This is a genomic window from Peribacillus sp. YIM B13482 (genome assembly GCF_042787975.1).
GTDB lineage: Bacteria > Bacillota > Bacilli > Bacillales > DSM-1321 > Peribacillus > Peribacillus simplex_A.
The window spans coordinates 172,271-229,941 of the sequence record NZ_JBHZPF010000001.1; the positions used below are offsets into that span (position 1 = coordinate 172,271).

The following is a 57,671-nucleotide window of genomic DNA, read 5'->3' on the forward strand; positions in this document are numbered from 1 at the left end:
ATTGCCGCTCCATTATGTCTATACCCATTACTTCACGCATTATTCCTTCTAACTTATCCAGGATTTCAATCCCTTCATCAGTCAGCGTCATACCAGAACTGAATATGTTAACCAGGTTCTGACTTTTCAGAAAATCAACCTCGCTTCTAAGCGTCCGCTCAGTCAAATTAAGGCTCACGGCCAGACTTCGCCTTCCAACTGGCTGCATCATTTTGATATAACGCAGGATATCATATCTTTTTTGCATAGCCATAAGGAAATCAGGTAATAATTTTCTTTGTACCTCGAGTAATGTACGCATATTTAAAACTCCTAAATAGTTAAGTTGGACACATAATGTCCCACGTAGTCGTTTTCTGTCCCACTTACACCAAAAAAAATATTCCTGCTACATATTTTATTCTAGCAGGAACGGAATGTTTCTTCAAATGATTTGAAAAATTATTTTTCGAAAAGCCTATTTAGAGCTAATTTATCAACATTTCCAAATTGAACGATATCATCTTTCCATTCTACAACAGGGATCATCAATCCGAATTTCTCAACCAAATCATCATCGGTATGGATATCGATTTCCCTATACCCTATGCCTGACTCGAATTTCACTTCTTCAAGTATCTGCTTGGCTTTATCACATAACGGGCATTTATCCCTACTATATAAAACAAACGCATTTGATTCCAAACCACTCATCCTTTTCAATCATATCTTTTTCGTTTAGATGAAGAAGGGATCCCTAATTGTTCCCGGTATTTGGCGACCGTTCGGCGCGCCAGTATAATTCCATGCTCCACTTTCAATCGTTCTGCCAAATCTTGATCCGAAAGCGGCTTTTGTTTATTTTCACCATTGATGGCTGCCTGCAGGCCCTTTTTTGCTTGCATGCCCGACATATCCTCATCAAGGCCGACTGACTGTAAAGAAGTAGTGAAAAATATCCGCATCTCTATTGTGCCAAATGGTGTCTGCACGTATTTTCCTTTAACGGCCCTGCTAACTGTGGATTCATGTATACCAATCTCGTCGGCGACTTCTTTCATCGTCATCGGCTTCAAATGGTTAAGGCCATGACGAAAGCACGCCGGCTGTTTTTCGACGATGCACTGAATAACCTTCAATATCGTTTCTTTTCTCTGTTGTATCCCTCTAGAGATCCATTGATATTCCTGCCACTTATCCTGGATGAACTTTTGCACTCCCTGGTCCTTATGGCTCTTCATTCGGTTCAAATACCCTTTATCCACATTAAGATTTGGTGAGTTGCCATCATAATTCCCCACAAGCAGTACCCCATCACGAACTTCCACGACCACATCCGGCACTATATAAGAAGGTTTTTCCTGAAAAAAGAGTGAAGCTGGACGCGGGTTCAACGTCTGGACATAATCAAAGACTTCTTGAATCTCCTTCATTGTAACACCGATTTTCTTACTTAAGTCCTTCCAACGCTTTTCAGCAAAATCGAGGAAATGATTTTCTATGATCGATTCTGCCAGCAAATTCATCCCTTCTGCTTTTACCTGAAGTAAAAGGCACTCTTGAAGATTCCTAGCTGCAATTCCATGCGGCTCTAGCTGCTGTAAAATCGAAAGGCTCTCTTCCAAAACGACTGAAGATATGCCTGGAACACATATATCCTCCAGCTGAGTCCTTAAGTAACCGTTTTCATCAAGATTATGAATTAATAGTAGCATCGCCTTCTGCTGCTCACCGGAAAGTTGCTGGTGATTCACCTGGGACATGACATGCTGTTCAAGCGATAGTGTATCTTCACTGATCTGTTCAATCCAATAGTTGGCATCATACGTATTTTTAAGAGTCCGTTTTCCCTTTTTTCGGTCAAAGGTTGGCTGAAATAAAGAAGATGTTGGCTGATCTAGGGACAGTAATGGATTTTCCACCATTTTATCTTCTAAGAATGCCGATAGCTCCTGTGAGGAGTATTGCAGCAATGTAATTGCTTGCATAAGCTCCTGGGTCATTGCCATCTTTAATGTTTGCTGTTGAAAAAGTCCTGCTTTCATATTCATACTCATCGATTCATCCCTCCCCCACTCCATTTTACATTATCAGGAGAAAATTCTACACAAAAACCCATGAAAACGCTTACGTTTTTTTCTGAATAGTGTATTTGTTTTAAATACTATATGTTAGAAATGCGATTTTCACAACTACTTTTACTGAAAAATCACCATTTTTCAATGGTAGGGGCGAATATTCTGAGGCATGGGAGTGAAATACCATGATTCGATGGAATTTTACGGAAATCGAGTAAATCCATCAAAAATCGCAAGGAACCATTTGATGTCTTCTAATTGAATTGACCAATAAAAAATCCCCCACTTTATTAAGCAGGAGATTGGTAATGCCCTCGGCAGGAATCGAACCTGCATTTCAAGCTTCGGAGGCTTGCGTTCTATCCGTTGCACTACGAGGGCGAAATAGAAAATCTTTTTTCGACAGACTTCATTATATGATAGAATCCCATCCTTTGCAAGGGTTATCAGGTTTAAAACTTCACCTTTTGGGTATTATGGGTAATGTGGAAATTCATCCCTGTGCGGCATAATTATAAATAAATCTATTCGGGAAGGAGACTTGCCAGAAAATTGTCGAACAAATTATCCATTATAGGGTTTGTTTTGTTTGACCTAAATTGACCAAAAAGTGTATCATACATACATAAAGAATTTAAATGATTCTCTTAATCGAAGGAGGAAATGAACATGAATTTAATTCCTACAGTTATCGAACAAACAAGTCGTGGGGAGCGTGCCTACGATATTTACTCCCGTTTATTAAAAGACCGGATCATTATGCTAGGAAGTGGAATTGACGATAATGTTTCCAACTCAATTGTTGCTCAATTACTATTTTTAGAAGCGGAAAATCCTGAAAAAGATATCACTTTATACATCAACAGCCCAGGTGGAAGCATCACTTCCGGTATGGCCATTTACGATACTATGCAGTATATCAAACCTGATGTATCCACTGTATGCATCGGTATGGCCGCTTCCATGGGTGCATTCCTATTGGCCGCTGGTGAAAAGGGCAAACGTTATGCGTTGCCGAACAGTGAAGTCATGATTCACCAACCACTTGGAGGAGCCCAAGGTCAAGCAACGGAAATTGAAATTGCTGCCCGCCGTATCCTTCACTTGAAAGATAAGCTGAACCAAATCTTGGCAGAACGTACTGGTCAACCTATTGAAGTCCTTCAAAGAGATACGGAACGTGATAACTTCATGACTTCCGAAAGAGCTCTTGAATATGGCTTGATTGACAAAGTCATCACGCGCAGCATTCTTGATGACAAAAAAGACTCTAAATAAAAAATGATACAAAAGGCTCCGAAAGTCGTTTTAAGCGACTTTCGGAGCCTTTTTTCACATAATGTAAAAAATCATAAAAGAAAAGGATGCACTTTTGGCATCCTCTTATTTTACCCCTCTTGCTGAATGAACTCTTCCAATGCCTCTATTGCTTCCTTTTCATCGCGTCCTTCGACGATTAACTTAACGGACACGCCAGAACTGATGGCAAGGCTCATTAATCCCATGATACTTTTCGCATTCACTTTTTTTCCTTCTTTTTCTAGAAAAACATCCGAATGAAAGCGGTTAGCTTCTTGTACAAAAAGAGCGGCCGGCCGGGCTTGCAAACCTGTTTTCAGTTTTACTTCAACTTGTTTTTCCACCATCTTGATCTCCCCTGTTAGCTTTATTTTTTCGCAGCAATAGCCTCTCCCCCACGGAGCCTGTCAGCTATTTCATCAATCTTGCGTAATCGGTGATTAATCCCTGACTTACTGATGTTTCCTCCTGATACCATTTCTCCAAGTTCCTTTAAGGTTATATCCTGAAATGCTATCCTAAGCTCCGCAATTTCCCGAAGCTTATCCGGTAAAATGCTTAGTCCTACCGTATCCTCAATGTAATGGATATTTTCAACCTGGCGCAATGAGGCACCAATCGTTTTGTTCAAATTGGCTGTTTCACAATTCACAAGTCGATTTACTGAATTACGCATATCACGGACAATCCGTACATCCTCGAATCTTAATAAGGCTGAATGGGCACCGACTATGCTTAAAAACTCAGCGATCTTTTCGGCTTCTTTCAAATAAATGATGTACCCTTTTTTGCGTTCAAGCGTCTTGGCCTTCAAGCCAAACTTATTCATTAGCTCACAAAGGGCATCATTGTGCTCTTTATAAAGTGAGAAAATCTCAAGGTGATAGGAAGACGTTTCCGGATTATTCACCGATCCCCCCGCAAGGAATGCACCTCTTAGGTATGAACGCTTACAGCATTTCTTCCCAACAATAGTGTCGGATATAACATGGAGAATTTCAAAGCCGTCGCCTAAAATTTCCAAATCAGTTAAAACCCGCTGCCCTCCAGATGACATCCTGACAATATAAACATTATTTTTTTTAAGCTTCATCTTTTTACGGACCAAAAGCTCGACCTGGACCTCATAACTTTTTTTCAGCAGCGTATAAATCCTTCTGGCAATCGCAGCATTCTCAGTTTGAATATCCACGACAAGCTTCCGATTAGAAAATGAAAGGGATCCGTTCATCCGGATAAGCGCACACAATTCCGCTTTTCCGCAGCAATCCTTTCCCTCTAATGTAGTAAGCTCCTTTTTCGTTTCTGAAGCAAAAGACATCCATTTCACCCCCAATCGAACGCAGGTAATCTATTTTATCAATCAAAAAACCGTCCCCGCTTATATCTACGGAACAATGTGGCTTTTTGTTTCATTTACAAGCATATTATAAAGCAAATCCGCCACTTTTTTCGTGTCATGGCGTATTACATTCCCTTCATAGCTGAAAATGCGTTCTTGTATGATTTCAAGACCCATCCGTTTTAAACTTTCCACATCATACATGACCGGTTTGGCATATTCAGCTTGATAACGTTGCTGAATCTCAGTCGGTATTTCCTCATTATTAACCAGTATCCTGTCAATATATGCATTTCCCATATGGTCATATATAGCTTTTATATGATCGCTTGCGCTATAATCCAACGTCTCGCCGGCTTGTGTCATTAAATTGCAAATGTACACCTTCTTAGCCTTGGAGCGGCCAACTTCTTCCCCTAGGCCCGGGACAAGTAAGTTAGGCAGAATGCTAGTATATAAGCTTCCTGGACCAATGACAATAAGATCTGCATGCTTAATTTCCTGAAGAGTTTCACTGAGCGGCCTTATATGCTGAGGAGACAGGAATACTTTTTTTATTTTCTTTCCTGAAAAGGGGATCTTGGATTCTCCTGTAACAATCGTTCCGTCATCCATCTCCGCATGGAGAACCACACTTTGGTTGGCAGCCGGAAGCACTTTACCACGGACATTAAGGAATTTACTCATTTCCTGGATAGCATGGACAAAATCTCCGGTCAACGAGGTCATTGCCGCCAGGATCAAATTCCCCAGCGAATGCCCGGATAGCTCATTTTTACTCTGAAAGCGATGTTGAAACATTTGTTCAACAAGAGGCTCTACATCCGATAACGCTGCTAGAACGTTACGAATATCACCTGGCGCGGGGATATCCATGTCCTCGCGAAGGCGACCCGAACTTCCGCCATCATCTGCTACAGTGACGATCGCCGTTATATCCACTGGATGCTTCTTTAAACCCCTTAACAAAACGGGAAGGCCGGTTCCCCCTCCAATGATCACAACCTTAGGTTGTTTCTTATTATCTAACATCTGCTTTCCCCTTACTTTTTTCGATATCACGATGAGATATTTGAACGCTGTAATCCTTTTTGAAGTGGTTTGAAATATACTCCGTCAATGCTACAGAACGATGCTGACCGCCTGTACACCCAATCGCAACTACAAGCTGTGCTTTCCCTTCACGTTTATAATGTGGAAGCATGAAGGCAAGCAGATCGGTCACCTTTTCCAAGAACTTTTGAGTCTCACTCCATTTTAAAACGTAACTCGATACTTCCTGTTCCAATCCAGTCTTTGGCCTCATATGGTCAATATAATATGGATTTGGCAGGAAACGTACATCAAACACAAGGTCGGCATCTATTGGCAGACCATGCTTGAACCCGAAGGACATGACATTGACTGTGAAACCTACACATTTATCCGCAGAAAATTCCGAAGCGATTTTCTCCCTCAATTCGCGCGGTTTCAGTTGTGAAGTATTAAAGATCAGCTGAGCTCTTCCCTTTAGTTCGTCCAATAGTTCCCGTTCCATTTTAATGCCTTCCAATGGCCTGCCTAATGGAGCAAGGGGATGGGTCCTTCTCGTTTCCTTATACCTGCGTACCAAAGAATCATCATCAGCTTCAAGAAAAAGGATTCTTGGTGATACTGCCGCTGATTCCGTTAATTTATCCAGTGCAAGAAATAAGGAATCAAAAAACTCCCTCCCCCTCAAGTCCATGACAAGAGCCACTTTATTCATCTTATTCCCGGAGTCCTTCATTAACTCCAAAAACTTTGGCAATAGCGTGGGCGGCAAATTATCGACGCAAAAAAAGCCCAGGTCTTCAAAACTTTGAACCGCCACTGTCTTACCTGCTCCTGACATTCCGGTTATGATGACCAATTGCGTTTCATTAATCTCCCCTGTACTCATAGTTCTCCGCCCCCATATATAGCAATCTTTTTTATATTGAATATTAACCTGGATCCAATCGATAAGAGAGTAACTTAAACTCAGGCGTATAGGTAAACGTTCCATAAATGATTCCACTTCCATGGACCATATAGTCCAGAATATGAAAATCACCCTCAGCCATTTTCAGCTTTTTAACATCATCAACCGGATGCCAGCTAAGTTCCCCTTCTTCACAAACATCCACATTGACACCATCTGAATCCGTCGCAAAGAAAGTGAACATCATCCACTCTGACAAAACTTTATCCCCGTCCTTCATAATGAAGGTGAAAATACCTTTTATGGAAGGGTTTTTCAAATAAACTCCTGTTTCTTCGCGATATTCTCTAATACAAGCATCACGTACAGATTCCCCAGGCTCCATCTTGCCGCCTGGAGCTACCCACCATCCGCGTCTAGGTTTTTTCAATAAGAGGATTTGATCATCCTTAATCAATACACAGTTTGTGACACGTTGCACGTTCTTCACCTCAATTGGCCTCTGCTCGACTATAGAAACCTTCCCCCTTCTGCTTGAAGAGATTCAGTTTATATCATTAAACCGCCGTTAGATATCCATTTGGCGATTCTCAAATGCTAATAGTTCAAACAAGTTGTATTTTACATCTTATTACCTTTTGACAGATATGTTTAGTATATCTTATCATTATACTATTTTTGAAATGAGCTAACAATAAAGGAAACTTCCTGCATTGGGGGAATATTCATTCGCAAGGAATCACTGAGTAAGTCTTTATCTCCTGCTTAACTCCTATTCTTCTCCACTTTCCCTGCCTAAATTCAAAGAGATGCCTAACTTCACATTCCAATCATTAAAATTTACCTAAAAATCGGCACTAAAGATATAGTCTTAAAGCAGGACACAAAAAAAAAGGACACAGATACTTAATCTGTGTCCTCAAACGTTTATAATTAAAGGGGGTCAACTTTCTACCCATACTATACACAATCATTATTTCACACGTGTTACAACATCGTTAAAACCGAATTACGAAGTGTGAAACTTTTGTGCAATCAAGCCTTTGGTTGCAATTTTTCTTGAAGTTCCTCAACATAATGCTGAGCGGATTGAGCAGCAATGCTTCCATCCCCTGTAGCTGTAACGATTTGGCGCAATGTTTTTTCACGAACGTCACCAGCTGCAAAAATACCCGGGACGTGTGTCTCCATCCGATCATTCGTTTCAACATAGCCTGCAGCATTCAAGATGCCCAAGTTCTCAAATGGTTTAGTTAGAGGAAGCATTCCGATATAAATGAATACACCGTCTGCATCCATCACTGTCTCTTCTCCGTTTACAGTGGAAACTAGAGTGACACCGCCGACTTTACCGCCTTTTTCATTGATTTCCTTCAAAGTATGATTCCAGATGAAGTTAATTTTCTCATTGGCAAATGCACGATCTTGAAGAATCTTTTGAGCACGAAGTTCTTCACGTCTGTGGACGATCGTCACTTTTGAAGCAAAACGGGTCAAGTACACTCCCTCTTCAACAGCAGAGTCTCCGCCGCCGATAACGAACAGTTCCTTTTGCTTGAAAAATGCACCATCACAAACAGCACAATACGATACACCGCGGCCGCCCAATTCCTTTTCGCCAGGAACGCCGATTTTCTTGTATTCGGCACCCGATGAAATAATGATTGAACGTGCTTTAAATTCCTTGGAACCGGCTTTGATCGTTTTATACTCTTCACCGTCAATGATTTCCTTAACGTCCCCATAAGCATATTCCGCACCGAATTTCTTTGCATGGTCAAACATTTTCGTTGAAAGTTCAGGTCCGAGAATTGTGTCAAAACCAGGATAATTTTCAACTTCCTCTGTATTGGCCATTTGCCCGCCAGGTACTCCGCGTTCTAACATCAATGTTGAAAGGTTCGCACGTGATGTATAGACAGCCGCCGTCATCCCTGCAGGACCAGCACCAATAATAACAACGTCATAAATTTTTTCAGACATGTTCTCACTCCTCCATATTCCATTACAATGGAACCTTCACTACGGTTAGTGTTCCCTACCCATTATCCTATATAACAAATAATTTTTCGTCCAAATATATGCTCACCCCAGAAGGGTTTGAACCAATTTTACGTACTTCGATAAGGTGGACACAGATATGAAATGTTTGTCCGCGATTGCCTGTTTGCTTGCCTTCTCATTTTTAAGCTGATTCCACACGTACTCCACCGCAGATGCCCAGCCTGCTGGATTGTTTAGCTTCTGCTCGGATTTCACCGCCTCGATAAAGACGGAAAACCACATTAAATAGAGTCCGGCTTCATCTAATTGTATCGGTTGGAAATGCTGATATAATAACTCAGCTGTGCGATCGGCAAAATCAACCGGTGTTAATTGGCGATCTTTAGCAGGAGCTTGCACAAGATCTGCATAATCACGTTCCAAATCAGTGAAATTCTGATTTAGGTTTAGGACCTGGTTTTTCAGTAGCTTCTGTTTATGGACGGAATGCTTCAGAAGGAAAATGGCAAACAGCCTTTCCTCAATGAATTCGCTTTCCAGCCTTTTTAAAATAGAAGGAAAATGATGTTCAAAACCATCTGAAGTCGCATTCATATCTCCCCATGGCTCCATGCCTTCCTTTTCAGGGTTCATTTCCACGACCTTTTTCCATGCCTTTCTGGCAGCCTGTTCATGACCCAAGTGGAAAGCGGAAATAGTAAGCCAATAATAGAAGGTCCCATCTCCCTCGAATCCCTGCTTTTGCAATACTTTCAGCCATTTATATGCAGATGCGTAATTTCCGATCAATGCGAAGGTCGCTCCAAGCTTGAAACGATGTTCGGATAGCATCGGCCGAATTTTCTCCAGCATCTGTATGAGCTCTTCAACCTTCTCTTCATCCTGTTGATAATGATGAAAAACAACAAGGTTACAAAGCGCATGCAGGTTTCCCGGACTTTTTTCCAGTACCCCATCCAGTGTTTCAAAGGCTTCATTTACTTGGCCGAGATAGAAATAGGCAAGTGCCAGGTTATTATAAGCGGACCAGTAATCCTCGTATTCGGCAATCGTTTCTTTCAGTACTTCGATAGCCTTCGGGAAATTCCCTGACTCCAGATACTCGCGGGCTTTTTCCTGTTTGGTGATGAGCCCATCATGCTTAAAGGGATTTTCTTCTGACTCATCCGACTCAAAAGTTATCAGTTCAAGCAGATCTTCCGCGTCATCGCTGAACTCCCCGTCTTCTTCTTTATCAAGATAAGCACTGGCGTGACGGTATGCCTCCTTGAACATGCCTAAGTGGGCATAATTATTTGCCAGGAAGTAATGACATTCCGACATATAGGGATCCATCACATCCAAGATGTTTTCCAAGAGGTTGTTTGAATAATTATATTCACCGATTTCCGAGCATGTAATTGCCAATTGACAGGCTATCATCGGTTCTGCAGGTTCAAGTTCCAGCGCACGTTCCAGGTATTTTTTTGATTTAGGTAGTTCACGTCTATGATAAGCTTTTAAACCCTTGGTGAAATAATACTCACCTGTTGGGTGAAAAGTTAGAATTTTTGCCTGTTGTCCAAATTTAGAGTCTTTACTCATGTAATCCTCCATCTACAAGTTGATTAACCATAGTATTATAACATATTGGACTAAATTTGCCGAACAATTCAAGAAAATGGAAAATAGAAATTCCCATGCTTTCTTTAAGAAAAAATTTAAGTATCTTCCTAGTCAAATGGGGAGTCAAGATTAGTCGTTAATACAAATAAAGCCCTCCTATTGACGGAGGGCACAGTTAGTAGACAAAAGGGGTTGGAAAATATCTCTTTCATTAATTATGTTCCCGAACAAAGCAACACCTTCAAATCTCAGATATGGTTCCTACCAAAGTTATGTAGAAAAAGTTAATTGGAGAGGAAGGTGCGAGACTCCTGCGGGAAAAGCACCGTCTAGGGGAGACCCTGCAGGCGCAATGGCGCCGAGGGCGGACCACCCGCGGAAAGCGAGTTTCTTGAGCGGAAATCAACGTCCAAATAACAAGCCAAAAAAACTGAAGACAAAGTTGATTTTCATCGAGTTTGTCTTCAGTCTGAGCCCTCCTAATGACGGAGGGATATCACCATTCATTCGGTTTCTTTTGGTTCGTCCTTATCGGAATGTCTAGCCTTCAATACATCAAGCACCGCTTGGAAAGGCAATTCTTGTTCCTGAAGAAGAACGAATAAGTGATAAAGGAGATCGGCACTTTCCATGGAAAGTTCCTCTGCATCGCGGTTTTTGGCAGCAATGATGACTTCCGCGGCTTCTTCACCGACTTTTTTCAGGATTTTATCAACACCTTTTTCGAATAAGTAAGTTGTATATGAACCTTCAGGCATTTCCGATTTTCTTTTTTTAATCAAGGTTTCCAATTCCGCCAAGAAAGTCACATTCGCCTGCATGGCTTGTCCAGCTTCATTGTTTTGGTAAATCGATTCGCTAAAACAGCTTGTTGCCCCTGTATGGCACGCTGGACCTGCAGGAACGACTCGAACCACCAATGCATCTTGATCGCAATCATACTTCATTTCGATGATTTTCTGTATATTACCGCTGGTTGCTCCTTTATGCCACAATTCATTGCGCGAACGGCTGAAGAAAATCGTTTCGCCTTTTTCGATGGACAATTTTAGAGATTCTTCATTCATGTAAGCAAGTGTCAGCACTTCACCGGTTCCGGCATCTTGAATGATTGCCGGTATTAGACCTTTATCGTCGTATTTAATAGTTTCAAGATTCATCGTACAACCACTCCTTGTTGTTTGAGAAACGCTTTGACTTCTTTGACGGATGTTTCTTTATAATGAAAAATCGATGCGGCTAATGCTGCATCCGCTTTACCTTCTTCAAAAGCTTCCTGAAAATGCCCCGCGTTACCTGCCCCACCCGAGGCGATGACCGGCACCGAAACAGCTTCAGATACCGCTTTTGTTAAAGCGATATTAAACCCTTGTTTCTCCCCATCACAATCCATGCTAGTCAATAAAATTTCACCTGCACCGCGGCTGACGGCTTCCTTCGCCCACGCGATCACTTCCCATTCAGTCGGTTTTCGACCGCCGTGGGTGTATACGCGCCATGATCCAAGCTCTTCGTCATATCTGGCGTCTATAGCGACAACGATACATTGTGCCCCAAAATAATCAGAACCCTCATTAATTAAATCAGGACGCAGAATGGCTGCTGTATTTAAGGATACCTTATCTGCGCCAGCGCGTAAGATTTTCTTCATATCCGCTAGAGAATTAATACCGCCTCCCACTGTAAACGGAATTGCCAAGCTTCCAGCTACCGCTTGAACGACGTCGACAATCGTTTCCCTGCCTTCATGTGAAGCGGAAATATCAAGGAAGACAAGCTCATCGGCACCTTCCTGGTCATAAAAGGCTGCAAGCTCGACCGGATCTCCAGCATCCCTAAGGGATACAAATTGTATGCCTTTAACTACGCGCCCATCTTTTACATCGAGACAAGGAATTATTCGTTTTGTGAGCATTTAACCACGCACCTTTTCTAGTGCTTCTTCCACAGTAAAGCGATTCGTATAAAGCGCCTTGCCAATGATTGCCCCTGCAATTCCTTGAGCTTCATATTCTTTGAGGGTGATAAGGTCTTCCAGGGAACTAATGCCCCCCGAAGCAATCACCTTTTTCCCAGTTTCCTCCGCCATCGCCAATATACCTTTCACATTCGGACCTGAAAGCATGCCATCTGTCGCGATATCAGTCACGATAAAGATCTCTGCACCAGCATCGGCCAGTAATTTGCCAAGATCTATTGCAAGGGTTCCAGACGTTTGAAGCCAACCATGAGTGGCTACCCTGCCATCCTTCGCATCGATCCCGATTGCGATATGGCTTCCATATTTCCTAATCATATCTTTAGTGAAATCAGGGTCTGAAACGGCCGTGCTGCCTAGAATGACACGTTCCACTCCATTATCCAGGTAATGGGCTATATCCCGTTCAGTACGGATGCCTCCGCCGATTTGAATGCGGGCCCCTAACTCACTTGCAGCTTTAATTACGTACGAATCATTGATGCGCACTCCCTCTTTAGCTCCGTCAAGGTCGACCATATGTATCCAATCGGCTCCTTGGTCCGCAAAGCTTTTAGCCATATCGAAGGGGGAATCGCCATAAACGGTTTCCTGATTGTAATCTCCCTGGATTAAGCGGACGCATTTGCCTCCGCGCATATCAATCGCCGGGTAAATAGTAAAGTCGCTCATGCTTCTTCCTTCCCTTCTACTAATGACAGATAATTTCTCAAGAGTGACATGCCCATCTTCCCGCTTTTTTCCGGATGAAACTGCATTCCGAATACATTCCCTTTACCGACGATCGCCGGCACTTCCACATCATACGTCGCCGAAGCGGTAACGAATGATTCATCCGTATCGGCGTAATAAGAATGGACGAAATAAACATGTTCCTCTTCCAGCCCCTCATTCACTGGTGATGCGTGTTTAAATTCAAGACGATTCCAGCCCATGTGCGGCACTTTATAAACCTGGTCATTCGCATCCACTCCCTTAAAACGAACCACTTTACCCGGGATGAGCGATAATCCTTTTGCCGGTCCATTTTCCTCACTTTCATCAAAGAGAAGCTGCATACCAAGGCAGATGCCTAATAGGTACCCTCCACCTGCTACATATTCCTTCAGGAATTCATCTAGCTTTTGTTTTTCCAAAAGACCCATGGCATCCCTGAAAGAGCCAACGCCGGGGAGAATGATCCCTTTCGACTTTGAAAGTTCTTCAGGGTCATCGGAAATGAATGAATCGGCACCAAGACGTTCCAGCCCTTTACTTACAGAAAATAAATTCCCCATGCCGTAATCGACGATCCCGATCATTTACAACATCCCTTTCGTTGAAGGGATGCCTTTGACCCGTGGATCGATGGTAGTAGCTTCATCCAATGCCCGTCCTAGCGCTTTGAATATTGCTTCGATCATATGATGTGTGTTGTGACCGTAATGAACGATTACATGCAGGTTCATCCTGGCTTCAAGAGCGAGTTTCCAAAGAAACTCGTGCACCAGTTCAGTATCGAAAGTACCAACCTTTTGTGAAGGAAACTCAGCCCGGAACTCTAGATGCGGACGATTACTTAAATCGATGACAACCTGGGCGAGTGCTTCATCCATAGGTACGAAAGCATTTCCGTAACGTTTTATCCCGCGCTTGTCTCCAAGGGCCTCCACTAACGTTTGACCCAAACAAATGCCAATATCTTCAGTTGTATGGTGATCATCCACGTCTGTATCTCCGTTTGCATCTACAGTCAAATCAAACTTCCCATGTTTCGTGAACAAATCCAGCATATGCGTCATAAACGGAACGCCCGTCTTAATGGAGGAATTACCTTCACCATCCACACCAAACTTCAAACTGATTTCCGTTTCATTCGTCTTTCGCTCCACACTAGCAAAACGTTCCATTACAAGTCCTCCTATCGGGGTAAGACCCCTTTTCCCAAGATGTCAAAAGCATATCAAAAGTCTTTATTTCAGTTTTTTTATTTATTTCGTAAGGATTCAGGCACTATTCCCCGGATTTTTTCACACCCCGTGATTCAATGGCACGGGCGTGGGCCTCAAGTCCTTCCATGCGGGCAAATGCAGCAATTTTTTCTGCATTTTTGCGGAAGGCCGTTTCACTATACTTGATGATGCTCGATTTCTTTTGGAAATCATCCACATTCAGCGGGCTGGAAAAACGGGCGGTTCCATTAGTAGGCAACACATGATTGGGACCTGCAAAGTAATCCCCTACAGGCTCCGGACTAAAGCGGCCAATGAAGATTGCCCCGGCATGCCGGATTTTAGCCATAACTTCAAGTGCATCATCGGTCACAATTTCCAAATGTTCAGGTGCAAGTTCATTTATGGCATCAATAGCTTCTGCCATATTCCCGCATACAACAATTCTTCCATAGTCCCTTATGGCTGCTGCAGCAATATCATGGCGCGGTAGTAACGCTACCTGCTTGGTCACTTCTGCGGCCACTTCTTCTGCAAGAGACGTGGACGTCGTCACCAAAACACTGCAAGCACGGGGATCGTGCTCTGCCTGTGATAGCAAGTCAGCCGCAACTTCTGCGGCGATGGCGGATTCGTCCGCCAATACCGCTATTTCACTTGGTCCTGCAATCATATCAATGGCGACATCTCCGAATACTTCCCGCTTCGCTAGCGCCACATAAATATTTCCCGGACCCACTATTTTATCCACTTTTTTTATTGTTTCCGTCCCATAAGCGAGAGCCGCTATTGCCTGAGCCCCGCCAACTTTATAGATTTCCGTAACTCCGGCAATTTTGGCAGCTGCCAACACCGCCGGCGATAATTTCCCATCTTTCCCTGGAGGAGATACCATAACGATCCGTTCCACCCCCGCTGCTTTAGCTGGCATCGTATTCATCAGTACAGACGAAGGATACGCCGCTGTGCCTCCAGGTACATAAACACCCACAGCATCAAGAGGTGTTAATTTTTGTCCTAGCATCGTTCCCGTATCATCAGTCATAAACCATGAATTTCGAATTTGTTTCTCGTGAAACAATTGAATATTATTTGCCGCTTCTTGAATAATATCAAGCTGCTCCGGAGTCATGGCCGCTGCCGCTTCTTCCATTTCCTGTTCCGATACAAGTAATTCCCCTAGACTGACACCATCGAAACGTTCGGTATAGCTATTTAAAGCGGCGTTTCCGCTTCTCCTGACTTCATAAATAATATCCTGAACCGCTTTTCTTTGATCGGCAGTACCTGCATCAACGGAACGTTTCAGTGAAATCCCTTCCGCAAACCGTTCTATTTTCATATGTTCACCTCATTTACTATTCAATAATTCCTGCTAGCCGATCGACAATTTCAGTAATCCTTGCTTCTTTAATTCGATAGCTGACAGGGTTTGCCACCAGCCTAGAAGTCACATCGGCAATTTTTGCATATTCTACGAGACCGTTTTCCTTCAATGTCCGTCCCGTTGAAACGATATCCACGATTCGTTCAGCTAAACCAATTAACGGTGCTAACTCAATAGACCCATTCAACTTAATAATCTCAACTTGCTCTCCCTGCTCGCGAAAGTAGCTGGAGGCAACATTCGGATATTTACTGGCTATTTTGGGGGCGATGTCACTTATTTTCGTACCAGGCAGACCAGCCACGGCTAAGTAGCAGGCACTGATTTTCAAATCAAGTAACTCATATACATCACGTTCTTCCTCCAACATGACATCCTTCCCTGCAATTCCAATGTCAGCAACGCCGTGTTCCACATAGGTTACGACATCCATCGGTTTAGCTAAAATGAAACGGAGATTCTCCTCTTCCACTTCAAGGATCAATTTCCGGGAATCATCAAACTCAGGAGGGAGACGAAAACCGGCCCTTCTTAATAGCTCTGCCGCTTCTTCAAATATTCTCCCTTTTGGCATCGCAATCGTTAAAAAGCTACTTTTCATCTTTTCCATTCCCTCCATTCCCTACAAATAAATGCACTTCAGAAAATGTTCTTGTAAAAGCATCGACATTTTGAACCACTGTAATATCTTGAATCGTTACCAATTTTCCTTCGGATCGTTTTGTTCTTGCAAATTCAATTGCTTCCAATCTCCGTTCGGGACTGAATAAAATACATTCCGGTGCGACAGGCTGCATCGGCTCCCCAAGAGCTTCGGCAAGGCGATCCACCCGGATTGCAAAACCTGTGGCAGGAGCATTCCAGCCGAACTTTCCAAGCAGATTATCATACCGGCCGCCATTGCCGATTGGCGAACCCACATGTCCCGCATACACTTCAAATAAAGTTCCCGTGTAATAACTCATATGACTGACCAATGTTAAGTCGAAGCTAACATATTGATCGACGCCAAATTCTTTCAACTGCTCAGACAATTCCTTCAGTTCAGCCAAAGAATCTTGCCCTTTATTATTTTCAACCAACCCAAGCGCCATTGTAAGCGTGCCTTCACTGCCTCTTAAGGAGGTAAATTCGATAAGCCGCTGTTTATCAATGGATGAAAGCGGCAGCGATTTTACATGCTCCCGAAAACCAACATAATTCTTTTCATATAAAAACTTCCTTAATATAGAAGCTCTTTCCTCCGTACCTAGAATGCTTAAGAAAAATTCTTGTAAAAATCCGATATGTCCAATGGAAATCTTAAATTCCTGAAGACCGGCAGCCTTTAGAACATCCGCAAGCAGGGCAATCATTTCAGCATCTGCACTTATGGACTTATTTCCGATACACTCAATACCAATCTGTTCGAATTCTGCCGGCCGGCCTCCTTCACGCTGCTGTGCCCGATATACATTCGCAGAATAGGCCAGGCGAAGCGGAATTTGCTGTTTTAATAATTTGGATGCTGCGACTCGTGCAATGGGGGCTGTCATCTCGGGACGAAGTACGAGCGTATGTCCCTGAGAATCAAGAAGTTTAAACAATTGTTGATCTAAAATTGCCGAAGCCTCACCAATTGTTTCATAATATTCCAAAGCAGGCGTTTCAATAAATTGATAACCCCACTTCTTGATTTCATCACTCATTTTATTTCTGGCCGATACTTTCGTTTCATACAGCACCGGCAATGTATCTCTCATGCCTAATGGTTTCTCAAACATAAATGGCTTCGTCACGACTGCACTTCCTTATGAAATATTGATTGCTATATATATCCAATCAGTCCGCCTATAGGCAAAAACCAATGTCATTGCCATAATTCCTTTTTGTTTATCTTTCCAAGATTGCGGGCTTAAATCCAAATTTCAGATAACATATAAAAATATTATCAAATAAAATGACATAATCATATAAATACTCACAATAATCTATTAAATCACTTTAGTTCGCTAATATGGTAGCAGAGTGAAGCTACTAATAGTTTACCCCTGCCCCAACCTAACGTCAAGAAAAAGGTGAGTAATCCCATTACTCAAATCCCATGACGGTCTTTGATATTTTTTCATGACCGTTTTTAAGGTCAATTGGAAGGAGCCATACCCTTTTCCCCGGATAAATATTCCTATCTTTAGCCATTCATTGTTATAAATGTATACCTTTTGGTTTAGCTGTTTTATAATATTAGGAGTTTGGTATTATTATAAATTTTTAGGAGGAAATGGAATTGAAGAAATATTTTTCTTTTTTTGTGGCGCTTATCGTACTTTTTTCGCTCGGTTTTAGCGGAACAAAGAGTTTCGCCGCCACTAAGATCGACCAGGATGAGCTAAATGCATACCTTTCTGAAGTCAGAATGACTCAAGAAGAATTGGAAGAGTATTTAGGCTTTTACGACTTATCATTGAATGAATTGGAATCTGTAGAAGAGTTGCGTGATACATTAGGACCGGCCGTCACTCCTAAGACTTTACAGGATCTACTGAAAGAAAATGAAATGACCGAAGCTGAACTTACGGAATTATTAATAGATTACGGTGAATTGGAAGAAGGAGATTCTATCATCGATACCTTCCACTTCATTTACGACATAGAAGATATCATCGATTTGGAAATGGGTTATGATGATGAAGAGACGGAATATGATGATGAAGAGATCCTCGATTTAATGGATGGGCTCTTTTCTGAGATCAATCTTACAGACGAAGAGCTGGATAGATTCATGAACCACCTTTTACCTATCGTCGAGGATCCTTCTTTTGAAGATCGTTTAATGGCAATTTCCGATAGGATGAACCAACTCGATTATTTTGAAACAATTGATGAATTGTCTGCAGAGCAAGTGGCGGAATTGCTTTCTATATATAATGATCTGCAAAACTTGCTGCAAATTCAATTCAAATTCGCCTTAATTCATGATGGCGTCACTACAAACCTATCCCTTGAGGCTTTATTCCAGCTTAAGGAATTGACGAATGCTAGTTTACTAGTTTCCATTTATGATTTAAACGGCAATCTACTGCTCGATTTTAAATTGACAGGTGAAATGATTGGTTCCGATTTAGTGAAAGAAACCGGGAATGACATCAAACAGTCCACTGAGGTCGTTTCGAAAGTGGTTGAAGTAAAAAAAGAAAAGAAGAAGAAACCCGAGAAACACGCAAAACCCGTACATAAAACGGAAAAAGGCGGAGTGCTTCCTAAAACGGCTGGTAATTACCTATTCGGTGCTTTAATCGGTTTAGTGATGATGGGCATTGCTTTCGGATTAATTAGAAAAGCGAGACTTACAAATTAAGATGAGCAAAAATAGGCAATCCAGGCATAAGAGAAAATGGTTACTCATCACGGCTGTTTGCTTTTTAAGCCTTGGTTTTTATTTTACAACGACAAACGCCTATACACTATTAAAAGGCTATGCCATATATAAATGGAATAAATCTGAAACACCCGAGACGACGGAGCTGGTCGAGGCGACGGCTAAGCTCCCAGGACCGAAGACGAAAGCAGATATTCCCGATGGGCCTGAACTATATGATGAACGGCCAAAGACAGGTGATTTGATGGGTGAGCTTTATATTCCAAAAATCGAGGCAACACTCCCAATTTACCATGGAACGGATGAAGATGAACTCGAAAAGGGTGTCGGCCATTATGCAGGGTCTGTCCTCCCCGGTGAAAAGGATAATTCCGTTTTATCCGGGCATCGAGATACCATTTTTAGAGATCTGGGAGAAGTCGGTAAAGGTGACTTGCTGATAGCTAAGACAAAAGCTGGTACGTTTACATATAAAGTGAGGAAGGTTCGTATCGTCGATGCAGATGACCGTACCGTGATCGTTCCCAAGCCTAAAGCAACACTTACAGTAACAACCTGCTATCCTTTTTCATATATTGGTAGTGCACCGGAACGATACGTATTGGTTGCCGATTTATTGAAAACGGAAATAGATAAATGAGATATGGGGGCTGAAGTTGTTCAGCCCTCTCTTCATAAATCTTAAAAAGATTGTAGGTGGACAAGCTGAGTATGGATAAACAAGCGCAGGAAAAGTTTTTTCGAATCTTGAAAGACACTTATGAAACGACAGTGAACAAGGAAAATATATCGATTAATGAAGTCATAGATCATCTAAAGAATGAACTGACTCCGCTATACCCAAAATGCCATTAAAAAGACCTGCCGCATATTTGGGCAAGTCTTTTTTCATAAAGAAGTTTGCTGATCCCTCTCAAGCATTTCCTCTTTCGTATATATGATTTTCATTGGATTTCCCCCGACGAAAGCTCCCTCTGGAACATCCTTATGGACTAGCGTCCCTGCAGAAACAATCGCCCCATTACCAATTGAAAGCCCCGGAAGAATGGTCGAATTGGCTCCAATCAATACCTCATCCCCAATGACAACATCTCCTAAACGATATTCATGAATCAAATATTCATGAGCGAGAATCGTCGTATTATAGCCAATGACTGTATTAATTCCCACGGATATTTTTTCAGGAAACATCACATCCGGCATGACCATCAAAGCAAACGAAGTATGCTTTCCGACTTTCATATGTAAAAAAGTCCTGTAAAGCCAATTCTTCATACTCAGAAAAGGCGTATAACGCGCTAGCTGTATCACCACAAAATTCTTTACGACTTTCCAGAATGGAACAGTCTTATACACATGCCATAGTGAATTTGCCCCTTCAACTGGATAGCGGAACGTGCGTCTCATTTTCTATCCTCCATGAGCTTTTCAACCTCAACGATATTCAATAAATCTGCCATCTGCTCAAGCATATAGTCAGGATGGTAACTTTCCAAAAATTCACGGCCTTTAATGGACCATGAGACCCCTGCCGTTTTTGTCCCTGTGTTTTTCCCGCCCAAAATATCATGATAACTGTCACCAATCATGATCGCTTCCTCAGGAACCGAACCGAGTTGATTTAAAGCTTTTTCCAAAGGCTCTGGGTCCGGCTTTGCTTTTTCAACCTCATCCAGCGTGACCACCACTTCAAAGAACTGATCCAGTTTGCTTAATCTCAGGCCCTTTTCGACGACATCACGTTTCTTTGTCGTAACGACCGCCAATTTATAGCCGCTCTGCTTCAATGTTTGAACGGTTTCGAATACCCCGTCAAATTGTGTGACAAGCAAATCATGGTTCTTCCAATTATGCTCCCGATAGAAAGCGATCATTTCATCCACTCGTTTTGGATCAATGGACGAAAAAGTATCAACCAAAGTCGGGCCGATGAATGTAATGATATCTTCCCGATTGAACTTTCCAGGACAAAAATGATTTAAAGTTTCTGTAAAAGAGGCGATGATCAATTCATTTGTATTGATCAACGTCCCATCAAGATCGAATAATAATGTAGTTATTTTACCGTTCATATACAGCTCCCTTTCTCTGTACTCTGTCAGTCCGATTCCAAATATACGCAACGGCCATCGTTAGAACAATAGCCGTGAGTAAGCGAATAAATAACAACGGCAAGACCGGAATCCCCAGTGGAATGAAAATCAGTGTGTCTTCTACAACTGCATGACAGGCAACTAAAAAGATGAATGCAATCGTCATATCCTTCTTCGAGACATTATCTTCTTTCGCTGCTTGAATCATTACGCCTGCCCCATATGCCAAACCAAGAGTCAAACCTGTCACGAAAGGCATCGAAGCATTCGGCTTCATCCCCAAAACCTTCATAAATGGAGCAAGGGCTTTTGAGAAGGCTTCCAGCCATTTCAAATCTTTCATGATTTGAACCACTACCATTAGCGGAATAACGATGACCGCCAGCTGGGCGATTCCGGAAAGGGCCTGGATAACCCCATGTAAAAGGATTGCACCCGCTCCGGTAATCTCAACAGTCTCCCCGATAGCCACTCCATGGGCCATTTCAGATCCGCCCTGCCAAACAAAATTGATGACGATTGCTGACAACAGCGCGAGCCCGATCCTTACTGTTAATATAATCCACAGCTTGACACCGGTTTTCATCGCCACACCTGACTCGATCAATAAATTATGTGAAAAAGATAGCATCATAGCGATAATGAAAACTTCTTTAACAGTCAAATCAAGCGTTAATATGCCCGCTATCGCTGCATACAAATTCAGGAAGTTCCCTAACACGAGCGGAATGGCCGCTTCCCCTGGAAGACCGATGAGATTCATTAAAGGAGCTATCAAGTTGATGATAAATGGTAATACAGGCGTATATTGAAGCACAGTGACGATCAGAGTAACTGGAAATATGACTTTTCCTAAAGACAAAGTTGTATTCAAGCCAGATAGAAGTCCCTTTTTAACCGAATCCACTATCACTATGCCCTCTCCCTTTACACATATTCCCTATTCATCTAAATATCTTTTGACTGCTTTCCCACTGACCCTTCTATAGACCACTAAAACAATGGCAACAACTACTAACACAATCGAGATCACTTGTGCGATCCGCAGTGATTCCGTCAGCATCAAACTATCCGTCCGCATACCTTCAATGTAAAAACGGCCGATGGAATACCATATCACATAGGTTAAAAATAGTTCACCCCTGCGCAAGTTCACTTTCCGTAAACTTAAGAGGATGATTACACCGACGATATTCCAAATCGATTCGTACAAAAAGGTTGGGTGATAATATGTACCGTTTATGTACATTTGATTAATGATGAAATCAGGCAAATGCATATTTTCCAGGAATGACCTTGATATTTCTCCCCCATGTGCTTCCTGATTCATGAAATTCCCCCAACGGCCAATTGCCTGCCCCAACAATAAGCTCGGTGCAGCAATATCCGCCAGCTTCCAAAATGAGACTTTCTTGACCTTGGCAAAAATTATGGCAGTTAGCACCGCTCCAATCAATGCACCGTGTATGGCGATTCCGCCATTCCATATTTTTATGATATCCCCTGGGTTTTGTGAATAGTACTCCCATTGGAAGATGACATAATATATACGGGCACTAATGATCGCGATTGGGACGGCAAACAAAATCATATCAGTGAATATTTCCTTATCAAGACCTCTTCGCTCAGATTCCCTTAAAGCAATGATAAGACCCAGTAATACACCAAAACCGATGATTAGTCCATACCAATGTACCTGGATAGGGCCTAGATCAATTGCTATTGGATTCAGTGGCTGTATTCCTTGTTCCATTTTGTCCCCTCTTTTCCTATATACCTTTTAAAATTCATCATGTTCCGGATCTGCAATTGCATGATTCAAGCGATCTGAAAACTGTTCTGCAGCATTTACTCCCATTCGTTTCAGGCGGTAATTCATGGCTGCCACTTCAATGATAACAGATAAATTTCGGCCTGGACGTACAGGTACGGTTATTTTCGTCACTTCTGTATCGATGATTTTCATTTTTTCTTCATCTAGACCAACCCGGTCATACTGCTTGTTTTTTTCCCATAGTTCCAGATTGATGACGATTGAGATCTTTTTATTGCTTCGGACTGCACCAGCTCCAAAAAGTGTCATTACATTAATGATTCCCAACCCTCTTATTTCAAGAAGATGTTCGATTAAATCCGGCGCATTACCGACTAGCGTATCCTGGTCTTCCTGTCGGATTTCGACACAATCATCCGCTACGAGACGATGACCCCGTTTCACTAATTCCAAGGCTGTCTCACTTTTACCGACGCCGCTTTTACCGGTGATCAGCACACCTAGCCCATAGATATCCACCAATACACCATGAACAGCAGTAGTTGGTGCCAATCTACTTTCAAGGAAATTGGTCAAACGGCTGTATAAACGTGTTGTCTTCATACTAGACCTCATCACAGGAACGGATTCCCGCTCAGAAGCTTCAATCAACTCTATCGGCACTTCCTGACCACGCGTAATGATGATGCCTGGAGTAAAGTCCCTGCATAACTCTTCCATCCTTTGTATTCGCTCCGGTTCATTCAACCGATTAAAAAAGGACATCTCCGTCATACCTAAAAGCTGTACTCTATCCGCGGGATAGTAATCAAAAAAACCGGCTATTTCAAGTCCTGGACGAGATAGATCACTCGTCACAATTGGTCGGTTAATTCCTTCTTCCCCACTGATAAGTTCTAGGCCAAACGCTTCAACTATATCCTTTGTACGGACTTTTGCCATATATCTTTCCTCCTTTTGGAGCGATGCTATTTCTAGAGATACTTTTACTATTTTAGCATTTTTCTGTTAATAACCAAACAAAGCATTATCGATTTATTGATTTTTTATTCACTTCCTTCGGCTGATGGCAGCGGGAAGGTCCCTGTGAATAGGAAAAAGATGAGCTGAACATACATGAATCCTTACACTCGTTTCATGCCAATATAAGAAAGCCCGCCAGTTTATATCGGCGGGCTCACTTTGTAGACAAAAGTAGTCGGAAAACGTATCTTTCAACAAATGATGTTCCCGAACCAACTCCAAAGCCTTCAACTACTTAGGTATGGTTTCTATCTAAATTCAATAAAAAAGTTGATTGGAGAGGAGCGTGCGGGACTCCTGCAGGAAAAGTGCGTCTAGGGGAGAACCCCGCAGGCGCAAGCCAGGAAAAGCGATTGTCTGGAGCGGAAATCAACATCCAAATTGTACAAGCCATTAAAAAAATGTAGGCAAACTCAATTTTCATCGGATTTGCCTACATTCTGAGCCCGCCAGTTATATCAGCGTGCTTTATTTTTCTTCAGGAAACCGTTATCGCAGCAGTCTTGGTTTCTGCAAAAACATGAAGAACAGGGGCCTCTTCTTTAACCGTTTTAAACTTAAGGACCTTTTGAACGACATCACTTTTCTCTTCGATGATGGTCATTCCTTCCAAGCTTACATTAAAGCTTCCTAAGTTGGATTTTAACTCTCCTTCAATCGCCTTGCCTTGTGGCAGGATCAGCTGGACTTTTCCTGTAACTGACTTAGCATGTATTGAATCGCAATCCATCCCTGAATTTGTACAGACGATTTCCCCATTGAAAGTTTGAACATCCACTTTCTTGAAGTACCCATCGGCATTAATCGCTCCATTCAGGGTCTCAGCTTCTAAGTAATTAAAGTTGGTATCTGAAATGGTGATCATTCCATTACCCGTTTCAAGCTCACACGAATCACCTGTACCCTGCATGATATGAATGGCACCATTCGCTGTTTTTGCTTTAAGGTTCTCTGATTTCAATGACTCTGTCGTGATTGCACCATTGAACATCCTTACATGAATGTCATCATATTCCTTCCTTGGAATGTACATGATCGTATCGACCTTTATGGATTTTTCACGAACCTTGAACTTCATCTTTCCATCCTCGATCGAAAAATCGACTTCCTCCAAAAAGTTTTTCCTAGCTTCTTCCATATCCTCCACCCGGTATACCTTAGCTTGGCATTCAACCCGGACATCATTCTGATTCCATGTAGCGATTCTTATTTTCCCATTTGCTATATCTACATCAACTTCATTTAGAAAATCATAATCATGCTGAAAAATATGACTGACCTCCACAGATTTCCCGAAATTGAAATCAAGGTCTGTTTCTTTGATTTTCTTAAAAGCAGTTTCAACGAAATCAATAATCTTTTCTTTCGATGACTGGATGTTCTTCTTAAACGTATCATGAGCGCTTCCTTCGCTTTGCTTATCCACGACAACCGTCGATAATTCATTTTGTAATTTCTGCTCTTTTGCTTCACTTTCCTGACTAGCTTTTTCTAACTCTTCTAAAAGGCCCATAGCTTCTTCCGCTGATAGCTTGCCATCTTGAATCATTTCTAAAATTTTCTTTCTTTCCTCCTGCATGAACATTCCTCGCTTTCTCCTATCATTTTATTTATACATACGCCCAGATATCTAAAAAGTTTCATAAATACCATTTTTCCCATCATTCGACAAAGGAAAATGACAATTTCCGAAAAGGGAAATGTACGATTTCCCCGGAAATATCATGTTTACCTATTGTTTAATCAAATGATTGATTAAATGCACATTGTCATTTTTCTACAAAAAAAACAAGCCGGCCGGCTTGTTCTTTTAAGCATGTTCATGCTCTTGTTCTTTTTCTTCAATCCAATTTTCCATGCGAATTTGATCACGAGTCAGTACTGGTTTTAAGTATTTCCCCGTATATGATTCGGACACTTCACATATTTTTTCAGGTGTACCATAAGTGACGATCGTTCCGCCCTTGTCTCCGCCTTCCGGACCTAGGTCAATAATATGGTCCGCCGTCTTGATGACATCCAGATTATGCTCAATCACCAAAACTGTATCCCCATTGTCAACCAGCCGCTGCAAGACCTCAAGCAACCTCGCTATATCGTGGACATGAAGTCCTGTAGTTGGTTCATCCAAGATATAAAAGGAGCGCCCAGTGGAACGGCGATGCAATTCAGAAGCAAGTTTCACCCTTTGCGCTTCCCCCCCTGATAAAGTGGTCGCAGGCTGTCCAAGCTTGATATAACCCAAGCCAACGTCAAAAATCGTTTGTAGCTTACGTTTGATTTTCGGGATATTTTCAAAGAAACTAACGCCTTCCTCAACTGTCATATCGAGAATGTCAGAGATGTTTTTCCCTTTATATTTCACTTCAAGCGTTTCCCTGTTATAACGTTTCCCATGACAGATTTCACATGGGACATAGACATCAGGGAGAAAATGCATTTCAATCTTGATAATGCCATCACCACGGCAGGCTTCACAGCGGCCGCCCTTCACATTGAAACTGAACCGTCCTTTTTTATAACCGCGGATCTTCGCTTCATTAGTCGAGGCAAAAACGTCACGAACATCATCAAATACACCTGTATAGGTAGCTGGATTTGATCTTGGCGTTCTACCGATCGGTGATTGGTCAATATCAATGACTTTGTCTAAATGCTCAATGCCCTTGATCTCACGGAAATCTCCTGGTCTAGCTTTGGCCCGATTCAGCTTTTGAGCCAAAGACTTATGGAGGATCTCATTCACCAATGTACTTTTCCCTGATCCCGAGACTCCTGTAACGGCTGTAAAGACTCCAAGAGGGAATTTTACATTAACGTTTTTCAAATTATTTTCCTTGGCACCCTTTATTTCAATGACACGACCATCATTCTTCCGGCGTTCCAATGGCAAAGGAATGAATTTCTTCCCTGCTAAATATTGGCCCGTTAACGATTTAGGATTATTCATGACCTCTTCCGGAGTCCCAGCGGCCACTATTTCTCCCCCATGGGCTCCTGCTCCAGGACCAACATCGATCAAATAATCCGCTGCAAGCATCGTATCTTCATCGTGCTCAACAACAATCAGGGTGTTCCCGATTTCACGCATATTCTTTAACGTTTCAATTAATCGATCATTATCCCTCTGATGAAGCCCTATTGAAGGTTCATCTAAGATGTACAGGACTCCTGTCAATCGGGAACCGATTTGCGTCGCCAATCGTATACGTTGCGCTTCGCCGCCTGATAATGTTCCTGCCGCCCTGCTCAACGTCAGATATTCCAAACCTACATTGGCTAGAAAACCGAGCCGCTCATGAATTTCACGTAAAATCAATCTCGCAATTGCAGCTTCCTTTTCAGTCAGATCAAGCTTATCGAAAAATACTAACGCATCTTCCACTGATAAAGCTGTTGTTTCACTTATATGGGCCCCTTGTATGAGCACAGAAAGACTCTCTTTTTTCAATCGGTGACCCTTACAGGTTGGACAGTGGTGTTCTGACATATATTTCTGCATTTGCTCACGAATAAAGTCTGAACTCGTCTCCTTGAAGCGCCTTTCAATGTTTCTTAAAACTCCTTCAAAAGGAATATATCCTTCTTGCACTCTTCCAAAATCATTTTTATAACGGAAATAAATCTTATCTTTACCTGAACCAAGCAAGACCTTCTCCAATTTATCTTCCGGTAAATCTTTAACGGGCATATCCATATCTATCGCATAATGGTTGGCTACCGCTTCAAGAAGCTGAGGATAATATTGAGAACTCGTCGGCTCCCATGGCGCAATAGCATGCTGACGGAGGCTTAATTCCTTATTCGGGATGACCAGATCACGGTCCACCTCAAGCCTCGCCCCCAAACCATCACAATCCGGGCAGGCTCCAAAAGGGCTATTGAAGGAGAACATCCTCGGCTCTAACTCTTCAATCGAAAATCCGCAGTATGGACAAGCATGATGTTCACTGAACAGCAGCTCTTCTTCACCCATAACGTCAATGATGACCTTGCCTTCGCCAAGCTTCAAAGCACTTTCCAGTGAATCTGCCAGCCGCGCCATGACACCCTCTTTAATGACGATCCGGTCTATTATGACTTCAATCGAATGTTTTTTATTTTTTTCGAGAGTGATCTCATCACTAAGATCATGCATTTCCCCGTTCACACGAACTCGGACATATCCTTGTTTCTTAACTTCCTCCAAAACCTTTGCATGTGTCCCTTTTCTGCCTGAGACAAGCGGTGCCAATACCTGGAGCTTGGTTCGCTCAGGGTAATCAAGGATGCGGTCCACCATTTGCTCAATCGTTTGTGAGGTGATTTCAATATTATGGATCGGACAGGTCGGCCTGCCCACCCGTGCATATAACAGCCTTAAATAATCATAGATTTCCGTAACAGTCCCCACGGTTGAACGAGGATTTCGACTGGTCGTTTTCTGGTCTATGGAAATGGCTGGTGACAAACCTTCAATCGCATCGACATCCGGTTTATCCACTTGGCCCAAAAATTGACGCGCATAAGCGGACAATGATTCCACATAACGCCTTTGCCCTTCTGCATAAATCGTGTCAAAGGCCAAGGAAGACTTTCCAGATCCGGATAATCCGGTTAGCACAACAAGTTTGTCTCTCGGTATCGTGATATCAATATTCTTTAAATTGTTGGCCCTGGCGCCTTTTATCACAATTTTATCCATTGCCATGTTTCGTCACCCTTCCGCTTTTAACTCTAGTAATAAATCACGTAGCTCGGCAGCTCGCTCGAAGTCCAGTGCCTTAGCAGCTTCCTTCATTTCTTTTTCCATGCTTGCCATCACTTTAACACGCTCTTTTTTAGGGAGCTTCGCGAGGCTTGGTGCAAGATCTTCTTTATACGCTTCTCCTTCTTCGGCTACATGTGTGGCCCTGATGGAGTCTCGGATATCCTTTTGAATGGTTTGAGGCATTATTCCATGCTCTTTATTATAATTTTCCTGTATTTCACGGCGCCGCCTCGTTTCATTGATGGCAAGTTCCATCGAATTCGTGATGCGGTCTGCATACATGATAACGTGGCCGTTTGCATTACGGGCTGCACGGCCCATCGTTTGAATAAGCGAACGTTCCGAGCGAAGGAACCCTTCTTTATCGGCATCCAGAATGGTCACTAATGACACTTCCGGAATATCCAGGCCTTCCCTTAATAGATTGATTCCGACAAGTACATCATATTTGCCCATTCGCAGTTCCCGGATGATTTCTATCCTGTCTAAGGTCTTCACTTCCGAATGGAGGTATTGGACCTTGATGCCAATTTCCTTTAAATAATCAGTTAAATCTTCAGACATCTTTTTCGTTAAGGTCGTAATGAGGACACGTTCGTTCTTTTTGACCCGCTCCTGTATTTCACCGATCAAGTCATCTATCTGTCCTTCAATTGGCCGCACTTCAATCGTTGGATCCAGCAATCCGGTTGGACGGATGATCTGCTGAACCATTTCTGGCGTATGTTCGAGTTCATATGGTCCCGGAGTTGCCGAAACGAATATGGATTGATGGACCTTTTTTTCGAATTCTTCAAATCTTAGAGGGCGGTTATCTTTTGCAGACGGCAGACGGAAGCCATGATCGACAAGCACTTGCTTTCGTGCCTGATCTCCATTGAACATGCCCCGGATTTGCGAAAGGGTAACGTGTGATTCATCCACGACCAATAGGAAGTCCTCTGGAAAGTAATCCATTAAAGTGTAAGGTGTCGCACCTGATGGGCGAAGCGTTAGATGGCGGGAATAGTTCTCTATCCCTGAACAAAAGCCCATTTCCCGCATCATTTCCAAATCATAACGGGTCCGCTGCTCCAAGCGCTGTGCTTCAAGAAGTTTTTCATCTTCCCTTAATTCCTTTAATCTCTCTTCCAGTTCCATGTCGATATTCTGAATGGCTATCCTCATTTTCTCTTCTCGGGTCACGAAATGGGAAGCTGGGAAAATAGCGATATGTTCGCGTTCACCTGTGATTTCACCAGTCAGGGCATCGACTTCACGGATACGGTCTATCTCATCTCCGAAAAACTCGACCCGTACACAATGTTCATCGCGTGATGCCGGGAAAATTTCAACCACGTCACCGCGAACGCGGAAAGTTCCCCGTTGAAAAGCGATATCATTCCGCTCATATTGAATATCCACGAGCCTGTGGAGCAAGGCATTTCGGTCTATTTCCATGCCTGTACGGAGAGAAACAACCATCTCCCTGTACTCTTCCGGAGAACCCAGCCCATATATGCACGAAACACTGGCAATGATGATGACATCTTTCCTTTCGAACAATGACGAGGTTGCCGAGTGACGCAGTTTATCGATTTCATCATTGATGCTTGCATCTTTTTCGATGAATGTATCAGTGGAGGGAACATAAGCTTCTGGCTGGTAGTAATCATAATAGCTGACGAAGTATTCAACGGCATTATTAGGGAAAAACTCTTTGAACTCACTGTAAAGCTGCCCTGCCAACGTTTTATTGTGGGCAATGACAAGTGTCGGTTTATTGATTTGTTGAATAACATTCGAAACGGTAAACGTTTTCCCTGTCCCCGTTGCCCCCAATAATGTCTGCATTTCCTTTCCCTCTTTAATGCCTTTGACAAGCATTTCAATTGCTGCAGGTTGATCTCCTTGAGGAGAGTATTTTGAGACTAACTCAAACTTATCCTTCACCAAGCATAGCCTCCTATTGAAATATTTTTATATGAAAACGGGACATGAGCATATCCCTTCTATTTATTCCGGTTTAAGAAAGTATATATACTCATTCTACCACAATAGCCTCAAAACAAACCAGCAATAAGCGAACATCCATTCTACTTTTTGGTTTTATGGACTCATGGTTTGTTGAGGGAAATGGAAAGTTTTTAGAAAAAAAAAGCACCTTTGATGTCAGGCGCTCTTGGATGTTCGTTTCATCATTCTTTTTGATAACCAAAATCCCACTGTAAGGGATAAGGCATCAACGATGATCAATAAGTTTGTATGCGTATAACCTTTATATGCAGAAGCTGTAATCAAGGCAACAGTTAAAACAAGGCCCACGACATTGTTATAGGTGACTCTTGAAAATAGCATGACAAGTAGACAAGGAAAGAAAAGGGCAGAAAGAATTTTAATCATTTTTTCATCTCCTTTATAAGAGAAAAATAGAGTAGTTTCAGTTTAAATGATTATGAAGTTTTTTGCCAATTAATTTCCCACTAGTTTTTCAAAAGCATCCTTAGAAGATCGTTCCACCCACCCATCCATCAATTATGCCCATAAAAAAAAGAGGCAAACCCCTTTTAAAGGGATGTTTGCTTCTTTTCAGACCAATCAATATGGATCGGCTTCATGTCCTTTTCTAACTGCGGCCTCCGGGTTATCCGTTCCACCCAGAGGTTTTGAAGATTGCGTATGTTCAGAAGCCGAGGCTAATCCCTCTTTCAATCTGCGGCCATACTCTTCATCAGCCTCTTCAGCGAGGGCAATCATTTTTACCTGAATGCGCTTGTCGGCAGGAGCCAATGCCGACACTAAATTGGAGATTAAATCATCTTTTTCCCAATCTTCGAATTCACGGAATGTTTCACCGGCCTGCTTCGTATTGCTTTGGCGATCGATTGTCTCACGGACAAGTTTCCCTTCTACCATAGGTGTATACTCCTTGCCCGTCTGTTCAGCTTCTTTCAAACCGCCAACTGTTGATGGTTCGTAGTTGATGTGGGGGCTTTGGTTCCCCCTGCCAACTTCATATTGCATCTGTCCGCCAGTCTGATTCGTAGCTGTCCGTTTCTTTGGAGCATTAATCGGCAATTGCAGGTAATTCGCGCCAACACGGTGACGCTGTGTATCGGAATAAGAAAAAGTACGTCCCTGTAACATCTTGTCATCCGAGAAGTCCAATCCATCCACTAGGACACCCGTGCCGAATGCAGCCTGTTCCACTTCAGTGAAATAGTCTTCCGGATTCTTATCCAATACCATCGTACCGACATGCAGCCATGGGAATTCATCTTTCGGCCAGATCTTTGTATCGTCCAGCGGGTCAAAATCCAATTCAGGATGATCGTCATCACTCATGATCTGTACGTTTAGATCCCATTCCGGGTAGTCCCCACGTTCGATCGCTTCATATAAATCCTGTGTGGCATGATTGAAATTCGTAGCTTGTATTTCATTAGCCTCTTTCTGTGTCAGGTTCTTGATCCCTTGTTTCGGTTCCCAGTGATACTTGACAAGTACGGCTTTGCCTTCCTCATTCACCCATTTATAAGTATTGACCCCTGACCCTTGCATCATGCGGTAATTGGCAGGAATGCCCCAAGGGGAAAAAACAAACGTAATCATATGAAATGTTTCTGGGGAGCTGGAGCAAAAATCGAAAATCCTTCTTCCGTCCTGGATATTCGTAACCGGATCCGGTTTGAATGCATGGATCAGATCAGGGAATTTCATGGCATCTCGGATAAAGAATATCTTCAGATTATTCCCTACAAGATCCCAGTTCCCATCTTCCGTATAAAATTTTACGGCAAACCCCCTGGGATCACGTAGCGTTTCCGGTGACGTCCCTCCATGAATAACAGATGAAAATCTCACGAATACCGGTGTTTTTTTACCTTTTTCCTGAAAAACCTTCGCTCTCGTATATTTTGAAATCGGCTCTTCCCCTGCTTTACCAGTCGGAACAAAATAACCATGTGCACCTGCACCACGGGCATGCACGACACGTTCAGGAATCCGCTCCCTATCGAAGTGGCTGATCTTTTCCAGGAAATCGTAGTTCTCAAGTGTACTTGGACCTCTGTTCCCTACAGTTCTAAGACTCTGGTTATTCGTTACGGGGTGCCCTTGCCTGTTCGTTAATGTTTCTTGCGCTTCATCATTGGTTTTTTTGGATTTATCAGACAAAAAAATTCCCTCCTTTGTTAATAAAAGCCAACATACTATACTTTCCCCTATTCCCTTTATTTCACTCTTCAATCTTCAAATTTAATAGAAATCAGATAAATAATTGCTTTTCTCCTATATGTGAATAAGTATATTTTCACTCCATTAATAACGCCGCTTCATAAAATCGAAAAAACATATAAGGAATCGAGGTACAAAAACGCGTAATTTGCAGGATATTAGAGCTAATAAACAACTGCCATTTTAGTTGGATCAGGATTCATTCCCAATCCTACGGAAGAAAAACTGTTAGCACCCAGTAACTATCAAGAAACGCTGCAAACGGGATTCATGATGGATTGAAGCTTAGGGAGCATACCCATTTTTGTATAAGCTAGCAAAACACAAATATAATGAAGTAAGGATAAAAAACAAAAAGCGGGGTGCCTTCATTGGACGAATCAATATTAGGAAGACTTGGCAGGATGATGACTGGAAAAACCAGTCGTTGGATTGTCATTGCTGTATGGATAATTACAGCAATTCTATTAACCTTCACATTGCCTGCAGTAAATGATCGAACAGCGAATAATGCCGCTGACTTGCCTGCAGACTCTGCTTCTGTCGTGGCTGATGAACTTATTAACGAAGAGTTTCCGAATTCTTCAGGATTACCGGCCCTGCTGACATGGCATCGGGAAGGCGGACTGACAGCAGCCGACTTGGCCGAAATCCAGTACATCTCCAAAGAACTTACAGATAACCCACTTACACAGCAATCTTTTTTACCACCGCTTCATGACATCCCATTGCCTGCTCTGCAAGAATCAGTTTCAGAGGATGGAACGACTTTCGTACAGCCGCTTTTCTTTAAGGAAAAGACCGGGACTGCCATTCTGGAAAAAAATCTTGGAACCATTAATGAAATAGTATCGGAACGCATTGGATTGGACCCATTCAAGGTCCCGACGGATTCAGATGAATTATCCCTTCGAGTGACGGGCCCTGTAGGGATATCCGTCGATGCAACGGGATTATTTTCAGGTGCTGATTTCCAATTGCTTTTAGCGACTGTAATACTTGTACTTGTTGTCTTATTGCTCATTTACCGTTCCCCGCTTTTAGCCATCATCCCGCTAATCGGAGTAGGCTTCGCGTATCTTGTCACAAGTCCGATCCTTGGATTCATGGCAGACCATGGTTGGATTACAGTCGATTCACAGGCCATTTCAATCATGACCGTATTATTATTCGGTGCAGGAACGGATTATTGTCTATTTTTAATCTCTCACTACAGAAGTGAATTAAGGACTCATGAAAGTAAACGGGATGCCATGATCGCGGCATTCAAAGATTCATCAGGCGCCATTGCGATGAGCGGCCTTACGATCGTCATTTCCCTACTAACATTGCTTGTAGCCAAATACGGAGCCTATCACCGTTTTGCTGTACCATTCAGCTTGTCCATTTTAATCATGATGGTAGCGGCTTTAACACTTGTACCGGCATTGCTTTCTGTATTCGGTAGGGCTTCCTTCTTCCCAATCGTTCCTCGCACACCAGAAATGGAAGAAGCACGTGCTAAGAAAAAGGGAAAAGCCGTCAAAAAATTTAAAGGATCAGGCCGAATCGGTAATTGGATTGGTAATATCGTCACAACCAAACCATGGACCGTCATTCTTACATGCCTGCTCATCTTCAGTGTTTTAGCTGGATATTCTTCGCAAATAAAATATTCATATGATATTCTCTCTTCTTTCCCTAAAGATATGAACTCCCGGGAAGGCTATACTGTCATATCCAACTCTTACTCACCAGGCGAACTGGCACCAGCCACAGTGGTTGTCGATACGGATGGTAAGGATATCGATTTGTCGGATGCATTAAAAGGGATGAGCATCGTTGAAAGTGTTGCTGATCCAGTTACAAGTAAATCAAATAAAAATCTGCAATCCTATGGAGTCACATTCAACATAAACCCATATGATATTGAGGCCATTGATTCAATTCCAGAAATCCGCAACATGGCGGAGAAAGAATTGAAGGCGGCCAATGTCTCTTCAGTTGATGAAAAAGTTTGGGTTGGCGGGCAAACTGCGACACAATTTGATAAAAGGGATACCGTAAAAGCCGATGAATTCATGATCATCCCGATTATCATCGTCCTGATTTCCTTGCTCCTTTTAGCCTACTTGCGATCTATGACAGCCATGGTGTATTTAATGGGAACAGTCATACTCTCATTCTTTGCGGCTATGGGCTTAGGCTGGATAATCTTGCACTATTTCATGGGTGTGGATGCCATAGAGGGGACAATTCCACTTTATTCATTCGTATTCCTGGTCGCACTTGGAGAAGATTATAACATTTTCATGGTTTCAAGCATTTGGCGCAAGAAAAAAACGAGGCCAATCAAGCAGTCCATAAGAGAAGGCGTTACAGAAACTAGCGGTGTGATCACTTCCGCCGGAATAATCTTGGCAGCCACTTTTTCCGTTCTTGCCACACTTCCCATTCAAGTATTGGTTCAATTCGGGCTCATTACCGCCCTGGGTGTGTTAATGGACACATTCATCGTACGCCCTTTCCTGGTTCCTGCGATAACCTCCCTACTTGACCGACGTGCCTTTTGGCCGAGTAAAGTGACTAATCAACAAGTGAAACAACATGACAATTTATAAAGAAAGGTAATCACACCTCTTCTTAAAAAACCCTGTGCCCCTTAAATGCACAGGGTTTTTACACGTTTTCTAAATAAAGGAAAACTTTCAGTTGACACTATTACTTTCACCTCTTATAATTACATTAAGTTCAAGTATCTCAAATTAAAGATATATAAGTTCAAGATTAATATTCAGGAGGAATAACCATGACCAATACAAAATGGACAGTCGACCCGACTCACAGTTCTATTGAATTTTCTGTAAAACATATGATGATCGCTAAAGTAAAAGGAAGTTTTAGCAAATTCGACGCAATCATTTCAGCAAATCCATCGGATCTAACAACTGCGGATATCGAGTTTACCGTTGATGTGGCCAGTATTGACACACGCAATGCAGATCGGGATAATCACTTGCGTTCTGCTGACTTTTTTGATGTAGAAAAAAATCCTACATTATCATTCAAATCAACAAAAATAGTAAACACGGATGATGATGAATACGATGTAACAGGTAATGTAACCCTTAACGGAATCACACAAGAAGAAACTTTCGCCATCACCTTCGAAGGCCAAGGAAAAGATCCATGGGGTAATGAAAAAGCAGGCTTTAGCGGAAAAGGGAAAATTAAACGCAGTGATTATGGTTTAACCTATAACGCAGCATTAGAAACAGGCGGCGTACTAATCGGGGATCAAATCACTCTAACCATCGAAATCGAAGCAGCTAAAGAAGCTTAATGAAATAAAGAAGCAGCCATCCCTAGGATGACTGCTTCTTTCTACATTTACCGGATTTACGAATTCCTCGTTTTATACAGTAAATAAATGAAGTATGGAGCCCCGATGCTCGCTGTAAAGACACCAGCCGGTATTTCCAAAGGTGAGAATAAGGTCCGTCCAACCAAATCCGCCACCATAACCAGGATGCCACCTAGCAAAGCTGAAGTCGGCAATAACACTCCAAAACTCGAACCAACCAGCCTTCTAGCCATGTGGGGTGCCATTAATCCCACAAAGCCTATTCCTCCAGCAAAAGCTGTAGAACCACCAATCAATGCTGTACTGATCATCAATAATGTAAATCGCTGTTTTTGGACATGCCCCCCAAGCCCCGTTGCAAGGTCATCGCCTAGCTCCTGTAAATTAATATTTCTAGCATACAGAAAGGCAAGTAAAAGGAATAGAATCGTCCACGGAGCAAGCACAGCAATATTACTCCAGCTGGAGTTTGACACTGATCCCGTGATCCAAAGGTTTGCCTGGCTCGCTAGAAAGACTGGGCCAAGAATCATCATCATTGTTGTGAGTGCCTTCATTAAAGCCATCACCCCAATCCCGATCAACACAAGCCTTATCGGGGGAACTCCATTTTTCCAGGCTAATGAATAAACAAGTAAAGCTACGACTGTCGCCCCAATGAATGCAGCTAACGGCAGCCAATTGATGCTCACCGTTAAGGAATGATTCTTGTCGCTAAAAATGGCCATGAAGCCAACGACCGCTACAGTCGCTCCTCCTGTTATCCCCAAGATATCAGGGGAGGCAAGTGGATTTCGAATCATCCCTTGCAGGATTCCTCCAGCTACTGCAAGACCCATCCCTACCAAGAGAGCAACGATTATTCTAGGCAGCCGGAAAGATTGGATGATAAGCCGATCGCCCTCAGTCCCCCCTCCGATAAAGACCTGGAGGACACTCAAAGGATGTATATTCATTTCACCCACTCCAGTACTGATCACAAATACTAATGAAGTGACTAAAAATAATATAAAGATCACGATCATGGCTTTTTTATCCATTAAGAATGATATTTTTTCATTAAAAAAACGAAAGCTCTTAAACGATTTCATCGACCGCTGAACCCCTTTCTAGCTATATAAATAAAGAATGGGGTTCCGATTATGGCTGTCATGACTCCAACCGGAACTTCTCGAGGCATCAGGATATACCTGGATATGATATCTGCTGTGATCAAAAGCACCGCTCCGAAAAGTCCAGAGAACGGAATCAACCAGCGATGATCAATGCCTACTATTGAACGGGTAAGATGCGGAACGACAATTCCTATAAAACCAATCGGGCCTGCAACCGCCACTGATCCTCCAGCGAGCAGAATGATTGCCAGTCCCAGAACAATTTTAAGGAAAACTATATTCAGTCCAAGACCTTTTGCAACATCTTCACCCATGGATAACACATTCATTTTACCGGAGACGACCAAGGCAATGCCCCAGCCAACAGTAAGATAAGGCAGGACGGCTATTAAATTGTCTAAACTTCTTCCGGAAACTGATCCAGCAAGCCAGAATAGGACTTGCTCTAAAAGGGCCTCGTTGGAAACGAGAAGACCTTGTGTCAGTGAAGATACCATGGCAGTCATGGCTGCACCGGCCAATGTCAGCTTCATCGGTGTCAAGCCGCCCCGTCCCATGCTTCCAATCATATATATGCTTATCGCGGCTATGGCTGCCCCTATAAAAGACAACCAAGTGAATACTTGAAGATTGCTTATCCCAAAAACGGTGACCCCAGTGACAACCGCCAATCCCGCGCCTGCGTTGACCCCGAATATATCTGGAGATGCGAGGGGATTTTTAGTCAGCGTTTGCATCAAAACCCCCGAGATGGCTAAACTTGCACCAATTGCCGATGCGATCAGGGCCCGTGGAAGTCTGACTGATTGAATGACAATGTGTTCATTCGTCCCATTGAAATGGGTAAAAGCATCAATGGCCATTTGCCATGTTGTATTTGTATATCCGTATACAATGCTTGAGCATAGTAAAAACAGCAGCAAAAGAATGGTAATGAATAGCCCCATCCATTTCTGCCATGAATTTTTTAATAACATAACCAGTTACCTTTCCAATCACGTTTGTAAATCCTTATTTTATTCAATTGTACTGGCGTTAACAGGATTATGTCAATGATTTTGAGAATCATTTTCAATTATATATTGACAGAAAAGTATATTCATTTTATGATGATGCTGGTAAGTGCGAATGATTATCATTTGCTTTAAAATTGGGAGGGATACATAGATGTTTAGATTAAAGTCATTTTTAACGATTTTTACAATATTTGCAGTCTTCCTTTTAGCAGCTTGCGGGAATTCGAAGGATCAAGCCGAAGGAAATAAAGCTGAAGACAAGAAAAAAGACACAAGCTACACAATAGAGCATGCCATGGGCACTACCGAATTGAAAAAAACGCCTAAAAGAGTGGTCGTTCTAACAAATGAAGGCACTGAAGCATTACTTGCTTTAGGAATCAAACCTGTTGGTGCCGTTAAATCATGGCTTGGTGACCCTTGGTACGACCATATTAAAGATGATATGGATGGGGTCGAAGTTGTTGGTGTTGAACATGAAGTTAACTTAGAGAAAATCGCATCACTGAAGCCTGACTTGATTATCGGAAGCAAGATACGCCAAGAAGCTGTTTATGATAAGTTAAATGCAATCGCCCCTACCGTTTTTTCTGAAACGCTAAGAGGAGATTGGAAAGAAAACTTTAAACTATATGCGAAAGCCTTGAACCTTGAAGAAAAAGGAAACGACGTAATTGCTAAATTCGATAAACGCACAGAAGACCTTAAAGCTAAATTGGGTGATAAGGTAAATCAAAAAGTTTCCATTGTTCGTTTCATGGCTGGAACAACTCGTATTTATTATACAGATTCATTCTCTGGAGTGATTTTCGATCAATTAGGATTTAAACGTCCAGAACAACAGAAGGAACTGTTCACTCCAAATAATAAATTAGGCAACCTTGCCATCGAGGTTGGGAAAGAAGCCATCCCTAAAATGGATGGAGATATTCTCTTTTACTTCACCTACGCTCCTGAAGGCGACAAACAAGCACTAAGCTCTGCAAAAGAGTGGACTAATGATCCACTTTGGAAAAACCTTGATGCAGTCAAAAAAGGAAATGCTTATGAGGTTAGTGACGCAACATGGAATACGGCCGGCGGAGTAATTGCAGCTAATAAAATGCTGGATGATATAGAAAAAATCATGCTTAAAAAGTAAGAATACAAGATCGCAATCCTACTTAAAACGGCCTTTCTCGATATAAGATTCGAGAAAGGCCGTTTTACTTTTTTACATTCATGCGCTCCGCTTTAATGACTTACCCCGCTTGTCCACTTTCCTTTAATTGATCGTCAACGAACAAGATGCCCAATTCGTAATGCTCCCCGTCAAATAAGGCTCTTTGCACAAAACGAATCTGTTCATTATTATCGATGACCTCAAGCTTGCAATGCGCCCGGTTTATTTGGAGCGCCCTGTATAACTCTTCTTCTTCCCTGACGACGACACCATTTATTTTCGAAATGACCTCCCCTTTAAGCAACCCCATCTTATCTGCCGGAGATTGAGGGATTATGCCTAAGATCTGGACACCAAGCTTACTTTTTGAAAAATAAAAAGGGAGCTTTTCATCCATTGCCTTTTGGGAATAATTCAGGAATTCTCGACCCAGGATTGCTAAAATGGCCGTAATGATTGCCAATGGCGGGTACCAGTAACCAACTGCCGCTAATAGCGTAATCACAAATCCCAATGCTCCTATCTTTTTGCCTTGCGCCCTAATGGCCTGTTCCGGGAGCGTCCCATGAACTTTTTGCTTGAAGCCGATTAAAATGGGAAGCACGATTGGCGACAGATTCATGTCCCCGATTGAAAAAACCGGATACCATTCAAAAGGCGCTGGAAGCTGTCCTCCTGGAATCATAACGAACATTGGAATTAGCCAGATTCGCTGTGAAACATACACACCTATCGGCTGCCCCCTCTTGGATACCTCCAACTGTGGGGATACCTTTTTACTTCCATTGCCTACAATCAAAAACCCTTCAGCAATCAGCAATAACCCTATCAAAATAACAAGTGTCGGATATACGGACCGATCCAGCTGATTAAATGCATCCTGAAATACCGGCAGCTTGATATCTCTATCATATAAAAAGAAAAGGATAAAGAAAGTGAGTCCCACTGTATAAACGGGGGAAACGAGCCTCCTTTTCATGGATAACATAGACAAGATCGTAACCCCTGCCATGATGAACAGCGCCGCCAAGGGAATAGTGAGTCCCAAAGCCAACGTGAGGACAGAAAGGATTAATCCCCATATCAACCCTTGAGGTAACATGGAACGCAGCTCCATGGAAATACTGTAGATCTTCGTATTAAAATCATGGCGTTCCCGTTTAACGCGAAGATAGCCGATGAATAAACAATATGCAATCGAAACATAAAGCAAAGGATGAAGGAAGAGTTTTCCTAATCCCATTAAGCATGCTATCAGCCAATCCGTTGTCAATTTCTATCCACCATCCTCAAAAGTAATCAAAATTTTGTTGAATTTCGTTCTGGTCATATACCTCCTATTCTATCAAAAATGTAACCTCCCTGCCTATTAAGATGCAGAAAAAGTAGCTTTATCTTTTGTTTCCCCTACACTGCCTTCATGTTTCCAGACGGAAGCTTGATCAAGCGCAAAAAAAGCACCGCTCCTTAAGCTGCGGTGCCTTCGCATTATTTCACTAAATAATTCAAAGCCGTGCGTAATTGAATATCATTATCTTCATCCTGGATCTTTTCCAGGATGGCGGATTCAAGATGTGCCGCGGTTTTAGCGTCCAGCTTGCCAGTCACTTTCAGTCCAAATTGTTTTTGGAATGCTTTTACAGCGACTTCCGTACCCCAATCAAAATAACCATCCTCACGACCCGGTTCAAATCCAATTCCTTTCAGAATGCTTTGTGCATACTGGATTTGTTCATCATTCATATCCCGCTGCAGGACCTTCTCAACGGCCAGCTGATGGGCATTAAAGTAATCTGGCTGTTTTACTTTGATTGTCGGTTCGATCCCCTTTTTATGGATCCAGTTGCCTGAAGGCGTCAGCCACTTATATAATGTAAGTTTAATCTTACTGCCATCACCCATCGGTACAGCTTGCTGTACTGTGCCTTTCCCGAAGGTCTTCTCGCCGACCAATGGATAGCCTCCCGCCTCCTGCATGGCGCCAGCCAGGATTTCCGAGGCTGATGCGCTGCCTTTATCCGTCAAAACGGCAATGGGATAATCTTTCGCTTTCTTAAGGCTTGTAAAAAACGATTGGGTTTCTCCCGTTCTTTCTGCAATTTGCAAATAGGGCTTTTCTTTTGTGATGAACTCGCCAAGAATCGTTTCCACACTAGAAAGAAGGCCACCTGGATTGCCTCGTACATCTATGACCAAGCCTTCGATTCCCTTCTTTTCCAGCTCCTTCATCTGTTTTTTGAAATCAGTGGCAGTATTCTCCGAAAATGTAGTCAACTCGATGTAACCTATTTGTTCTCCGGCGACTTCCTTAATTGATGAAAATACGGTATCCAATGGAATTTCAGCACGCACCATATTGAATTCAAGTGGATTGGCAACCCCTGCCCGCTTTATTTCCATTTTTACGGGTGACCCTTTTTCGCCACGGATTTTCAGGCGTGTTTCATATAGATCTAAACTTTCTACACTTACACCATTCACCTTAAGGATTTGATCCTTCGGCTTTAATCCAGCTTTTTCGGCAGGCGAGTCTTTGTAAGGAGATACAATTATGACCTTACCATCTTCCATTCCAATTTCAGTCCCTATCCCTTCAAAAGAGGAGTCCAAGGTTTCATTAAATTGCTTAGCGGTCTCCTTGTCCATATATACGGAATAAGGATCTTTCAACGCTGACAGCATGCCTTGGATGGCACCTTCCACCAGATTAGAACCGTCCACCTGTTCTACATACTGGCTTACGATCAAACCGTAAGCTTGTTCCACTTTTGCCCATTCCTTATCCTTCGGTATTGTTTGACTTTCTTCCTTTGCTTCATTCTTATCCGGGAAGCTTGTCCAATATATGCCCCCCACTGCTCCAATGGCTAGTGACATGATGATTGCTAGAGGAAGTACCCATTTTTTGACCATATTTATCCCCATTTCTGACCCTGATATGTATTTCACTATATGTGGGGATTGGAATGAATATGCTTGAAGAAAATGATACACCACAAAAAAACAGATTAGGAATTTATCCTAATCTGTTTTTCCGATGATATATTGGGTATTAAATATTTATATAGTTTAATGGATTAACAGCATTTGACTTGCTATAATTCCATGGCCCTTTATGTAGCTCAAAGTGTAAATGCTGACCGGTTGAATGTCCTGTGCTACCCATGATGCCAATTTGTTGGCCTTTGGCAACAACAGAACCTTCACTTACTTGTCTAGATCTTAAATGTGCATACACAGTAGTCCATTGCTGACCGCCGATTGAATGGGTAACAAAGATGACGTTACCGTATGTACTTGATAAGTAAGAACGGCTTACGACTCCGTCGGCTGCCGCTACAACTGGAACAGTTCCGCTAGCAGCAATATCGATGCCGGCATGCTGTTTATTCCAACGTTCACCCATTCTTGATGATACATATCCTGCACTTGGTCTAGTGAAAGTACCCGATGATACAGCTGGCACTTGACTTACATTAGACGAAGAGAGTGAAGGTGAAGATGATGGTGATGAACTGTTGCTTTTTGCACTGGATTCTGAAGAAGTAGATTGTTTTTTAGATTCGGATGCTCGAGATGCTGCTTGTGCTGCCGCTTGTGCCGCTTCTTGCTCTGCACGTTTTTGCGCTTCGGCTGCCGCTTTTTTACGAGCTGCTTCCAATTCGGCAAGACGTTGATGCTCTAAGTTGATGGCTGACTTGATAGCTTTTTCTTGAGCAGCAAGATTCTCTTTTTCTTCCTCTAAGCCCATCTTCACATCTTCATGTTCTTTAGTTTGTTGCCTTAATTTCTTAACCAATGCATCCTTTTCTTGCTTCTGCTGCTTTTGTTGCATTTGAATTTCCAATAGTTCAGCTTTTGCCACTTGTAAACTGGCAAGCTTCGTTTCAACGGCATTTTGCTTTTCTTCCAGATCCTTTTTATCCAGCTCATGCTGTTTTAAAATATCCCTGTCGGCTTCAGCAATTGTCGCTACAGCTCCGACACGGTCAACTAAATCCCCAAAACTGGATGATCCGAATAATACTTCAAGATAGTTCACGTCCCCACCAGTCTCCTGGAAAGAAAGTGCCCTTTCCTTCAATACTTCATTACGTTTTGCGATCCGCTCTTTTAATACTTTAATCTCTTCTTTCAATGCCTCTATTTCTTTTTTCGTTTCTGTAATTTCAGCATTTTTAGCATCGATTTTTTTTGAGGACTCCGCAATTTTCGCTTCAATGGCCTCGATTTGTTCTTCTGCTGTCATTTGCTTATCCTGCAGGTTATCGATTTTCTTCTCCGTGTCGGAAATATTCGATTCAACGCCCGTACGTTTTTCCTGAATGGATTCTTTCTGTTTTTGCAGATCCGAAATCGACTCAGCATAAACCGAAGGTGCCGCTAAAATGCTTCCCAACCCAATCATGATGGAGGCATTCATGGCAATGATATTTTTTTTCACGTTTCATTTCCCCTTTCAATCCCGTTACATCCAGTGCCTTGTAACGTCTCTCTATCTGTATCTGGCTTCTTTAATATTCGAGTGTAAAGATGCTTTTTTATACTTTCAAGAACTTCCTAACGGACATCAAGCTGCCCCATATCCCGATAACGGCGCCAATTACAATGAGGATGGCCGAAACTTGATAAATAAATGGGTTTGCAGGTAGAAAATCTATGAATTTGAACGTAATCTGCGGTGCAGCATATTTATAAATATTGTAGTAGAGTGCAGCAATCAGACCGATTGGAATGATGGAACCGAGGATTCCCAACCATAGTCCTTCCAAGAAGAATGGCCAACGGATGAATGTATTCGTTGCTCCCACTAATCTCATGATCTCAATTTCTTTTCTTCTAGCTACAATGGTAATTTTAATCGTATTCGAAATCAGGAACATTGCAGTAAATAGTAATCCTACAATAAGAACGATCCCTATGTTTCTCGCGATATTCACGAATTTGAATAGTTTCTCGACGTAGCCTTGTCCATATTTAACACTTTGGATATAATCAAGACCTTCGATTTTCTTTGCCACCTTGATGACATCTTGCGGAGATTTCGTTTTGATGATATAAACGTCCCTTAATGGGTTGTCCTGTTCAAATGGTTTAAAAGCATCACCATTATCGCCTAAATCATCTATTAAATTCGTAAGCTCTTCATCTTTTGGAGAGAAGATGACTGATTCAATGCCCTTCATCTTCGTAATCTCCCTACCAATTTCTTTTATATCGTCATCATTCGCCGCATTATCAATATGTGCACGAACTTCGACATCTTTCTCCACATTTCCCGCGATATGATTTAAATTCATCATGAGCACTAAAAAGACGCCAACCAATGTTAGTGTGACCGTTACTGCACTGACTGAAGCAAACGTCATCCATCCATTACGGCCAATATTTTTAAAACTTTCACGGAAGTGACGGAGCAATGTTCTAAATTTCATATCCGTAATCACCTCGATGTTCATCGCGAACTATTTTTCCACTTTCAATGGCAATGACACGTCGTTTGATATTGTTGACGATGTCCCTATTATGAGTGGCCATGACAAGTGTAGTTCCGCGTTTATTAATTTCTTCAAATATGTTCATGATTTCCCACGATGTTTCAGGATCAAGATTCCCTGTAGGCTCGTCGGCTATGACTACCTTAGGATCATTGACGATCGAACGGGCTATCGCAACCCTTTGCTGTTCCCCACCAGATAACTCGGAAGGCAGCATCCTTGCTTTATGTTTAATGCCAACCAGATCAAGAACTTCCATGACTCTCTTTTTGATTTCTTCTGGTTCCTTTTCGATAACTTCCATGGCAAATGCTACATTTTCATAAGCAGTGAATGTTTGAAGGAGTTTAAAATCTTGGAATACCATACCGATATTACGGCGGAATAGAGGAACTTTCGAATTGCGGATACTTGGCAGGCTAATGCCATTGACCAAGATATTACCGCTTGTCGGCTTTTCTTCCCTATACATCATTTTGATGAAGGTCGATTTTCCGGCACCACTGGGACCTACTACATAAACGAACTCGCCTGGCTTTATTTTCACATTGATACCATTAATGGCAATTACGCCATTTGGATATGTCTTTTTCACATCTATCATTTCTATCATTCTAAAACCACCTAATTTGCTTGTATTATCACTATGTATCTACAGCTTTTTCGACAATTTTCACTGAAATCTGACAGGAATCTCTCTTACTTGAGCACAGAAACATTATAACATCAAATTTTGTCAAATTAAGCATAAAAAATATTACAGTTTCATTTCAGTTAGACATATATCAACATCTATGTAATATTCCTAGGATTTGATTGCTTGATAAGGGATTAAATGTGGTTATTCGAGGATTTTAAAGGAGATTAAATGAAACGTCCTGCTAAGCAGAACGTTTCATTGATCATTACTTATGTTCGGCAAGCCATTCCGCGACCATACTCGCTTCCTTGCCTTGGATTATAGCTTTTGGCATTGCACCTTGGCCATTCGCAATGACCTTTTCGATGTCCGCTTTTGATAGCCTCGAGCCGACCTTCGTTAAATTCGGTCCCACACCGCCTTCGAGATTCACTGCATGACAGCTTGAACATTTGTTTTCGTAAATTTTCGCGGCATCACCAGCACCTGCCGTTGTCGTTTCGCTATTTTTAGCAGGCTCTTTATCTGCAGCATCATCATTTCCACCGCATGCTGCCAAGGCCAAAGAAGTACCCAGAACTAAGGCTAACCATTTCATTTTCATTGAATTTACCCCCTCTGATTTATACCAGTACAAGAACATTATACCAATTTTATTCCAGTTTAAAACCCTCCCCAAGTACCTCCGATGCGTCGATTACAATTACAAACGCTTTAGGGTCAACTTGTTTCACCATTTGTTTCAATTTGGTGAATTCCGACTGGTCTATTACGCACATCAATATATAGGACGAGTATTATCCATATAGCCGCCATATCCCTATACACCCCGGTCATGGCAATTATGGCCGAACCAACAATCACCCATCAATACTCCATTAACTTTTGTATTAGAGGATGCTTCGCCCGGTTTCTTTTCCTCTATATATAGTATTGGCCGAACGAAGCAGAACATCCCTTTTCATATCCTGTTAATGTCAGCCAGAGGACGTGTTTAATAGGTCATTCAAGGATCTTTCATGCATAAGAAACCATAAAAAAGCCGGACCGCGAAATGGTCCGACTTGCATATCTTATAATTTTGAACGTAAGTACGCATCAATGAACATATCAATATCCCCATCCATGACAGCTCCCAAGTTTCCGGTCTCCGCACTAGTACGGTGATCCTTAACCATGGAATACGGGTGGAAAACATAAGAACGAATTTGGCTTCCCCAGCCAATTTCCTTTTGCTCACCGCGGATTTCATCCAAATCCGCTTGTTGCTGTTCGATTTCACGTTGATACAATTTGGCTTTCAGCATATTCATGGCTTGGGCCTTGTTTTTGATTTGCGATCTCTCGTTTTGACACGTTACCACAGTATTGGTAGGTAAATGGGTGATCCGGACTGCCGAGTCAGTTGTATTGATATGCTGACCACCTGCACCACTTGCCCGGTACGTGTCGACTTTCAAATCTTCCGTGCGTATTTCTATATTGATCGTCTCATCGAATTCCGGCATGACTTCACACGAAACGAATGAAGTATGGCGCCGTCCCGATGAATCGAAAGGAGAAATACGGACTAGACGGTGCACGCCCTTTTCCGCTTTCAAATAGCCATAGGCGTTATGGCCTTTGAAAAGTAAAGTGACACTCTTGATTCCAGCTTCATCACCTGGAAGGTAATCAAGGGTTTCCACTTTAAAGCCTCTTTTTTCACCCCATCTTGTATACATACGAAGTAGCATTGAACCCCAATCCTGGGACTCCGTTCCGCCTGCACCTGGATGAAGTTCAAGAATGGCATTTTTCGAATCATATTCTTCACTTAGTAAAAGTTGAAGTTCAAAGTCATTCATCTTTTGTGAAAGAATCGTGATTTCTTCTTCCAGCTCAGCCAAAAGTTCTTCATCATTCTCTTCTTTCACTAGTTCATATGTCAAATCCAGATTTTCATATGATTCATTAAGGTCGGACAATTGATTCACTTGTTCTTTCAAAGCATTCGTTTCATTGATGACAGTCTGTGCTTTTTGCTGATCATTCCAAAAATCAGGATGTGTCATCTCATTTTCAAGCTGTGCGATTCGTGCCTCTTTTTCATCTAAGTCAAAGAGACCCCCTAAAGTCCGTTAATCGTTGCGCTGTCCGTTCGAGTTCATTTCTAATTTCTGCCAATTCCATTTCTCTTCACCTCATTAAGTATGTTAAAAAAAAATCCCTGTAGAGGGATTCGCTTCATTACAAATTAACCTCTTCAAACTATATGCAAATATATTGCTTTATGCAAACTAAACATGAAAAGAGGCGGCAAGCGTTAAACTTTACCGTCTCATAATCATTATACACCTAACTTTAGCCTAAATTACCATGGCAATTCTTATATTTTTTACCGCTGCCGCATGGACATAACGCATTCCGGCCAACGTCTTCCTTTTTACGGGCAGGGGCCTTTTTCACTTTTCCCCCGTCTTCTTCCTTCGGGTTGACCGCTTGTCCTTTTATGACTTCCTTCCGCTCTAAATTGTTGCGGATTTCAGCCTTCATGATATATTTAGCGACTTCATCTTCCATAGAAGCAATCATGGCTTCAAACATTGCGAAACCTTCAGATTGATATTCACGTAACGGATCGATCTGGCCATAAGCACGAAGGTGGATCCCTTGGCGCAATTGCTCCATTGCATCAATATGGTCCATCCACTTACTATCGACTGCACGAAGAACGATTACTTTTTCGAATTCACGCATTTGTTCTTCGGATAGCTCTTCTTCTTTTTGGTCATAGCCTTCTTTCACTTTTGCTAAAATGAATTCAACCAATTCCAATTCATCTTTTCCATCTAAATCATTTACAGTGATTGAGCCTTCATTGAATAGGTTACCATTCAGGTAATCAACTAGACCTTGTAAATTCCAGCCTTCCTCATCGCCCATTGGTGCAAATGCGGCAACATTGCGCTGGATGGATGCAGTAATCATCTTTTCGACGATTTCACGTAGGTTCTCACTTTCCATTACATCGAAACGCTGCTTATAAATAATTTCCCGTTGTTGACGGAGAACATCATCATATTGCAGTAACTGCTTACGTGAATCGAAGTTATTGCCTTCGACCCGTTTCTGTGCGGATTCAACGGCCCTGGTCACCATTTTACTTTGAATTGGCTGGGAATCATCCATACCAAGACGTGCCATCATGCTTTTCATGTTATCCGAACCGAAGCGGCGCATCAATTCATCTTCCATTGATAAATAGAATTGAGTGACCCCTGGGTCTCCTTGACGGCCGGAACGACCACGCAACTGGTTATCTATACGCCTGCTCTCATGGCGCTCCGTACCGATGACAGCAAGTCCACCAAGCTCCTTGACACCTTCACCAAGCTTGATATCCGTACCACGTCCTGCCATGTTGGTAGCGATCGTGACTGAGCCTTGATTACCTGCATTCGCAATGATTTCCGCTTCACGTTCATGGTTCTTTGCATTCAAAACATCGTGAGGGATCCCTTTTTTAGATAAATAGGCAGAAATGACTTCAGATGTTTCGATGGCAACCGTACCGACAAGCACAGGCTGACCCTTTGTATAACGTTCGGCGATGTCTTCCACAACAGCCTTGAATTTTCCATCAGTTGACGCGTATATAAGATCTGCCCGGTCATCCCTAACGATATTCCTGTTTGTCGGGATCGCGATGACATTCATATTATAGATATTGCGGAATTCCTCTTCTTCCGTTTTGGCTGTACCAGTCATACCGGAAAGTTTTTCGTACATCCTGAAATAGTTCTGGAACGTAATCGTCGCAAGAGTCATGCTTTCATTTTGAATCTCAAGGCCTTCTTTCGCTTCAATCGCCTGGTGGAGACCTTCACTGTAACGGCGGCCCTTCATCAAACGGCCAGTGAATTGGTCAACGATGACAATCTCACCTTCCTGGACCACATAATCCACATCCAAATGCATGGAAACATGCGCCTTCAACGCCTGATTAATATGATGATTCAAAGTAACGTGACTAATATCGAACAAATTATCGATGTTAAACGCTTTTTCAGCTCGGTTCATCCCATCTTCGGTCAGCTGAACACCTTTTGTCTTTTCATCATACGTGTAATCCGTATCTTTTTGTAAAGTTCTCACAAACGCATTGGCTTGAATATAAAGCTGGGCCGATTTTTGTGCGGAACCGGAAATGATCAAAGGCGTTCTCGCCTCATCGATCAAAATCGAATCGACTTCATCAATGACAGCAAAGTGCAATGGCCGCTGTACCATTTGTTCTTTATATAGCACCATATTGTCACGTAGGTAATCAAAACCTAGCTCATTATTCGTGCTATACGTAATGTCAGCATTGTACGCCTCTTGTTTTTCTTCTTTAGAATGACTGTTCAAATTCAATCCGACGGTCAAGCCAAGGAAATCATACAATATACCCATCTCAGTAGCATCACGGTGTGCCAGATATTCGTTGACAGTAACGACATGTACACCTTTACCAGTAAGCGCGTTTAAATAAACCGGCATGGTGGAGGTTAATGTTTTACCTTCCCCTGTTTTCATCTCGGAGATATTTCCATCATGAAGCGATGCCCCACCCATGATTTGAACACGGTAAGGATATAAGCCCAGAGCACGCTTTGCCCCTTCACGCGCAACCGCAAAAGCCTCAACTAGCAGATCATCCACTGTTTCCCCGTTTTGATAACGCTCTTTAAACTCTCCCGTTTTGGCACGCAGCTGTTCATCCGATAACGCAGCCGTCTTATCAGCCAGCGCTTCGACCTGATCAGCGATTTTTTCCAAACGCTTTATTTCCCGCTTATTCGGATCAAAAACTTTATTTAATATATTAAGCATTCAAAACGCTCCTCTATTATGGTAATGATCGTTCAATAACAAAATTCATATAAGTAAGAAGAAACACACCTTCTATTATTACAATCCACGCTTAATTTTACCACTTCTACCCTAGAGGTACAACTTCATGTCACTTACCTGGTATAGACCTGAATTCAATTATTGCGAAAAACAATGGATAAATGAAGAGTAAAACTGTTAAAATAAAAGGAAGTATAAAAAATATATTGCAAACTCCCCACTATTCCAAATGCAACTGAGAACTATCCATAACCTTCCATCACTAATCTGTGTCCTTCTCTAGCGATAGCATGTCAAGGTAATCCAACCTTACAGGCTCCATGCTTTGAATGATTTAATGTGGGCTACTCAAACTTATAAGCAGAAGATAAATAGAACATGTTTCGAGGTGGTATTGATGATTGGTAAACGTGTAAAAAAACTGCGAGAAGAAAAGAAAATGTCCATGACTGAACTCGCCGATAAAGCGGGGGTGGCAAAGTCTTACTTAAGTTCGCTCGAGCGAAACTTACAAACGAATCCTTCTATTCAATTTCTTGAAAAAATCTCCGCCGTGCTTAACATTCCTGTTGATGCCCTTCTTTACGATGCACCAAATAAGGAAAACTTGGACACTGACTGGATGAAAATCGTTGAGGAGGCTATGAATTCGGGTGTATCAAAACAACAATTCAGGGAATTCATCGAGTTTAATAAATGGAGAAAAGATAAAGAAGAATAGTAGTTTAATAATCTACCTACATAATCCGGAAGAATACAGCTTGAATGAACTAGACTTGCTAGAATCTCATGGAAGAACAACCCTATAAACAGCTAATGAATTGAACCACTGTTTATAGGGATGTTCTCGCTCCTTTTCAGTACTCAACTTCCATCGTTCTCCTCTAATGTAACCTCAAGGCTTTCCCGTTCAAAAAAAGCACTAATTTCCTCTTTTTTGAAACCCAAGCTCCTTGCTTCTGAAATCAACTTTACCCATTCTTGATCTATTTCCAAATTAGCCACCTCTTCTACCTCCTAAAATACTCTTTGTATTTCAGGCAGACCAGCCATCGTAGTCGCTAAACCTTAGACCTGTGCCTTTGCGCCCTAATTTCAATAAGTTTGCCTTTGTCGTGTTACTATTACCAAATCATTACTTTTAATCATATTATAACGGATACACACTCCATATATTGCTATTTTATGTCGGTAATCTATCTAAAAGCAAACCTTTTATCCGACAAAATATTACAATATTAGGAATATTTAATATTAATTCAATCATTATCAAAGTCCTATTCATATTCGCTTTTTTTAAAATGGGGGATACTGCCTTCATTAACCATTCGATGGGGCGTATTAATTCTCTCTTTAGGTGCAACCAATTTTTTGCACAGTTAAGTCCTCACCGCAGATCGGGCAAAGCCACTTTCCATATTCGGCACTGCTAAAGGAAGCCCTATGGTATTTATGGCAATTGTTTCGATATAAAAAACGCCCCCTCTGCACCTTGAGCAAATGTTTTTTATAAGAAACTACTCGTTCTCTTTAAAGAATTAACAACTTGAGTATAGTACAAAAGTTGTAGGTGTTTGAATAGGTAAAAATAAACGTCTATCTCGTTAAAGAACAAGAATTGTTCGTTAATTACAGTCATTTTTTATACCTTTTGATTATATCCATCTAACTTTAGTAAAATAGTAATGAAATAATCAACAGCAAACATATGGACTCATCGGCTATTAATGTAATGGGAAACTACCAAAATGTATAAAAAAAGCACAACCCAGAGGCTGGGTTGTGCTTTTGATTTTAGAATTATAGTTAACTAGGTTCAATTAATCCATAGCGTCCATCTTTTCGGCGGTACACTACGTTTGTTGTATTAGTATCCGCATTCGTGTAAACGAAGAAACTGTGACCAAGCATATTCATTTGTAAAATGGCTTCTTCACTGTCCATCGGCTTCAAATCAAAGCGCTTATTGCGGACCACTTCAATATCATTATCGTCTTCGAATTCATCCACCACTTCGTCAACATCCGTATTGAAAGCGAATGTATCGGGTGTCGTCGATAGATTGTTCCGGAACTTACGATTGACCTTCGTTTTATGTTTACGAATTTGGCGTTCAAGCTTATCATTGATCAAGTCAATGGCAGCATACATATCCGCATTTTCCTCTTCAGCGCGAAGAACCAAATTCTGCATGGGAATCGTCACTTCGACCTTAGATGTATTATTGTTCACTTTTAAATTCACTAACACATTTGCATCTGGTGTATTGTTAAAATATCGTTCTAACTTGCCAATTTTCTTTTCGACGTATTCTCGAATTGCTGGAGTTACCTCAATGTTTTCACCGCGTACGTTGTAATTCATAAAGTGAGTCCTCCTTAAATTAAGACTATACAGTTAGATTCTACAATACCCCTCCGGTTCCCTTTAGAAACACATCATGAAATATGTCGAAATTATGAAGCAATTGTCGGAAGGTTTTGGAAAGGGTTGATGTCTGCCCTAGCTTCATTATAACAAATGCCTAGCAATAAAGAAAAAATTAAGCCCGCATTATTTACAGAAAATTTAAAAATATTTAACATAAAAACCGTTTGGAATCCAAACGGCTGGGTAATCAATTTCTTTTATCGTAGAACATGCCATCGATTGATAGACTTTCATAGGGGTTCGTGTATTTATTAGATGATTTTTTCTTCTTATTTATTTCCTGGATGTCCCGCTTTATCTCCAGCTTTTGGAGATAAAGCATGCGATCGACCTGTTCGTTAAGTAACATTGTTGCACGGCCAAGTTGTTGCTCTTCACCAGTAAAAGGCGGTTTGATTTGAGAAAGAAGTTCATCCCGCTGGTCAATCAGCTGTGTGAACCTTTCTATTTTATCTTCACGTTCTGCAATCGTCCGATCTTCCAAAACGGCAAGTAATTCAACAGTCAAATCATGAAAGGTTTGAATGATCATTACACTTGACCGCTTTGTGTAAACTGTTTTTTCCGGTTCATCTGAATAAATTCCTTCCAGGTATTACGGAAGTCAGTAACGAGTCCCTCGACCTCTTCCAAGGCTGCAACATCATTTTTCATATTCGCCTCTATCAGACGTCGGTTCATGAAATCATACAGACTCATCATTTCCTTGGACACTTCGACATCCATATTCAGCGTCACCATCAATTCATGGACAATGTTTTGCGCCTTTATGATGTTGGTATTTTTCGCTTCGATATTTCCTTCTTCAATTGCTTTTTTCCCAAGCATGATGAACTTTATGCAGCCATTATAGAGCATTAATGTAAGCTCTCCCGGGGATGCTGTATTGACTGAACTTTGTTGATATGATTGATATGGATTATTTATCGCCATATTTATCTTTCTTTCCGACTTGCCTTAACTAAAATAAGAGGCTAACGATGAACTTTGGCTGTTTGCCTTTTGAATCGCTTTTTCCATGGCCGTGAACTGATTGTAATAGCGCGATTCCAATTTCGTTAACTTTGCTTCAAATGTTGATATCCTCTTATCCAACCCATCAACCAATTTTCCAATTGTAAAATTGTTATTAACATATCCGGCCTTTCCGGCCTTTTCAGTAATCACTTTCATGGATGATTCTATATCACCCCGTAACCGACGCGCGAGGCCTTTATCGCTTTTCTCCGTTCCATTGGTCATGAACATATCATAAATCGCATTGGGATCTTCACTAATGGCTGCCCGGAGCTTGTCCTCATCAATCGTTAATTTACCGCCCTCCAAATAATTCTTGGTCGTAGTGATACCCAAACTGCTGAGATTGTTTTTTCCTGTGATTCCATCCACCGAGGTGTATAGGGACGTTCTCATCGTAGTTAGGAGACTTTTTAGTGTTGAGTCACTTTTTAACGTTCCGCTCTTCGCTTTCTCATCCCACATCTTCACTTCATCTTCTGTCATTGCCTTCTTTTGCTCAGTAGTAAGCGGGGTAAAGGAGCGATATTTCGCTTCACCTGTTTTATCCTGAACCTTTTTAATGATTTCATTGTATTTATTCACAAACTGAGTGATTGTATCCAAGATGGAATCCACATCAGCCGTTGATGAGAATGTGATGGTATCCGTCGTTTTCTGCTTAACCGTTATTTCCACTCCATTGATTTGAAACGTATTCGAAGGCCGGGAAATGTCCAGTCCATTATAAGTAATCGATGCATTTTCCCCTTTTGCGCCGACAGCCCCTTCATTATTACTGCTCATTTTTAACACAGCAAAAAAATCTCCGCTACCCCCTAATTCAATTTCAGGGCGATCATTTACATCACCGGTATTTTTAGCAGTGATGGAAAACTTCTGGGAGGTTTCGTCAAAAAATAGAGTCACTCCCGAGTTAGCATTAATTTTATTAATAACACTCTCTAGCGTATCGTTTTCATTAAGAGTAAGCGTATACGGTTTGTCCATTGTTACTCCATCTTTTACTTCCGTATCAAAACCGCCATCTTTATTGATAGCCAGTATCGTAATATCTTGAGGAGTCGTGATACCCAATTCCGATAGTTTCTTTTTGGAATCAGTAACTGCTGATTTATCTGTACTGGTCATGGTTGCTGCTTTGGCAAGCCCATTCACCTTGATATTTCCAGTAAAATCACTGGTCGAGCTCACATTTCTCACCGATACTGCATCTGGATTTGATACCGATATTTTCTTTTTAATAAAGGAAGACTGCTTCCCAACCCCATCACCAATGAGTCTATCCAATTCTGATAAAGATGTATTTATCGAGCGGTAATCATCCCGCTGCCACTCGGAATACTGCTTTTTCTGTGTTAATTTATCCAAAGGCACCCGTTCCGCCTGCATCATACTCTTAACTAATTCATCAATGTCCATTCCACTCGCAAAACCACTGATTCTTACCACAATCAATCACCCGCCTATATTTTTTCATCCACCATAATCCCGACAAACTCTGTCATTGCCGCATAGAAATCCAGTAACTTCTTAGGAGGGATCTCCCTGATCGTCTCATCCGTAACGTCATCCACAACCTTGACATAATACTCATTCAGCTCCTCATGATACTCAAAATGGATGGCCGTTTGTGTTGGATCCAGGAAGGTGTTCAAACTTTCCACTACTTCATTCACCTTTTCTTTAGCAGGCTCATTATTAGATTCCACACATTGTTCTGAATAGGCAAGCGTATTCATTTCACGTTGATAATATGAACTAATTCCGTCTGAGATTGCTGTTCTAAGCTGTGAGGAAAGAATATTCGTGGACAAACTCTCCAGCATCTAAATAGCCCCCAATTTGATCTGTTTACTTTTTATATCGGTAATTAAGGTTTTATTTTTAGTCACTCATAGATTTTGGTTGCACCTGCAAATACTCATTAATGATCCTTTGCTATAAAAGAGATTCTACTAAAAAAACTCCAGAAAAATATTTGGGGTCTAGTTGATTTCCACTCCAGGCACTCGCTTTCCGCGGGCGGTCCGGGAGACTCCTGCGGGGTCTCCCTTGGACACGTATCTCCCGCAGGAGTCTCGTACCTTCCGTTCCAATCAACTTTGTTCTAATATTTAGATAGAAAGCCCTTTACCTACAATCTTGTTTAGGACTTCCCTTTTTATTCAAATAATCAGCGAACATACTAAAAATTGATATATCCCATCCAGCTTGTAATTGATAGCTGTGTTCACAGTCATTTCACCATACACATTACTGACATCTTCAGCTGTGTATTTTGCAGTGCCATCATACTCTATTAGGATTTTAGCCATAAGGTTCCTTGGTGACATGAACGAATGGTCCCTTCCTTTTTAAGTGGCAGTAATCTCTTTTTTTCTACATCACAGTGTTCCTTACACCCTTCAATCAGTACAAATAAAAGAGCCTGACACAAAGTGTCAGACCCTTTATTGTTAAGCTAACTATTCAATTAACGAAGTAACTGAAGAACGCCTTGCGGTTGCTGGTTAGCTTGAGCCAACATTGCTTGTGATGCTTGCGCCAAGATAGAGTTTTTAGTTTGCTCCATCATTGTTTTTGCCATATCTGTATCACGTATACGTGATTCAGCAGCAGTCAGGTTTTCAGAAGAAGTACCTAAATTGTTGATAGTGTGCTCTAAACGGTTTTGGTTTGCACCTAGTTTAGAACGCTCTGCTGATACTGAATTAATTGCGTCATTAATTTTTGTAATTGCTGCAGCAGCACTAGCATGGGTTCCTACATTTAATGCTTGTTCAGTTGTTTCGTTATTAGTTCCGTCTGTTACTGCTAATCCTGCATTATCTGCTCCTTTAGTAGATATACCTAAAGCTTCTGCACTCATATTTCCAATATCAAGAGTCAAACTTTGTTTTTCATTAGCCCCAATTTGGAATTTAAGGCTCTTATCCGGGTCAGCAGGAACTGCGTCGACCTTTTCTGCACCCTTAGTAACTTCTGTTACAGTTCCAACGCCGTTACCAGTCAAGGCAACAGAAGATTCTTTGTCAGCTTTTTGAGTTAAAGTAATTTTTCCTGTTCCAGCATCAACAGCTACAGAATAGTTATCTTTAAGTGCGGCATTACCTTCGATGGCAGCTTTTAATGTATCTGCATCACTGAATTTACCTGTAGCTGGATCCTCATCCCCGGCAGCTACAACTGTGAATGTTTGACCACCAATTTCAATTGTATCGTCTACAGTGGTGGAAATTGATCCAAAATCAAATGAATATTCTCCTGCAACTGCTGGTTTCCCTGCCACTGCTGCTCCATCTTTGTCGCCGTTTAATAGTTTTTGATTATTGAACTCAGTTGTGTTAGCGATACGGTTAATTTCAGATGTTAGGGAATTGATTTCTTTTTGGATTTCATTACGGTCTGTACCAGTATTGGTGTCTGTTGCTGCTTGTGTAGCAAGCTCACGCATACGTTGCAGAATATCAGTCGTTTCGTTTAATGCACCTTCTGCAGTTTGAATCAAAGAGATAGCATCTTGTGAGTTACGGGAAGCTTGGTCCAAACCGCGGATTTGTCCACGCATTTTTTCAGAGATTGCAAGACCGGCAGCATCATCGCCTGCACGGTTGATACGCATACCTGATGCAAGTTTCTCCATTGATTTAGATTGTGCATTCGTTGCACTTGATAATTGACGGTGCGTGTTTAAAGCTGAGATATTGTGATTGATAATCATTTTATGTTTCCTCCTTGAGTTTTAAGTTCCCACGTCCATGTGGTTGTTTACGAAAGCAATGAATAAGTCTATTTCACTGCTCATCGTTGT

54 protein-coding genes, 1 tRNA gene, 1 pseudogene and 1 riboswitch (1 of these 57 cut by a window edge) are annotated in these 57,671 nt (G+C 41.9%); of the genes and pseudogenes, 8 read left to right on the top strand and 48 right to left on the bottom strand.

From position 1 onward, the window contains the following. The 4 genes from ACFX4L_RS00860 to ACFX4L_RS00875 all read right to left on the bottom strand — a co-directional run. On the bottom strand, positions 1 to 301 hold the start of the coding sequence (locus tag ACFX4L_RS00860) for a sugar-binding transcriptional regulator (protein ID WP_377403584.1). Its footprint begins 734 nt before the window's first position; the window shows 301 of its 1,035 coding nt (coding positions 1-301); the start codon lies at positions 299 to 301; its stop codon lies off the left edge, out of view. Between the two features lie 140 nt (positions 302 to 441). Further along, positions 442 to 693 carry a glutaredoxin family protein gene (locus ACFX4L_RS00865; RefSeq protein ID WP_377380817.1) on the bottom strand — a complete coding sequence of 84 codons (252 nt, stop codon included), beginning with the start codon at positions 691 to 693 and terminating at the stop codon, positions 442 to 444. Between the two features lie 5 nt (positions 694 to 698). After that, complete coding sequence (gene rpoN / locus ACFX4L_RS00870; protein WP_317777141.1) at positions 699 to 2,036, bottom strand: RNA polymerase factor sigma-54; 1,338 nt, start codon at positions 2,034 to 2,036, stop codon at positions 699 to 701. Between the two features lie 330 nt (positions 2,037 to 2,366). Further along, positions 2,367 to 2,438 (bottom strand) — tRNA-Arg (locus ACFX4L_RS00875). Between the two features lie 288 nt (positions 2,439 to 2,726). Between ACFX4L_RS00875 and clpP the strand changes: the two genes are divergently transcribed. Further along, entirely contained in the window at positions 2,727 to 3,335 is a 609-nt protein-coding gene (clpP, locus tag ACFX4L_RS00880; protein WP_061465554.1) for an ATP-dependent Clp endopeptidase proteolytic subunit ClpP, read from the top strand. A 110-nt stretch (positions 3,336 to 3,445) separates the two neighbouring features. On the opposite strand, the gene ACFX4L_RS00885 is transcribed toward clpP, so the two are convergent. From ACFX4L_RS00885 to ACFX4L_RS00955, 15 genes are all read right to left on the bottom strand, one after another. Continuing rightward, on the bottom strand, positions 3,446 to 3,703 hold the full coding sequence (locus ACFX4L_RS00885) for an HPr family phosphocarrier protein (RefSeq protein ID WP_061465555.1): 258 nt from the start codon (positions 3,701 to 3,703) through the stop codon (positions 3,446 to 3,448). 20 nt (positions 3,704 to 3,723) lie between these two features. Then, positions 3,724 to 4,677 carry a DNA-binding protein WhiA gene (gene whiA / locus ACFX4L_RS00890; RefSeq protein WP_377403587.1) on the bottom strand — a complete coding sequence of 318 codons (954 nt, stop codon included), beginning with the start codon at positions 4,675 to 4,677 and terminating at the stop codon, positions 3,724 to 3,726. Positions 4,678 to 4,743: 66 nt separating this feature from the next. Then, positions 4,744 to 5,730: a gluconeogenesis factor YvcK family protein gene (locus tag ACFX4L_RS00895; protein WP_061465557.1), complete on the bottom strand. Its 987-nt coding sequence runs from the start codon at positions 5,728 to 5,730 to the stop codon at positions 4,744 to 4,746. Continuing rightward, the gene (gene rapZ, locus ACFX4L_RS00900; RefSeq protein ID WP_061465558.1) at positions 5,720 to 6,619 is read right to left on the bottom strand and encodes an RNase adapter RapZ; all 900 of its coding nucleotides are present in this window, start codon (positions 6,617 to 6,619) and stop codon (positions 5,720 to 5,722) included. The genes ACFX4L_RS00895 and rapZ overlap by 11 nt, the downstream gene beginning before the upstream one ends. Before the next feature lie 43 nt (positions 6,620 to 6,662). Continuing rightward, positions 6,663 to 7,121 (bottom strand): NUDIX hydrolase, encoded by a 459-nt coding sequence (locus tag ACFX4L_RS00905; protein ID WP_061465559.1) that lies wholly within the window; start codon positions 7,119 to 7,121, stop codon positions 6,663 to 6,665. A gap of 554 nt (positions 7,122 to 7,675) precedes the next feature. Then, positions 7,676 to 8,623 (bottom strand): thioredoxin-disulfide reductase, encoded by a 948-nt coding sequence (gene trxB, locus ACFX4L_RS00910; protein ID WP_061465560.1) that lies wholly within the window; start codon positions 8,621 to 8,623, stop codon positions 7,676 to 7,678. A 102-nt stretch (positions 8,624 to 8,725) separates the two neighbouring features. Beyond that, positions 8,726 to 10,228 (bottom strand): tetratricopeptide repeat protein, encoded by a 1,503-nt coding sequence (locus tag ACFX4L_RS00915; RefSeq protein WP_377403590.1) that lies wholly within the window; start codon positions 10,226 to 10,228, stop codon positions 8,726 to 8,728. 524 nt (positions 10,229 to 10,752) lie between these two features. Next, positions 10,753 to 11,409 carry a bifunctional phosphoribosyl-AMP cyclohydrolase/phosphoribosyl-ATP diphosphatase HisIE gene (hisIE, locus tag ACFX4L_RS00920; RefSeq protein WP_284469275.1) on the bottom strand — a complete coding sequence of 219 codons (657 nt, stop codon included), beginning with the start codon at positions 11,407 to 11,409 and terminating at the stop codon, positions 10,753 to 10,755. Then, on the bottom strand, positions 11,406 to 12,164 hold the full coding sequence (hisF, locus tag ACFX4L_RS00925; protein WP_061465563.1) for an imidazole glycerol phosphate synthase subunit HisF: 759 nt from the start codon (positions 12,162 to 12,164) through the stop codon (positions 11,406 to 11,408). Before hisF ends, hisIE begins: the two co-directional genes overlap by 4 nt. After that, positions 12,165 to 12,899: a 1-(5-phosphoribosyl)-5-[(5-phosphoribosylamino)methylideneamino]imidazole-4-carboxamide isomerase gene (hisA, locus tag ACFX4L_RS00930; RefSeq protein WP_377403593.1), complete on the bottom strand. Its 735-nt coding sequence runs from the start codon at positions 12,897 to 12,899 to the stop codon at positions 12,165 to 12,167. After that, positions 12,896 to 13,528, bottom strand: a complete 633-nt coding sequence (hisH, locus tag ACFX4L_RS00935; protein WP_089361945.1) for an imidazole glycerol phosphate synthase subunit HisH — start codon at positions 13,526 to 13,528, stop codon at positions 12,896 to 12,898. The genes hisA and hisH overlap by 4 nt, the downstream gene beginning before the upstream one ends. Beyond that, on the bottom strand, positions 13,529 to 14,116 hold the full coding sequence (gene hisB / locus ACFX4L_RS00940; RefSeq protein WP_089361946.1) for an imidazoleglycerol-phosphate dehydratase HisB: 588 nt from the start codon (positions 14,114 to 14,116) through the stop codon (positions 13,529 to 13,531). 103 nt (positions 14,117 to 14,219) lie between these two features. Then, entirely contained in the window at positions 14,220 to 15,500 is a 1,281-nt protein-coding gene (gene hisD, locus ACFX4L_RS00945) for a histidinol dehydrogenase (RefSeq protein ID WP_284469272.1), read from the bottom strand. A gap of 16 nt (positions 15,501 to 15,516) precedes the next feature. After that, positions 15,517 to 16,146, bottom strand: coding sequence for an ATP phosphoribosyltransferase (gene hisG, locus ACFX4L_RS00950; RefSeq protein ID WP_061466290.1), 630 nt, complete (start codon positions 16,144 to 16,146; stop codon positions 15,517 to 15,519). After that, on the bottom strand, positions 16,136 to 17,323 hold the full coding sequence (locus tag ACFX4L_RS00955; RefSeq protein WP_377403597.1) for an ATP phosphoribosyltransferase regulatory subunit: 1,188 nt from the start codon (positions 17,321 to 17,323) through the stop codon (positions 16,136 to 16,138). The genes hisG and ACFX4L_RS00955 overlap by 11 nt, the downstream gene beginning before the upstream one ends. 488 nt (positions 17,324 to 17,811) lie before the next feature. Between ACFX4L_RS00955 and ACFX4L_RS00960 the strand changes: the two genes are divergently transcribed. The 3 genes from ACFX4L_RS00960 (at position 17,812) to ACFX4L_RS00970 (ending at position 19,758) form a co-directional block, all read left to right on the top strand. After that, on the top strand, positions 17,812 to 18,882 hold the full coding sequence (locus ACFX4L_RS00960) for a processed acidic surface protein (RefSeq protein ID WP_377403600.1): 1,071 nt from the start codon (positions 17,812 to 17,814) through the stop codon (positions 18,880 to 18,882). Position 18,883: 1 nt separating this feature from the next. Next, entirely contained in the window at positions 18,884 to 19,543 is a 660-nt protein-coding gene (locus ACFX4L_RS00965; protein ID WP_176431804.1) for a class D sortase, read from the top strand. 71 nt (positions 19,544 to 19,614) lie between these two features. Then, positions 19,615 to 19,758, top strand: coding sequence for a YwzD family small protein (locus ACFX4L_RS00970; RefSeq protein ID WP_155727474.1), 144 nt, complete (start codon positions 19,615 to 19,617; stop codon positions 19,756 to 19,758). Between the two features lie 33 nt (positions 19,759 to 19,791). Here ACFX4L_RS00970 and ACFX4L_RS00975 read toward each other — a convergent pair whose 3' ends face one another. The 10 genes from ACFX4L_RS00975 to ACFX4L_RS01020 form a co-directional block, all read right to left on the bottom strand. Continuing rightward, positions 19,792 to 20,310 (bottom strand): acyltransferase, encoded by a 519-nt coding sequence (locus ACFX4L_RS00975; RefSeq protein ID WP_284469268.1) that lies wholly within the window; start codon positions 20,308 to 20,310, stop codon positions 19,792 to 19,794. Then, positions 20,307 to 20,975 (bottom strand): pyrophosphatase PpaX, encoded by a 669-nt coding sequence (ppaX, locus tag ACFX4L_RS00980; protein ID WP_089361952.1) that lies wholly within the window; start codon positions 20,973 to 20,975, stop codon positions 20,307 to 20,309. Before ppaX ends, ACFX4L_RS00975 begins: the two co-directional genes overlap by 4 nt. Then, the gene (locus ACFX4L_RS00985; protein ID WP_377380844.1) at positions 20,965 to 21,909 is read right to left on the bottom strand and encodes a nucleoside recognition domain-containing protein; all 945 of its coding nucleotides are present in this window, start codon (positions 21,907 to 21,909) and stop codon (positions 20,965 to 20,967) included. The genes ppaX and ACFX4L_RS00985 overlap by 11 nt, the downstream gene beginning before the upstream one ends. Before the next feature lie 27 nt (positions 21,910 to 21,936). Further along, positions 21,937 to 22,749, bottom strand: coding sequence for a prolipoprotein diacylglyceryl transferase (lgt, locus tag ACFX4L_RS00990; protein WP_377403603.1), 813 nt, complete (start codon positions 22,747 to 22,749; stop codon positions 21,937 to 21,939). 27 nt (positions 22,750 to 22,776) lie between these two features. After that, positions 22,777 to 23,712, bottom strand: coding sequence for an HPr(Ser) kinase/phosphatase (gene hprK, locus ACFX4L_RS00995; protein ID WP_061465574.1), 936 nt, complete (start codon positions 23,710 to 23,712; stop codon positions 22,777 to 22,779). A 559-nt stretch (positions 23,713 to 24,271) separates the two neighbouring features. Further along, positions 24,272 to 25,378, bottom strand: coding sequence for a DUF4097 family beta strand repeat-containing protein (locus tag ACFX4L_RS01000; protein ID WP_377403606.1), 1,107 nt, complete (start codon positions 25,376 to 25,378; stop codon positions 24,272 to 24,274). A gap of 225 nt (positions 25,379 to 25,603) precedes the next feature. After that, complete coding sequence (gene uvrA, locus ACFX4L_RS01005; protein ID WP_061465575.1) at positions 25,604 to 28,483, bottom strand: excinuclease ABC subunit UvrA; 2,880 nt, start codon at positions 28,481 to 28,483, stop codon at positions 25,604 to 25,606. 6 nt (positions 28,484 to 28,489) lie between these two features. After that, on the bottom strand, positions 28,490 to 30,475 hold the full coding sequence (uvrB, locus tag ACFX4L_RS01010) for an excinuclease ABC subunit UvrB (RefSeq protein ID WP_377380857.1): 1,986 nt from the start codon (positions 30,473 to 30,475) through the stop codon (positions 28,490 to 28,492). A 219-nt stretch (positions 30,476 to 30,694) separates the two neighbouring features. After that, positions 30,695 to 30,925 carry a CsbA family protein gene (locus ACFX4L_RS01015; protein ID WP_061465576.1) on the bottom strand — a complete coding sequence of 77 codons (231 nt, stop codon included), beginning with the start codon at positions 30,923 to 30,925 and terminating at the stop codon, positions 30,695 to 30,697. 195 nt (positions 30,926 to 31,120) lie between these two features. Further along, positions 31,121 to 32,698 (bottom strand): catalase, encoded by a 1,578-nt coding sequence (locus ACFX4L_RS01020; protein ID WP_284469264.1) that lies wholly within the window; start codon positions 32,696 to 32,698, stop codon positions 31,121 to 31,123. Between the two features lie 464 nt (positions 32,699 to 33,162). Between ACFX4L_RS01020 and ACFX4L_RS01025 the strand changes: the two genes are divergently transcribed. Together ACFX4L_RS01025 and ACFX4L_RS01030 are read left to right on the top strand one after the other, a co-directional pair. After that, positions 33,163 to 35,358: an MMPL family transporter gene (locus tag ACFX4L_RS01025; RefSeq protein ID WP_377381062.1), complete on the top strand. Its 2,196-nt coding sequence runs from the start codon at positions 33,163 to 33,165 to the stop codon at positions 35,356 to 35,358. A gap of 188 nt (positions 35,359 to 35,546) precedes the next feature. Then, positions 35,547 to 36,080, top strand: coding sequence for a YceI family protein (locus tag ACFX4L_RS01030; protein WP_284469263.1), 534 nt, complete (start codon positions 35,547 to 35,549; stop codon positions 36,078 to 36,080). Between the two features lie 56 nt (positions 36,081 to 36,136). On the opposite strand, the gene ACFX4L_RS01035 is transcribed toward ACFX4L_RS01030, so the two are convergent. Both ACFX4L_RS01035 and ACFX4L_RS01040 read right to left on the bottom strand, forming a co-directional pair. Next, positions 36,137 to 37,192, bottom strand: a complete 1,056-nt coding sequence (locus tag ACFX4L_RS01035) for a FecCD family ABC transporter permease (protein WP_089361957.1) — start codon at positions 37,190 to 37,192, stop codon at positions 36,137 to 36,139. Beyond that, positions 37,189 to 38,193: a FecCD family ABC transporter permease gene (locus tag ACFX4L_RS01040; RefSeq protein ID WP_061465580.1), complete on the bottom strand. Its 1,005-nt coding sequence runs from the start codon at positions 38,191 to 38,193 to the stop codon at positions 37,189 to 37,191. The genes ACFX4L_RS01035 and ACFX4L_RS01040 overlap by 4 nt, the downstream gene beginning before the upstream one ends. A gap of 190 nt (positions 38,194 to 38,383) precedes the next feature. Between ACFX4L_RS01040 and ACFX4L_RS01045 the strand changes: the two genes are divergently transcribed. Then, complete coding sequence (locus tag ACFX4L_RS01045; RefSeq protein ID WP_089361958.1) at positions 38,384 to 39,373, top strand: ABC transporter substrate-binding protein; 990 nt, start codon at positions 38,384 to 38,386, stop codon at positions 39,371 to 39,373. A 100-nt stretch (positions 39,374 to 39,473) separates the two neighbouring features. Here the strand turns inward: ACFX4L_RS01045 and ACFX4L_RS01050 are convergent, their stop codons facing one another. The 9 genes and pseudogenes from ACFX4L_RS01050 to secA form a co-directional block, all read right to left on the bottom strand. Next, complete coding sequence (locus ACFX4L_RS01050; RefSeq protein ID WP_377403609.1) at positions 39,474 to 40,667, bottom strand: PDZ domain-containing protein; 1,194 nt, start codon at positions 40,665 to 40,667, stop codon at positions 39,474 to 39,476. A gap of 215 nt (positions 40,668 to 40,882) precedes the next feature. Then, positions 40,883 to 42,307, bottom strand: coding sequence for a S41 family peptidase (locus tag ACFX4L_RS01055; RefSeq protein ID WP_377380867.1), 1,425 nt, complete (start codon positions 42,305 to 42,307; stop codon positions 40,883 to 40,885). 139 nt (positions 42,308 to 42,446) lie between these two features. Beyond that, positions 42,447 to 43,838 carry a murein hydrolase activator EnvC family protein gene (locus ACFX4L_RS01060; RefSeq protein ID WP_377403612.1) on the bottom strand — a complete coding sequence of 464 codons (1,392 nt, stop codon included), beginning with the start codon at positions 43,836 to 43,838 and terminating at the stop codon, positions 42,447 to 42,449. 97 nt (positions 43,839 to 43,935) lie between these two features. Then, positions 43,936 to 44,829, bottom strand: coding sequence for a permease-like cell division protein FtsX (gene ftsX, locus ACFX4L_RS01065; RefSeq protein WP_284469258.1), 894 nt, complete (start codon positions 44,827 to 44,829; stop codon positions 43,936 to 43,938). Further along, positions 44,819 to 45,505, bottom strand: a complete 687-nt coding sequence (gene ftsE / locus ACFX4L_RS01070) for a cell division ATP-binding protein FtsE (RefSeq protein WP_089361962.1) — start codon at positions 45,503 to 45,505, stop codon at positions 44,819 to 44,821. The genes ftsX and ftsE overlap by 11 nt, the downstream gene beginning before the upstream one ends. Before the next feature lie 292 nt (positions 45,506 to 45,797). Then, on the bottom strand, positions 45,798 to 46,136 hold the full coding sequence (cccB, locus tag ACFX4L_RS01075) for a cytochrome c551 (RefSeq protein ID WP_089361963.1): 339 nt from the start codon (positions 46,134 to 46,136) through the stop codon (positions 45,798 to 45,800). A 49-nt stretch (positions 46,137 to 46,185) separates the two neighbouring features. Beyond that, a pseudogene (locus ACFX4L_RS01080) lies at positions 46,186 to 46,346 on the bottom strand (YitT family protein); the annotation flags it as partial. A gap of 259 nt (positions 46,347 to 46,605) precedes the next feature. Beyond that, a protein-coding gene (prfB, locus tag ACFX4L_RS01085) for a peptide chain release factor 2 (protein WP_284469257.1) occupies positions 46,606 to 47,704 on the bottom strand; the annotation gives its coding sequence in 2 pieces (ribosomal slippage) (positions 46,606 to 47,640 and positions 47,642 to 47,704; 1,098 coding nt in all). A gap of 171 nt (positions 47,705 to 47,875) precedes the next feature. Next, on the bottom strand, positions 47,876 to 50,389 hold the full coding sequence (secA, locus tag ACFX4L_RS01090; RefSeq protein ID WP_377380877.1) for a preprotein translocase subunit SecA: 2,514 nt from the start codon (positions 50,387 to 50,389) through the stop codon (positions 47,876 to 47,878). Positions 50,390 to 50,807: 418 nt separating this feature from the next. Between secA and ACFX4L_RS01095 the strand changes: the two genes are divergently transcribed. After that, the gene (locus tag ACFX4L_RS01095; RefSeq protein WP_061465590.1) at positions 50,808 to 51,131 is read left to right on the top strand and encodes a helix-turn-helix domain-containing protein; all 324 of its coding nucleotides are present in this window, start codon (positions 50,808 to 50,810) and stop codon (positions 51,129 to 51,131) included. Positions 51,132 to 51,274: 143 nt separating this feature from the next. Here the strand turns inward: ACFX4L_RS01095 and ACFX4L_RS01100 are convergent, their stop codons facing one another. From ACFX4L_RS01100 to ACFX4L_RS01135, 8 genes are all read right to left on the bottom strand, one after another. Next, a complete protein-coding gene (locus ACFX4L_RS01100; protein ID WP_377380881.1) occupies positions 51,275 to 51,415 on the bottom strand; it encodes an anti-repressor SinI family protein in 141 nt (46 codons plus the stop codon). A gap of 31 nt (positions 51,416 to 51,446) precedes the next feature. Beyond that, positions 51,447 to 51,529, bottom strand: a riboswitch (cyclic di-GMP riboswitch). 687 nt (positions 51,530 to 52,216) lie between these two features. Further along, positions 52,217 to 52,774 (bottom strand): ribosome hibernation-promoting factor, HPF/YfiA family, encoded by a 558-nt coding sequence (gene hpf / locus ACFX4L_RS01105; protein ID WP_347940824.1) that lies wholly within the window; start codon positions 52,772 to 52,774, stop codon positions 52,217 to 52,219. A 253-nt stretch (positions 52,775 to 53,027) separates the two neighbouring features. Beyond that, a complete protein-coding gene (fliT, locus tag ACFX4L_RS01110; RefSeq protein WP_061465592.1) occupies positions 53,028 to 53,372 on the bottom strand; it encodes a flagellar protein FliT in 345 nt (114 codons plus the stop codon). Beyond that, positions 53,372 to 53,773 (bottom strand): flagellar export chaperone FliS, encoded by a 402-nt coding sequence (gene fliS, locus ACFX4L_RS01115; RefSeq protein WP_377403615.1) that lies wholly within the window; start codon positions 53,771 to 53,773, stop codon positions 53,372 to 53,374. The genes fliT and fliS overlap by 1 nt, the downstream gene beginning before the upstream one ends. A 24-nt stretch (positions 53,774 to 53,797) precedes the next feature. Next, positions 53,798 to 55,309: a flagellar hook-associated protein 2 gene (locus ACFX4L_RS01120; RefSeq protein ID WP_377403618.1), complete on the bottom strand. Its 1,512-nt coding sequence runs from the start codon at positions 55,307 to 55,309 to the stop codon at positions 53,798 to 53,800. A 14-nt stretch (positions 55,310 to 55,323) separates the two neighbouring features. Then, positions 55,324 to 55,686 (bottom strand): flagellar protein FlaG, encoded by a 363-nt coding sequence (flaG, locus tag ACFX4L_RS01125; protein ID WP_377403621.1) that lies wholly within the window; start codon positions 55,684 to 55,686, stop codon positions 55,324 to 55,326. Positions 55,687 to 56,025: 339 nt separating this feature from the next. Beyond that, the gene (locus tag ACFX4L_RS01130; protein ID WP_377403624.1) at positions 56,026 to 56,193 is read right to left on the bottom strand and encodes a hypothetical protein; all 168 of its coding nucleotides are present in this window, start codon (positions 56,191 to 56,193) and stop codon (positions 56,026 to 56,028) included. 140 nt (positions 56,194 to 56,333) lie between these two features. Beyond that, positions 56,334 to 57,581, bottom strand: a complete 1,248-nt coding sequence (locus tag ACFX4L_RS01135; protein ID WP_377403627.1) for a flagellin N-terminal helical domain-containing protein — start codon at positions 57,579 to 57,581, stop codon at positions 56,334 to 56,336. Positions 57,582 to 57,671: the final 90 nt, after the last annotated feature.

What these genes read in the sequence shown, in the direction of transcription:
- ACFX4L_RS00865 (WP_377380817.1), bottom strand. Translation starts at nt 693, where the DNA reads ATGAGTGGTTTGGAATCAAATGCGTTTGTTTTATATAGTAGGGATAAA.
- rpoN (WP_317777141.1), bottom strand. Translation starts at nt 2,036, where the DNA reads ATGAGTATGAATATGAAAGCAGGACTTTTTCAACAGCAAACATTAAAG.
- clpP (WP_061465554.1), top strand. Translation starts at nt 2,727, where the DNA reads ATGAATTTAATTCCTACAGTTATCGAACAAACAAGTCGTGGGGAGCGT.
- ACFX4L_RS00885 (WP_061465555.1), bottom strand. Translation starts at nt 3,703, where the DNA reads ATGGTGGAAAAACAAGTTGAAGTAAAACTGAAAACAGGTTTGCAAGCC.
- whiA (WP_377403587.1), bottom strand. Translation starts at nt 4,677, where the DNA reads ATGTCTTTTGCTTCAGAAACGAAAAAGGAGCTTACTACATTAGAGGGA.
- ACFX4L_RS00895 (WP_061465557.1), bottom strand. Translation starts at nt 5,730, where the DNA reads ATGTTAGATAATAAGAAACAACCTAAGGTTGTGATCATTGGAGGGGGA.
- rapZ (WP_061465558.1), bottom strand. Translation starts at nt 6,619, where the DNA reads ATGAGTACAGGGGAGATTAATGAAACGCAATTGGTCATCATAACCGGA.
- trxB (WP_061465560.1), bottom strand. Translation starts at nt 8,623, where the DNA reads ATGTCTGAAAAAATTTATGACGTTGTTATTATTGGTGCTGGTCCTGCA.
- ACFX4L_RS00915 (WP_377403590.1), bottom strand. Translation starts at nt 10,228, where the DNA reads ATGAGTAAAGACTCTAAATTTGGACAACAGGCAAAAATTCTAACTTTT.
- hisIE (WP_284469275.1), bottom strand. Translation starts at nt 11,409, where the DNA reads ATGAATCTTGAAACTATTAAATACGACGATAAAGGTCTAATACCGGCA.
- hisF (WP_061465563.1), bottom strand. Translation starts at nt 12,164, where the DNA reads ATGCTCACAAAACGAATAATTCCTTGTCTCGATGTAAAAGATGGGCGC.
- hisA (WP_377403593.1), bottom strand. Translation starts at nt 12,899, where the DNA reads ATGAGCGACTTTACTATTTACCCGGCGATTGATATGCGCGGAGGCAAA.
- hisH (WP_089361945.1), bottom strand. Translation starts at nt 13,528, where the DNA reads ATGATCGGGATCGTCGATTACGGCATGGGGAATTTATTTTCTGTAAGT.
- hisB (WP_089361946.1), bottom strand. Translation starts at nt 14,116, where the DNA reads ATGGAACGTTTTGCTAGTGTGGAGCGAAAGACGAATGAAACGGAAATC.
- hisD (WP_284469272.1), bottom strand. Translation starts at nt 15,500, where the DNA reads ATGAAAATAGAACGGTTTGCGGAAGGGATTTCACTGAAACGTTCCGTT.
- hisG (WP_061466290.1), bottom strand. Translation starts at nt 16,146, where the DNA reads ATGAAAAGTAGCTTTTTAACGATTGCGATGCCAAAAGGGAGAATATTT.
- ACFX4L_RS00965 (WP_176431804.1), top strand. Translation starts at nt 18,884, where the DNA reads ATGAGCAAAAATAGGCAATCCAGGCATAAGAGAAAATGGTTACTCATC.
- ACFX4L_RS00970 (WP_155727474.1), top strand. Translation starts at nt 19,615, where the DNA reads ATGGATAAACAAGCGCAGGAAAAGTTTTTTCGAATCTTGAAAGACACT.
- ACFX4L_RS00975 (WP_284469268.1), bottom strand. Translation starts at nt 20,310, where the DNA reads ATGAGACGCACGTTCCGCTATCCAGTTGAAGGGGCAAATTCACTATGG.
- ppaX (WP_089361952.1), bottom strand. Translation starts at nt 20,975, where the DNA reads ATGAACGGTAAAATAACTACATTATTATTCGATCTTGATGGGACGTTG.
- lgt (WP_377403603.1), bottom strand. Translation starts at nt 22,749, where the DNA reads ATGGAACAAGGAATACAGCCACTGAATCCAATAGCAATTGATCTAGGC.
- hprK (WP_061465574.1), bottom strand. Translation starts at nt 23,712, where the DNA reads ATGGCAAAAGTCCGTACAAAGGATATAGTTGAAGCGTTTGGCCTAGAA.
- ACFX4L_RS01000 (WP_377403606.1), bottom strand. Translation starts at nt 25,378, where the DNA reads ATGTTCATGCAGGAGGAAAGAAAGAAAATTTTAGAAATGATTCAAGAT.
- uvrA (WP_061465575.1), bottom strand. Translation starts at nt 28,483, where the DNA reads ATGGCAATGGATAAAATTGTGATAAAAGGCGCCAGGGCCAACAATTTA.
- ACFX4L_RS01015 (WP_061465576.1), bottom strand. Translation starts at nt 30,925, where the DNA reads ATGATTAAAATTCTTTCTGCCCTTTTCTTTCCTTGTCTACTTGTCATG.
- ACFX4L_RS01025 (WP_377381062.1), top strand. Translation starts at nt 33,163, where the DNA reads ATGATGACTGGAAAAACCAGTCGTTGGATTGTCATTGCTGTATGGATA.
- ACFX4L_RS01030 (WP_284469263.1), top strand. Translation starts at nt 35,547, where the DNA reads ATGACCAATACAAAATGGACAGTCGACCCGACTCACAGTTCTATTGAA.
- ACFX4L_RS01035 (WP_089361957.1), bottom strand. Translation starts at nt 37,192, where the DNA reads ATGAAATCGTTTAAGAGCTTTCGTTTTTTTAATGAAAAAATATCATTC.
- ACFX4L_RS01040 (WP_061465580.1), bottom strand. Translation starts at nt 38,193, where the DNA reads ATGTTATTAAAAAATTCATGGCAGAAATGGATGGGGCTATTCATTACC.
- ACFX4L_RS01045 (WP_089361958.1), top strand. Translation starts at nt 38,384, where the DNA reads ATGTTTAGATTAAAGTCATTTTTAACGATTTTTACAATATTTGCAGTC.
- ACFX4L_RS01055 (WP_377380867.1), bottom strand. Translation starts at nt 42,307, where the DNA reads ATGGTCAAAAAATGGGTACTTCCTCTAGCAATCATCATGTCACTAGCC.
- ftsX (WP_284469258.1), bottom strand. Translation starts at nt 44,829, where the DNA reads ATGAAATTTAGAACATTGCTCCGTCACTTCCGTGAAAGTTTTAAAAAT.
- ftsE (WP_089361962.1), bottom strand. Translation starts at nt 45,505, where the DNA reads ATGATAGAAATGATAGATGTGAAAAAGACATATCCAAATGGCGTAATT.
- cccB (WP_089361963.1), bottom strand. Translation starts at nt 46,136, where the DNA reads ATGAAAATGAAATGGTTAGCCTTAGTTCTGGGTACTTCTTTGGCCTTG.
- secA (WP_377380877.1), bottom strand. Translation starts at nt 50,389, where the DNA reads ATGCTTAATATATTAAATAAAGTTTTTGATCCGAATAAGCGGGAAATA.
- ACFX4L_RS01095 (WP_061465590.1), top strand. Translation starts at nt 50,808, where the DNA reads ATGATTGGTAAACGTGTAAAAAAACTGCGAGAAGAAAAGAAAATGTCC.
- hpf (WP_347940824.1), bottom strand. Translation starts at nt 52,774, where the DNA reads ATGAATTACAACGTACGCGGTGAAAACATTGAGGTAACTCCAGCAATT.
- fliT (WP_061465592.1), bottom strand. Translation starts at nt 53,372, where the DNA reads ATGATCATTCAAACCTTTCATGATTTGACTGTTGAATTACTTGCCGTT.
- fliS (WP_377403615.1), bottom strand. Translation starts at nt 53,773, where the DNA reads ATGGCGATAAATAATCCATATCAATCATATCAACAAAGTTCAGTCAAT.
- flaG (WP_377403621.1), bottom strand. Translation starts at nt 55,686, where the DNA reads ATGCTGGAGAGTTTGTCCACGAATATTCTTTCCTCACAGCTTAGAACA.
- ACFX4L_RS01130 (WP_377403624.1), bottom strand. Translation starts at nt 56,193, where the DNA reads ATGTCACCAAGGAACCTTATGGCTAAAATCCTAATAGAGTATGATGGC.
- ACFX4L_RS01135 (WP_377403627.1), bottom strand. Translation starts at nt 57,581, where the DNA reads ATGATTATCAATCACAATATCTCAGCTTTAAACACGCACCGTCAATTA.